The sequence below is a fragment of the Luteolibacter algae genome, assembly GCF_042683045.1.
Taxonomy (GTDB): Bacteria; Verrucomicrobiota; Verrucomicrobiia; order Verrucomicrobiales; family Akkermansiaceae; genus Luteolibacter; species Luteolibacter algae.
Genome location: NZ_JBHUIT010000005.1, coordinates 57,546 through 100,146 on the forward strand (window position 1 = coordinate 57,546; position 42,601 = coordinate 100,146).

At 53.8% G+C, this 42,601-nt stretch carries 34 protein-coding genes and 1 pseudogene (1 of these 35 running past the window's edge); 21 read left to right on the top strand and 14 right to left on the bottom strand.

What is annotated here, in order from left to right:
* On the top strand, nt 1-2,424 hold the 3' portion of the coding sequence (locus tag ACFSSA_RS06260) for an MGH1-like glycoside hydrolase domain-containing protein (RefSeq protein WP_386819362.1). Its footprint begins 267 nt before the window's first position; 2,424 of the gene's 2,691 nt are visible here — the last part of the coding sequence; its start codon lies off the left edge, out of view; the stop codon is at nt 2,422-2,424.
* Nucleotides 2,425-2,485: 61 nt separating this feature from the next.
* Here the strand turns inward: ACFSSA_RS06260 and ACFSSA_RS06265 are convergent, their stop codons facing one another.
* Nucleotides 2,486-4,282 carry a TolB family protein gene (locus ACFSSA_RS06265; RefSeq protein WP_386819363.1) on the bottom strand — a complete coding sequence of 599 codons (1,797 nt, stop codon included), beginning with the start codon at nt 4,280-4,282 and terminating at the stop codon, nt 2,486-2,488.
* A gap of 223 nt (nt 4,283-4,505) precedes the next feature.
* On the opposite strand from ACFSSA_RS06265, the gene ACFSSA_RS06270 reads away from it, so the two are divergent.
* Both ACFSSA_RS06270 and ACFSSA_RS06275 read left to right on the top strand, forming a co-directional pair.
* A complete protein-coding gene (locus ACFSSA_RS06270) occupies nt 4,506-5,711 on the top strand; it encodes a chloride channel protein (RefSeq protein ID WP_386819365.1) in 1,206 nt (401 codons plus the stop codon).
* Nucleotides 5,712-5,761: 50 nt separating this feature from the next.
* Entirely contained in the window at nt 5,762-6,244 is a 483-nt protein-coding gene (locus ACFSSA_RS06275) for a hypothetical protein (RefSeq protein WP_386819367.1), read from the top strand.
* On the opposite strand, the gene ACFSSA_RS06280 is transcribed toward ACFSSA_RS06275, so the two are convergent.
* Nucleotides 6,180-7,526, bottom strand: a complete 1,347-nt coding sequence (locus ACFSSA_RS06280; protein ID WP_386819369.1) for an MATE family efflux transporter — start codon at nt 7,524-7,526, stop codon at nt 6,180-6,182. The two genes, ACFSSA_RS06275 and ACFSSA_RS06280, sit on opposite strands and share 65 nt — an antisense overlap.
* 113 nt (nt 7,527-7,639) lie before the next feature.
* Between ACFSSA_RS06280 and ACFSSA_RS06285 the strand changes: the two genes are divergently transcribed.
* From ACFSSA_RS06285 to ACFSSA_RS06300, 4 genes are all read left to right on the top strand, one after another.
* Nucleotides 7,640-8,173 carry a LysM peptidoglycan-binding domain-containing protein gene (locus ACFSSA_RS06285; protein ID WP_386819371.1) on the top strand — a complete coding sequence of 178 codons (534 nt, stop codon included), beginning with the start codon at nt 7,640-7,642 and terminating at the stop codon, nt 8,171-8,173.
* A gap of 59 nt (nt 8,174-8,232) precedes the next feature.
* Entirely contained in the window at nt 8,233-10,383 is a 2,151-nt protein-coding gene (locus ACFSSA_RS06290; protein WP_386819373.1) for a family 1 glycosylhydrolase, read from the top strand.
* A 68-nt stretch (nt 10,384-10,451) separates the two neighbouring features.
* Nucleotides 10,452-11,900: an SHD1 domain-containing protein gene (locus ACFSSA_RS06295; RefSeq protein ID WP_386819374.1), complete on the top strand. Its 1,449-nt coding sequence runs from the start codon at nt 10,452-10,454 to the stop codon at nt 11,898-11,900.
* Nucleotides 11,901-11,966: 66 nt separating this feature from the next.
* Complete coding sequence (locus ACFSSA_RS06300; protein ID WP_386819376.1) at nt 11,967-13,550, top strand: Na+/H+ antiporter NhaC family protein; 1,584 nt, start codon at nt 11,967-11,969, stop codon at nt 13,548-13,550.
* 11 nt (nt 13,551-13,561) lie between these two features.
* Here the strand turns inward: ACFSSA_RS06300 and ACFSSA_RS06305 are convergent, their stop codons facing one another.
* On the bottom strand, nt 13,562-14,449 hold the full coding sequence (locus ACFSSA_RS06305; RefSeq protein WP_386819378.1) for a hypothetical protein: 888 nt from the start codon (nt 14,447-14,449) through the stop codon (nt 13,562-13,564).
* Between the two features lie 66 nt (nt 14,450-14,515).
* Between ACFSSA_RS06305 and ispG the strand changes: the two genes are divergently transcribed.
* The 4 genes from ispG to ACFSSA_RS06325 are packed head-to-tail and all read left to right on the top strand — an operon-like array spanning nt 14,516 to nt 18,191.
* Complete coding sequence (gene ispG / locus ACFSSA_RS06310) at nt 14,516-16,312, top strand: (E)-4-hydroxy-3-methylbut-2-enyl-diphosphate synthase (RefSeq protein ID WP_386819380.1); 1,797 nt, start codon at nt 14,516-14,518, stop codon at nt 16,310-16,312.
* 2 nt (nt 16,313-16,314) lie between these two features.
* A complete protein-coding gene (gene clpS / locus ACFSSA_RS06315; RefSeq protein WP_386819382.1) occupies nt 16,315-16,593 on the top strand; it encodes an ATP-dependent Clp protease adapter ClpS in 279 nt (92 codons plus the stop codon).
* Nucleotides 16,593-17,069 (top strand): DUF2017 family protein, encoded by a 477-nt coding sequence (locus tag ACFSSA_RS06320; RefSeq protein WP_386819384.1) that lies wholly within the window; start codon nt 16,593-16,595, stop codon nt 17,067-17,069. The genes clpS and ACFSSA_RS06320 overlap by 1 nt, the downstream gene beginning before the upstream one ends.
* Nucleotides 17,070-17,084: 15 nt before the next feature.
* Nucleotides 17,085-18,191, top strand: coding sequence for an NHL repeat-containing protein (locus ACFSSA_RS06325; protein WP_386819386.1), 1,107 nt, complete (start codon nt 17,085-17,087; stop codon nt 18,189-18,191).
* A gap of 127 nt (nt 18,192-18,318) precedes the next feature.
* Here the strand turns inward: ACFSSA_RS06325 and ACFSSA_RS06330 are convergent, their stop codons facing one another.
* The 8 genes from ACFSSA_RS06330 to ACFSSA_RS06365 form a co-directional block, all read right to left on the bottom strand.
* Nucleotides 18,319-19,050 carry a hypothetical protein gene (locus ACFSSA_RS06330; RefSeq protein ID WP_386819388.1) on the bottom strand — a complete coding sequence of 244 codons (732 nt, stop codon included), beginning with the start codon at nt 19,048-19,050 and terminating at the stop codon, nt 18,319-18,321.
* The gene (gene xerA, locus ACFSSA_RS06335; RefSeq protein ID WP_386819390.1) at nt 19,025-19,912 is read right to left on the bottom strand and encodes a site-specific tyrosine recombinase/integron integrase; all 888 of its coding nucleotides are present in this window, start codon (nt 19,910-19,912) and stop codon (nt 19,025-19,027) included. The genes ACFSSA_RS06330 and xerA overlap by 26 nt, the downstream gene beginning before the upstream one ends.
* Nucleotides 19,913-19,944: 32 nt before the next feature.
* Nucleotides 19,945-22,389 (bottom strand): FtsK/SpoIIIE family DNA translocase, encoded by a 2,445-nt coding sequence (locus tag ACFSSA_RS06340; protein ID WP_386819392.1) that lies wholly within the window; start codon nt 22,387-22,389, stop codon nt 19,945-19,947.
* 118 nt (nt 22,390-22,507) lie between these two features.
* Nucleotides 22,508-22,840 (bottom strand): putative signal transducing protein, encoded by a 333-nt coding sequence (locus tag ACFSSA_RS06345; RefSeq protein WP_386819394.1) that lies wholly within the window; start codon nt 22,838-22,840, stop codon nt 22,508-22,510.
* Nucleotides 22,841-22,864: 24 nt separating this feature from the next.
* The gene (locus tag ACFSSA_RS06350) at nt 22,865-24,280 is read right to left on the bottom strand and encodes an FAD-binding oxidoreductase (RefSeq protein WP_386819396.1); all 1,416 of its coding nucleotides are present in this window, start codon (nt 24,278-24,280) and stop codon (nt 22,865-22,867) included.
* Nucleotides 24,281-24,347: 67 nt separating this feature from the next.
* A complete protein-coding gene (locus ACFSSA_RS06355; protein WP_386819398.1) occupies nt 24,348-24,965 on the bottom strand; it encodes a DUF420 domain-containing protein in 618 nt (205 codons plus the stop codon).
* A gap of 16 nt (nt 24,966-24,981) precedes the next feature.
* Nucleotides 24,982-25,716, bottom strand: coding sequence for an SCO family protein (locus ACFSSA_RS06360; RefSeq protein ID WP_386819400.1), 735 nt, complete (start codon nt 25,714-25,716; stop codon nt 24,982-24,984).
* Nucleotides 25,713-26,477, bottom strand: a complete 765-nt coding sequence (locus ACFSSA_RS06365) for a hypothetical protein (protein ID WP_386819401.1) — start codon at nt 26,475-26,477, stop codon at nt 25,713-25,715. The genes ACFSSA_RS06360 and ACFSSA_RS06365 overlap by 4 nt, the downstream gene beginning before the upstream one ends.
* Nucleotides 26,478-26,591: 114 nt before the next feature.
* On the opposite strand from ACFSSA_RS06365, the gene ACFSSA_RS06370 reads away from it, so the two are divergent.
* The 9 genes from ACFSSA_RS06370 to ACFSSA_RS06410 all read left to right on the top strand — a co-directional run bounded on the left by ACFSSA_RS06370 (nt 26,592) and on the right by ACFSSA_RS06410 (nt 38,957).
* Nucleotides 26,592-27,599 (top strand): AAA family ATPase, encoded by a 1,008-nt coding sequence (locus tag ACFSSA_RS06370; protein ID WP_386819403.1) that lies wholly within the window; start codon nt 26,592-26,594, stop codon nt 27,597-27,599.
* 46 nt (nt 27,600-27,645) lie between these two features.
* Complete coding sequence (locus ACFSSA_RS06375; protein WP_386819405.1) at nt 27,646-29,385, top strand: hypothetical protein; 1,740 nt, start codon at nt 27,646-27,648, stop codon at nt 29,383-29,385.
* A 20-nt stretch (nt 29,386-29,405) separates the two neighbouring features.
* Nucleotides 29,406-30,428, top strand: coding sequence for an ABC transporter ATP-binding protein (locus tag ACFSSA_RS06380; RefSeq protein ID WP_386819407.1), 1,023 nt, complete (start codon nt 29,406-29,408; stop codon nt 30,426-30,428).
* A 43-nt stretch (nt 30,429-30,471) separates the two neighbouring features.
* Complete coding sequence (locus tag ACFSSA_RS06385) at nt 30,472-31,884, top strand: ABC transporter permease (protein ID WP_386819409.1); 1,413 nt, start codon at nt 30,472-30,474, stop codon at nt 31,882-31,884.
* A gap of 41 nt (nt 31,885-31,925) precedes the next feature.
* Complete coding sequence (locus tag ACFSSA_RS06390) at nt 31,926-33,203, top strand: endo-1,4-beta-xylanase (protein ID WP_386819411.1); 1,278 nt, start codon at nt 31,926-31,928, stop codon at nt 33,201-33,203.
* An 87-nt stretch (nt 33,204-33,290) separates the two neighbouring features.
* Nucleotides 33,291-35,081, top strand: coding sequence for an NADH-quinone oxidoreductase subunit L (gene nuoL / locus ACFSSA_RS06395; RefSeq protein WP_386819413.1), 1,791 nt, complete (start codon nt 33,291-33,293; stop codon nt 35,079-35,081).
* A 14-nt stretch (nt 35,082-35,095) separates the two neighbouring features.
* Nucleotides 35,096-35,998 (top strand): tRNA glutamyl-Q(34) synthetase GluQRS, encoded by a 903-nt coding sequence (gene gluQRS, locus ACFSSA_RS06400; protein WP_386819415.1) that lies wholly within the window; start codon nt 35,096-35,098, stop codon nt 35,996-35,998.
* 160 nt (nt 35,999-36,158) lie between these two features.
* Nucleotides 36,159-37,133, top strand: coding sequence for a family 16 glycosylhydrolase (locus ACFSSA_RS06405; RefSeq protein WP_386819417.1), 975 nt, complete (start codon nt 36,159-36,161; stop codon nt 37,131-37,133).
* A 57-nt stretch (nt 37,134-37,190) separates the two neighbouring features.
* Nucleotides 37,191-38,957 (top strand): sulfatase-like hydrolase/transferase, encoded by a 1,767-nt coding sequence (locus tag ACFSSA_RS06410; protein ID WP_386819418.1) that lies wholly within the window; start codon nt 37,191-37,193, stop codon nt 38,955-38,957.
* Nucleotides 38,958-38,968: 11 nt separating this feature from the next.
* On the opposite strand, the gene ACFSSA_RS06415 is transcribed toward ACFSSA_RS06410, so the two are convergent.
* Complete coding sequence (locus ACFSSA_RS06415; RefSeq protein WP_386819420.1) at nt 38,969-39,157, bottom strand: DUF3008 family protein; 189 nt, start codon at nt 39,155-39,157, stop codon at nt 38,969-38,971.
* A 293-nt stretch (nt 39,158-39,450) separates the two neighbouring features.
* On the opposite strand from ACFSSA_RS06415, the gene ACFSSA_RS06420 reads away from it, so the two are divergent.
* Entirely contained in the window at nt 39,451-40,416 is a 966-nt protein-coding gene (locus ACFSSA_RS06420) for a family 16 glycosylhydrolase (RefSeq protein ID WP_386819422.1), read from the top strand.
* Here the strand turns inward: ACFSSA_RS06420 and ACFSSA_RS15795 are convergent.
* Both ACFSSA_RS15795 and ACFSSA_RS06440 read right to left on the bottom strand, forming a co-directional pair.
* A pseudogene (locus ACFSSA_RS15795) lies at nt 40,402-41,072 on the bottom strand (type I restriction endonuclease); the annotation flags it as partial. The gene ACFSSA_RS06420 and the pseudogene ACFSSA_RS15795 sit on opposite strands and share 15 nt — an antisense overlap.
* A gap of 49 nt (nt 41,073-41,121) precedes the next feature.
* Nucleotides 41,122-42,519, bottom strand: a complete 1,398-nt coding sequence (locus ACFSSA_RS06440; protein ID WP_386819428.1) for a hypothetical protein — start codon at nt 42,517-42,519, stop codon at nt 41,122-41,124.
* Nucleotides 42,520-42,601 lie beyond the last annotated feature (82 nt).

Here is a 42,601-nt window from a genome sequence, read left to right on the forward strand (position 1 = left end):
GAGCGTCTTTTTGGTTTGGGAGGAAATGAAGGAAACCACGGCGAAGACGTGAAGGAATGCTACTACTACCTGGATTCCACGCCTACCCACTCATACACCAAAGCTCTCTATAAGTATCCGCAGCAAAAATATCCCTACACACAGATCCGCATTGAAAATGAACGGCTTGGCAGATTGGGCCCGGAAATGGAGTTGGCCGATACCGGGATTTTCGATGACAACCTCTACTTTGATGTGGTTCAGGAAGTGGCAAAAAGAAGCCCGCAGGATATTCTGTGGCGAATTACGGTAACCAACCGAGCAGCAACATCCGCTCCCCTGCATATTCTGCCGACCCTCTGGCTACGCAATACCTGGAGCTGGGGCACAGATCTGGATGCGCCTGCCGTCAAGCCCTCGATAATCCAAGAAGGAGACGGGCTCTTCATCGACCACGAATCCCTGGGAAAATTCCGGTTCCACGCCGGCACGGATCAGGCAAGACCCAAAAAAGCGGAATGGCTTTTCACCGAAAACGATACCAACCATGAGGCTCTGGGCGGCATGAAAAACGGCACTCCTTACACCAAGGATGCCTTCCATCGGTATATCATCCAAGGAGAGAAGAAGGCGGTATCCCCAAAAAAGGCAGGAACCAAATCAGCACTTTATTACCTATTTCAAGTTCCGGCCGGCGAGTCAGTCACCATCTATTGCCGCCTTCATCACATCAATGAAAGTAACCGGATCAACGGACTGGACCAATTCAACGAGACCGTGGACCAACGCCTGAAAGAGGCGGATGAATTCTACAATGAAGTCATACCGCCGGGAATTTCCGAGGATGAAAAATTGATCTGCCGCCAGGGATATGCCGGGCTTTTATGGACCAAACAGTTCTTCTTTTATTCTGTCGAGGACTGGCTCAAGGGGGACAAAGAGATGCCCGAGCCTCCGGCAAACCGGCTCCTGGGACGTAACCACGATTGGAAACATTTTTACGCTAAAAATATTCTCTCGATGCCCGACAAGTGGGAGTATCCGTGGTTTGCCGCCTGGGACACCGCCTTCCATATGCTGCCCTTCTGCGCAGTGGATTCTGCCTTCAGCAAACACCAGCTTTTACTATTGCTGCGGGAGTGGTATATGCACCCCAATGGCCAGCTGCCGGCCTACGAATGGAATTTCTCCGATGTGAATCCTCCCGTCCACGCATGGGCGGTATGGCGGGTCTACAAAATCGCGGATCGCAAGGGCGAGAGGGACCTGCTTTTCCTCGAAAAAGCATTCCAGAAGCTCCTGATGAATTTCACCTGGTGGGTCAATCGCAAGGACTTGGATGGGCGTCACGTGTTCGGCGGCGGCTTCCTTGGTCTGGATAACATCGGAGTTTTCGATCGCTCTCATGCGCTCCCCGGAGGTGGTTATCTTCAGCAGGCCGATGGCACCGCTTGGATGGGCTTCTACTGTCTGACAATGCTATCGATGGCCTTGGAACTGGCTCTGACAAAACCTGCCTACGAAGATATTGCCTCCAAGTTTTTCGAGCATTTTGTGAACATTTGCGATGCGATCAATACTCTCGGAGGCAACGGCTTGTGGGACGTTCAGGATCAGTTTTACTACGATCAGCTGATCATTGATGATGAAGCACCCATCCCGCTTCGCATCCGCTCTCTTGTCGGCCTTCTTCCCCTTTCCGCTGTTACTGTGCTCAAGCAGAAAACCATTGATGCGCTACCCGGCTTCAGGAAACGCATGGATTGGTTCCTCACAAACAAGCCGGATCTATTGAAGTATGTGACGGCGAACCGCGTTCCCGGCAAAAAATCTTCAGGCCGGGTTCTGCTGGCTATTCCTTCCCAGGAGCGGCTTCGCCAAAGCCTTACCTATATGCTCGATCCGAAGGAATTCCTCTCAAACTTCGGCATTCGCTCTCTTTCCAAGGCACATGATGATCACCCCTTTATCTTCCAGTATGCGGGAGCCACCCACCAGGTCCAATACACCCCCGGAGAGGCAACCACGGATATGTTCGGCGGGAATTCCAACTGGCGGGGCCCTATATGGTTCCCCACAAATTTCATTCTTATCGAAGCGCTCGAACGCTATTACTACTTCTATGGTGATACTTTCAAAATCGAGTATCCCACAGGTTCCGGCGTTGAGTGCACGCTTCGGGATATCGCCATTGATATCTGCGACAGGCTGATCTCGCTCTTCACAAAGAATGAAGAAGGTTACCGACCTTGCTTTGGCGATAGTGAAACCTCAAAACGCTATTCGGATGATGAGCACTGGAAAGATCTACTCCTTTTCCACGAGTATTTCCATGGCGAGACCGGAGAAGGCCTCGGAGCTTCGCACCAAACCGGATGGACCGCACTAGTCGTCCGCTTGGTCCGCGAACGCCGGGAAAAACTTACCGAAGAAGGGTTTTGCTAATGAATCGAGTCCCCTTGATCGGGGACTCGAACGCTTTCAGACCGAGACTGCGGTCCCGCTCTTACGGATCAATGTTCACCTTCAAGCGCATGAATCCGGTGGAACCCAGCGGTGAAAACGATCTGTATCGGTAGATGTTGAAATCGCCGTCTGATTCCGGCGCTCCCACTTGTAGCGTAGGACCGGGGATACTAATCAATTTTTCAAGAGTGGAGGCACTTTGCACCTGCCAGGTATAACCGGCAGGCATGACTTTCCTGATCCGGACCTTGAAAACCATATATTTGTTCATATCTCCGGAGATTCCCAGTGAATCCCCCGTGACAAACTGTTCTTCCGGGAGGTGACTGAGATCAGACGTCAGAGCATTTGAACCGATGAAATATTTGAGAAGGTTCGGGACCCCATCCCCACTTGGGTTGTCATTGGCCCCACGCTTGTCCGCTGGCAGCACGGAGGCCCATTGCTCGAAAGTCAGGCCGTTTACAACTGGAGTAGAAAATGTTCCTACCCCGATCGCATGAGCGGAAGATGACCCTGGAAATCCCATAGCTGCGAACTGGCTGGTGCTAAAAGCGATGTAGGAGCCATTATCCGGCATCACCGGGCCGCGGGTGAACGTCACGCTGCTCGATTTATCAGGAGCATCGGTGACAATCTCAAGTGTCTGCGTTCCGTTACTGTTTAGGACGGCTTTGAAAATATCGTCGCTATTTGTCCCCTCATCGTCATTTGTCAAAAGCGGAGATTTTGAGCTGAAGGCAACGATGCTCCCGTTGAGGTTTAGCACTGTCGAAATGCCAATGCTGGAAACATTCGGGACGTTGGTGATTGTTTTTGTCAGCACCCAGACTTTTTTGGAAGGAATGTCTTTTACATATAAGTCTTCATTGGGGTTCGACGGATGTGACGACACCATCTTCGGCCACGTCGTCGTAGGAGAATTCAACTGCCCAACGTTCTTCCCCAGAAACGCAACCCGATTGCCATCGGCACTGATTCGGGGATAAGTAAAATGGGCATTGGAAACTTGATCCGATTCATTTTTATTCAACAAAAGAGTATTTCCGTTTGTAATATCCCTCCGCAGAACAGCCGCATAATTTGCAAACATCTTATTTGCCCGATCCGGATGCGAACTGTTATACGTCGTAGCAAAAACGACATATTTCGCGTCAGGTGACATATCGAAATTCCAAAAGTTGCTGATGTTAAAGTCATCAATCTCCCCCAAGCCCGAAATCTGGGCACCATTGTAGGTAAGCGAGATAATTTTGATCGAGTTATTCTGACGATCGTAGAGATACACTCCCGGATTTCCGGCACGGGGAAGCTGGTTTTGATTGGTAATCAAGGTCCGGCTGTCACTGGCAAAAGCCAGGTAGCGGCCATCACCACTGATCACAGGGTGGGCACTCCTCACCGTGTATGCAACGACCCCACCCTGTTGATTGGCAGTAACCCATGTGGTCACGCCAGTCTGGCGATCACGTAAATAGATATGCCTATCCTCGAGAGATGACCAAGCGATGAACCGACCGTCATCGCTCATTACCGCTTCATCGACCCCTGTATGGGTAACTGTAGAGTCACCCACATAATCGACGGATCCGGTCGCAAGATTCCGCAGGTATAAACCGGTAACAGCGAACCCCGGCGAGGTGGTGCTGGTGCTGGATCTTGTATAGAACAACACCAGATTGCCATCCGGCGATATATCCATAATATCACCTCCGCCACTATGAATCTGATTGAATGGACTGCCGGAAAGTAATCTCACTTCCGCCGAAGCTCTCGGGCCAATCGCCACAGCAAAGAGCAATCCCATTAGAAGATAAAAAAGAAAAATTTGTTTCATATAAAATACCTGAAATTTAAATTTTAGCATTATCCTTGATCCCGCTGCAGGCAAGTGTGGACTCATTATTTTTGTAGGCACAAATTAAAGACATCATCTAAGCTCCAGAATTCCAGCGGAATAGGAGAATTCTTCTTATTTCCACGTTCCTGGCGGCGTGGAGAAAAATCATATTCACATAACAAAACCAGCTGCCAGACTGCCGGCGCACGACATGTTTTCTGTGAAATTATTGAAATGGTGCGCTGTCCTGGCAGCCTTGGCCAGCTGCATTGGCACCGCTGCCGCGTTCTTCCTATGGTCTCTGGATACTGTCACCCGCCAACGATTTGCCACTCCTTGGCTGATCTACTTCCTGCCCCTCGCGGGAGTGGCGATGGGCTTTTACTATCGCTCTCTGGGCAAGCATGTAGGCTCTGGAAATTCATCCATTCTATGCACGGTCCACAAGAGCGATCATACGGTTCCCTTCTCCCTCGCACCCAGCATCCTAATAGCCACGGTAGCTACACACCTCTTCGGCGGCTCCGCTGGCCGGGAAGGAACTGCAGTGCAGATGGGCGCGGGTATTGCCGGAGCCTTCGGCAAATATTTCGCAAAATCTCGTGAAGGTATACATTTGTTACTGTTCTGCGGAATCGCCGCCGGTTTTGGAGCTGTCTTTGGCACCCCGTTTGCCGGTGCGGTTTTTGCTTTGGAGTTTGTCCGCCACCGTATCATCAGCCGGAAAATCATACCCTGCTTGATAACCGCGCTTGCCGCTGACCAGATTTGTCATGCGTGGGGTATCCATCATACTCTCTACCCCCATATTGAGTTCACACGGGAAATTTCCACGTATCTGCCGATCGTTTGGAAGCTGGCCTTCGCCGCCGCATTTTTCGCGTTGGGTAGCAGGTTCTTTATCTTCGCTTCATTTCATTCCGCACGAAAATTGCGCGAGTGGTTTCCACATGAGGCCGTGCGAGCCGGTATTGGCGGTCTGATTATCGTAATCCTGTTCCTGGTCTTGGGGACTACTGACTACCTGGGACTTGGAGTTCTCCCGGAAAACGATACATCGCTCACGCTGCCAAGGTTTTTCTCATCCGATGTCCACGCCTCTGGAACAGTTTGGCTTTGGAAACTGGTTTTCACGGTCGTCACACTCAGTGTCGGATTCAAGGGCGGCGAGGTAACCCCGCTCTTCTTCATCGGGGCGGCCATGGGAAATACGCTCGCGTGGTTTCTGAACGCCCCCGTCGATCTTTTTGCAGGATTGGGCATGATCGCATTCTTTGCTGCGGCCACCAAGACGCCATACGCCTCGATCATCATGGGGATTGAGCTCCTTGGCTGGCACATTTACGCACCCTTGGCTGTCTGCACTCTGATCGCATTCAAGCTCAGCGGACCTACTTCAATCTATCCGGCTATTAAGGAGCTGTAGCCCGGATTCCCGCTCTTTCGTTTTCAGAAAAAAACGCCATATTCGCATTAATGTTGGAAACACCACGGCAACTGGCCTTGCGCTTCGAGCAAGGTGAAATCGATAGAACAGAGTTTCAGACCATGATGGCGATCCATGCTCGGGAGCTCATCGCTGAAATTGAAGAAGACCATCAAAATCCCCTGGCAGCCTGGCTGGAGACCCGCAGGGCGACAGCGGCGGTCAAAAAGCTCCTGAAGAAAAACACGGCCTTTCAAGTGCGGGAGGTTTTGATTGCTCTGTCGGAAGCGGATGACTTCCCGATGGCAAAATATTTATGGAACGCCAGTCATCCCGATGTGCCACTTCATTGTTTTTTCCGCATCGGCAAGCAGCCCTACTTCAAGATTCTTTCGATCAATCAAAAGGGAGACCACGTCGAAACCCAGGTGGAGATTCTGGAAAAGGGTCATCGGCTATCCATTTTGCTCACACGGGATTCCCGGTGGCGGCTAGTCGCCCCGTCATTTTCCAAAGGCGGGGAACCAGCATGATGCAGGCAAAGAAAAGCCCGATGGCCAGACCACACCAGACACCGATAGCCCCGTATCCCATGTGAACGGAAAGCCATATCCCCATCGGAATACCAAGAATCCAGTAGGCGACAAAATCTATCATCGCCGGAATCCTGGCATCCTGCAGTCCGCGTAGCATCGATACGGAACAGACCTGCAAGCTATCGACCAACTGGAAAACACCCACCACGATCATGATCCTGGCGGCGAGGTCAATGACCGGGCTCACATCCGTGTATAACGATGCCAACCAGGCACCGAAAAAGAGGAAAAAGACAGCAGCACAGAGCGAGTAGCCCGCACCGATTACCCAGCCCGAGATCGCGATTGGTCTCAACCTCAGCATTTCACCCGCTCCCACCGCAGATCCCACGCGCACACTCAGCGCCATTGAAAGACCAAGCGGAATCATAAATGCGGTGGCGGCACACATCAGGGCCACTTGATGAGCCGCCATGGCGGTTTCGCCGAATTTCCCCATCATCAGGCCGGCTCCGGAAAATGCCGATACTTCGGCAATCATCTGGATGCTGGCCGGGACACCTATCGCCAGAAACCGTTTGATATCAGACATCACAGGGGTTTTGAACCAATGATACGGCACCCACTCCCGCATTCCCTTTGCCTTGTATAACCAAATAAACATCGCAATCAGGATCGCGAATCTGGAGATCAGCGTAGCCCACGCCGCACCTTCCAAGCCAAGCCGGGGACAGCCTAGTTTTCCGTAGATCATCACCCAGTTTAGAAAAACATTCAGCACCACTCCCCAGAGGAAGATCCAAAATGGCGGCCATGGCCGATCCAAGGCATCGGCGTGGTTTTTCAGCACGATGGACATCAACGCCGGCACCATGGAGGCCATGATGATCCGGAAGAAAAGCCCCGTTCTCTCCTGAACCGCCTCCGGCTGGCCGAAGATCCCCAAATTCCATGAAACTACGGACATCACCGCAAAAAGTATCAAGCCGAGGATGGTCCCCACATACATTCCGTGTCGGCAGCTAGCGCGCCCCGCAGCCTGGTTTTTCGAGCCATGCGCGTTCGAAGTAAAAACGGAAATGGATGTCAGGACCCCAATGCCAAAGACGAATGGAACGTAGAACAGGGAATTTGCAAAAGTCAGCACCGCCAGCTCGGTCACTCCCAGTTTCCCGATCATCATCGTATCGGCCACACCAAGAAGCATCTGGCTAACCTGTCCGATAATCAGTGGAAAAGCTAGTTTCAGAGTAATCCGGGATTCGGCGAGGGCAGACATGACTGTGTGGGCTTCTGATAGCCCCACCCCACCATCAATGTCACTTCATTCTTTGCAAATGATTCCCTCCTTCGCTTTCCTTTTCCTCCCAGCCCCGCAAATCGGGAAAAAATTTGCACAATCTCCAACTATGCTTTGCATATCTGAAACATTCCTTCATGCTCTGGGAAATGTTTTGCGCCGTCCGGAAACTGGCACCTTTATTGCTCATCCCGCTTTTCACACAATGCGGGTCGAAGTCCGCACCCTCGGCAAGTGCCGTCACAGGCCCTTTTGATAGCCGTGGAAACTATATCGAAGACTGGGTGGATCAGCCCGAAAAATGGTATAAACCGCCGACGCCTGGCAGCAACCAGAAGAGCAAACCCACGGCGATAGCCAAAAAGGAGACAACTCCGCCACCAGTTGTCCTGGCCACACGTGAAGTTGAAAGACCACCGGCAACGGTGTCCGCTCCGAAACCAACTCCCAAGCCCACTCCGAAGCCGAAACCCAAACCCGTTGTCGTCCGCCATACTGTCAGAAAGGGCGATACGCTATCAGGGCTGGCCAGACGCTACGGAACTTCAATCTCCAAGATCAAAAGTGCCAACAGAATTTCAGGAACCGTCATTCGTTTGGGGCAGACACTTACCATCCCCAAATGATCTGAAAAAGCTCTCGAGCTTTTCTCCCTGAAATTTGAGTCTCAAGCATCGCAAGTTTCATGGGCTTTCCTAAGAATTTCCTCTTCGGCACTGCAAATGCCGATCATCAGACGGAGTCCTATGATCCCCAGCGCGAGGATGTGTGGGATCTATGGGAGCGCAGCCAGGGGCTGACTCCACGTGCCAAAGCCACGGACTTCTGGAATCGCTATGAGGAAGACATCGCTTCCGCTGCCGCTCTGGGTTGTGAATTATTCCGCTTTTCCATCTCATGGGTGCGGGTGGAACCAGAATGCGGGAGCTTCGATCAGTCCGCGCTGGACCATTATCATGAACTGGCAAAATGCGTGAAACGTCATGGAATGAAGCTGATGCTGACCCTCCACCACTTCGTATGGCCGGTCTGGCTGGAACGGGACCACGGTGGAATGATCGGCGAGGATTTTCCGGATTTATTTGCCAGATATGCGGATAAGATCGCGGAAACCTTCGGGTCCGAGGTCGATTGGTGGATCACATTCAATGAGCCCAGCCAGCTCACCTTCGGTTATATCAAACCCTGGTGGCAGAATCGCTACTACATGCCGCCCGGGCTTCCGCGGGGATCCCCTGTCGATGCCGAGGCAGAAGCCGTAGGCAAGCTCGTCCCGAATCTCTTTCGCGCCCATACCCGGGCCCGCTCAGCCATTAAAATCCACAATTCAGCGGCAATGGTCGGCGTAAATCCGCTGGTAACCGGCTTCCCGACATGGCTGCAGATGCTCATGGATTCGGGTGCCTGCCACCGTGGTCTGGGCGAAGCTCTCTTCAAATTTACCACCAAGGGGGCTCTCGTCAGCGAGCGCGGGGATGTGGATTTAGTCATCGGGGGTGTGAGCATCGACGATCAGACAGCGTTTGAAACAAGTGATCCCTATCTGCGGACCGGCAAAGCGGTGTTGGTGAAGTCCGATTATCCCGACGGCGACATGGAATCGCTGGCAGGCAAGAGAGTCGGCGTGATCGCCATTGGAAATCAGCCCCAGGGCTGGAAGCGTGATCTACCGCCCGCCACCCGCAAACAGCTTTTCAAAAACTATGACGAGGCGCGGGCCGCTCTAGACCAGGGGAACATTGAAGCCTTATACGGGGATGCATTTTTCCTGCTCCCTTTTGAGCTGGAAAACCGTGAGCGCTTCCGCTTTTTGAAAACGGGACTGAGTGATGAGCACTATGTAGCCGTCGCACCTCATGGACACACGAGGCTTTTGGATGATGTCGATCGCGCGATCACTCTTTTCCGCAGGGAGCTTGCCGGATTTTGTGACGTCTCCTGGCTGTCTGAGCCAAAACGGATTATCGCCCAATCACCCCGCCCGGTCTCTCTCCACGAAGTTTTCAAAGGAGGCGATAGTTTGCCGGAACATCTATCCACCGGCCGGGGTCTGAGACGGGTGAAAAGACGCGGAAAAATCAGAATAGGTATCCGTTCGGACTCACCGGGCCTATCAAGTGGATGCGTGGGAGAAGGGCTCGAAATCCGATTGGCGAGATTGATCGCCGCAGAAGTGCTCGGCAGCGAGACCAAGCTGGAAATCGTCCCGATCAGCCCGGGAGAGCGGCTGGAAGTTCTGGAATCAAAAACCAGCTGGCTGAACTGGGCATGGCGTTTCTGGGGGACCACCAGTCTGATCGCCAACGCAAACTGGTGGTATCTGGGCACTTCCGGAAAACTGCCTGAAGAGCTTTGTCCCGCAGAGGCGATAGGTGCGCAGGATTTCATCGGGCTCGACTATTACTGGGGATTGCCGACGACCAGGCTACACCAGTTCCGGCTACTCGAGGATGCCGCGCACGGTAGATTTCTACGTGCTCCGGTCTGGCCGCGGGGGCTGTATCATGCACTGCGACGCTTCAAACGCTGGTTCCCGGGTCAGGAACTATTTATCGTGGAAAACGGCTGCACCCCTAGCGCAGGGGGAGTTTCCCGCGCGGAATATATGAAGTCCCACCTCCGCGAGGTGGAGAAAGCGATCGCACACGGTGTCCCCGTCCGGGCCTACAATTGGTGGTCCATCACTTCCAATCGTGAGTGGGGGCATCCTTTTGATCCGAATACCGATTTCGGGCTGCATTTCGTCGAGTTGGATAACGATCCGCTACTCTCCCGCAAACCCACTCCGGAGGCAGCTCTCTTCAAGGAAATCATTGCAAAAGCGAAGCGGGAATAATTTACAATCCAGCGCTCGAATTTTTACTGAATTGACCTGTCCGATGATATAGAAAATATCTATTCAATATGAGCAGGAATCGTTTGGTTATTTTCTTTCTTCTCCTAGCCTGTCTTTTCGCGCAGGGGGCGGAATCTGAGCGCACTTTCAGAAGCAATACCGGCCAGGAGATTCGTGCGACATTCCTTGGTTTGGCGGATGAAACCGTCACTTTGCTAAGGGCGGATGGTAAATCTTTCGACGTCCCGATGGATAAGCTTTCGGAAGAAGATCAGAACTATGTCAGGGAGATGGATCAGCGCTTTATCATCGAAGCAAAAGCACTCAACGAAGCAGCCGGACGGGAGATCGTCACTGGCGAGGAATTCACCAAGATCAAAGCCTTATCTCTTGCCAAGGCACTTGGACTCCCGGCGGAGTCGAACTCGGTCCACGGCAGGAGTTGGAGGCTCTATGCCGCTTATGCGAAGGACTACAAGCTATTTGGCGCAATGCCATATTCCGTTGCATTGTATTCCGATAGCGACCGGAACCTGGACAACATTTCCATCGTCTATGCCAACAAGGGTGATTTCGGCTCGACGGCCGGCTTCGCAGAAGAACATTTCAACAATGGTGACGAACCTGTTCCCGAAGCCTCCCTGCAAGAGGCGATGGATCAGGACGAAAAAACAATCACGGATGCTCTGAGCTCGGTGCTTGGAGAGCCAGTCGTTCAGAAGTATGGCGAAGGCGACGCCCGCCGCAGCGTTAGCCGCTGGGACTGGAACGGTTATGCCTTTTTGCTTTCCAAAGAAGATCTGGAATACGTGTCGTTGTTCATCGTCTCGAAAGAAATGGCGGATAATGGTGGAAAATCCACGAAAATTTCGGACGCCGAGCTGAAGCAGTCTTTGCTCGAAGGCATGGAGCGGGAAGAGAACGGAGATGTCTTGATTTATGAAATCCCAATGGTCGACCAGGGACCGAAAGGCTATTGCGTTCCCGCTACCATTGAGCGGGCCCTCCGCACCATGGGGATGAGCGCTGATATGTATCTTCTTGCAATGATCGGTGAGAGCAAAAGCAATGGCGGAACTTCAACGGAACTCCTGTTGGAAAATCTGAAGTCCGATGTTTCACGCAAAGGCCGCAGAACAAAGATCGAGGAACACGATTCCGTGAAGATCCGGGATATCAAGCACTACATCGATCAGGGAATTCCGATCCTGTGGCAATTGTGCTCCACCGACAAATATAACGATATCGCAAATCTCAATACGGTGAATCGCACCATCGTGGACGACCCGGTGAAAAAAGAAGCAACGCAGGCCAAACTGGATAAGAAAATCTCCGATATTTCCGAGCTACCGAAACCAGATGATGATTACCATCTCTGCATGATTATCGGTTATAACGAACTCACCCGGGAAATCGCCGTATCCGACTCCTGGGGAAGAGAATATGAGCGGCGATGGGTTCCGGTGGAAGTCGCGGACTGGGCATCACTGGGGCAATTTTTCATGATCCTCCCGTAATTCGCTTTTTCTGCGAAGCTATCCTTTCTCAAACTAACCGTATCTACGATAAAAGCGGTAAGACGAATGAAAAAAGCCGCGATTCTTCTCCTGATCCTATCCGCAAGCTATTTCCTGCCAATGCTTCAGCCCAGCGATCTGGCTATTGCCCTGTGGCCGGCCATTTGCGCACTGGCAGTCATCATCATCACACATCATGCGGCTCTGGGTCTGGCGTGTGGCATTGTGGCCGGAGTGATTCTGATCCATCACGAAACGCCGGTTGGTATCCCGCGCGCCATCTTTGCGAATTACATTTTCCCCTCCCTTGCGGGGTCTTGGCATGTAGGGGCAATTCTATTCACCCTCATGCTCGGGGCTTTCGCCGGCATCCTGGAAAAATCGGGTGGCTTCGACACCATACTCCGGCGCCTGACTGCAAATAGCACCCGACCCAAAAGGCGCCTGCTAGGAAGCGTCTATTGTATCGGATTACTGTGTTTTTTTGATGGCCTCGCAAACTCGTTACTCATGGGAAGGATCGCCCGTCCCCTTGCCGATCGAATAGGGATATCGCGGGAACGACTCGCGTGGGTCGTGGATTCCACATCGTCGCCCGTTGCATGTGTTGCCTTTGTTTCGACCTGGATCGCGACCCAGCTTTCTCTCATTCAACAAGGGCTCGATGACGCGCCTTTTCCAGTAGAGCCCTACTCACTCTTTTTTCGCTCCATCCCAGCCAACCCATACTGTCTCCTCACGCTGTTGCTCGTCCCATTGGCCATTTATCTGGATTATCAGCCAAAAGCGATGCAACGCTACCAAGCACTTCCGATCACCGAACCCGGAGGGATCAATGACAAAAGGGAGACCTCCCCCAGCCGGGCAATTGTCCCACTGATTGCCTTATTAGTCGGAATCTTTGCCGCATTTCCGCTTTTTTCGGATCCGCTGATTGATCCGCTCTCGATTGCCGGTTGGCGGGCCGCATTCAGCGGAGATGCCGGACCATATGCTCTGGTAGCCGGGAGTCTGTTCGGCATGGCAGTCGCTTGGCTGATGTATCCCAAAAACAGTGAGGTAAATGCGGCGGAAGCAGCATACCATGGCGCGGCAAACCTACTTCCCGCACTGATCATTCTGATTCTCGCGTGGTCTCTGGGTAATGTTTTCTCCGCTTTGGGCGCTGGCGGGCAGCTAGCAGGCCTGCTTGCCTCAGGTTTTCCTGTTAGCTGGCTTCCACTCGTGGTTTTCCTCGCCGGTGCCATCATGTCATTCGCCACCGGCTCTTCGTGGGGAACCATGGGTCTGTTGATGCCACTGGCTTTACCCGCGATCATTCAAGCCGGGACAGCTGTTGCCCTGCCCATCGAGGAATTGACCGCTCTGGTTCCCGCCGTAATCGGAGCTGTGTTTGGTGGAGCTGTTTTCGGAGACCACTGCAGTCCGTTTTCCGACACAACTATTGTCAGCGCAATTGCTTCCGGCTGCGAGCCGACCTCCCACGTTCACTCACAGTTGCCATTTGTGGGGATTGCGGCGTGCTTTTCCATCATTGCCTACTCCTTTATCGCTATTGGGGTGATGCCGTTGATTTCCACAACGATCGCGGCGGGATTGATGCTATTTTTCACCATCCATCTTTCGAAAAAACAACTGCCCTACGCCTAGAAGACAAAGCTTTATCTCACTTTTGCGACCTTCCAGGCAGTCAGCCATTTTGCGGAAACCTTGACGAACCCGTCGGCCAGCAACTTGCGCTCCATATCGGGAAAATGGGCGGCTCCATAAAATATCCCGATGTTTTTCCGACCTGCCGCAATCTGCTTTTCCATTACGTCCAGGCACCGGTCGTTCCGATCCGATATGATGACATTTTCGCCATTCACAGAGTCGATCTGGGTGTCACCTTCCGCCATCGTGTGCATGACCTCCAGTTTAACAAGGTCAGATCTTCCCGTAAGAATCCCACGCATCAGCCGGATGGTATCCGGATCCCGCTGGGGCTTATCACCGGCTATGCCAGCCTGAATCATAAAGCCCAGCATCGATTCACCCTTCTCTTTCTGCAAGGCTTCGAACTCCGCCATTGTCAGATCCGCGTGAACGAAATTCTGCGCAGTATAATCGATCAGGTTTCCCTGCCCCGTCAGGCCAAGCGCCTTCTCCATTGATTCATAAAGCGTCCTCAGACCCGCAAGATTATCGCCATCTTTTTCCTCTTCGTTTCCCGCGACAGCATCGCCCTCCGGCTTCGGTTTGGCTTGGGGCGGATTTCCAGCACCTCCACCGAGGTTTTCGCCGCCCACCATTTCGAAGAGTAACACAGGATAATTCTCAAAATATTTGTTCAAAAACTCATAATACCGGCGGTCCGCCAAATGGATGGCACCGATCAGATCCACGCGGACCCCTTCCCTTTCGTAGCCGAAAACAGCTGTTTGAAGCTTCGCCGCCTCTTCGGTCTCCTTGATCCTGATAAAATCTCCACCCAAGCTATCGTCACCGGAAGCGACCAATAGTCCCGCAATCATCGCTGCAGTGCGGGCCCACGACATTTTGATCTTCATGAGGCAATTTTGCATCATATCCCGTCATTGCCCATGGAAAATTTCCTGTCTATCTTGCACCCGTCCATGACTCCTCACACCGATCTATCATATTGCCCCGATCTCCTTAGCTACTCCCGCAGGAAAACTCGCGAAGTGATGGTTGGGGACATTGGCGTTGGAGGTAGCAATCCCATCCGCGTCCAGTCGATGATCACTTCGGACACCCGTGATACGCCTGCCTGTGTGGCTGAGGTTTTGGCTTTGGCGGATGCCGGATGTGAAATTGTCCGTATCACCGCGCAGACAAAGGTCTATGCCGCAAATTTGGAGAATATTGCCAGGGAGGTCCGTGCCGCCGGCTGCAATGTCCCGCTTGTTGCGGATATTCATTTCAAGCCGGATGCTGCCATGGAAGCGGTGAAATGGGTGGAGAAAGTCCGCGTCAATCCCGGCAACTATGCCGATAAGAAAAAATTTGAGATTCGGGAATACTCGGATCTGCAATACGAGGAAGAGCTGGAGCGGATTCGTGCGCAATTCACGCCGCTTGTCCATTTGTCCAAAAATCTTGGCCGCGCGATGCGCATCGGCACCAATCACGGATCGCTCTCCGACCGTATTATGAACCGCTACGGCGATACCCCGTTGGGGATGTGTGAGAGTGCCTTGGAATTCGCGCGAATTGCCCGGGAAAACGATTATCACAATTTCGTTTTCTCCATGAAGGCCTCAAACCCGAAGGTGATGATCGAGGCCTACCGCCTACTCGTAGCCAGACTCAATGCGGAAGGTCCGGATTGGAATTACCCGATCCATCTGGGCGTGACGGAAGCTGGTGACGGCGAGGATGGCCGGATAAAATCCGCCATTGGCATCGGTTCTCTGTTGGCAGACGGCATCGGGGATACAATCCGCGTATCTCTGACGGAGGATGCGATCCATGAGATCCCGGTGGCTCAGGCAATGGTCCAGCTACATAGCAAACCATCAGATCCAGACAGCCAGCTACCCACTCCGGCGCTGTCACCTTCCTACAATCCGTTCAATTACGAAAAGCGCAGTAGCCAGTCCCTCACCATCCAGGGCTATGAACTTGGTGCGGAAAAGCCTGTGCGGGTATTCACCACACAGGAACGCTGGAACGCATTGGCTCATAAAATCGCCAATATGGGCGATTTCAAGCCCGAGATCGTTCATGAAAAGTCCGGCGTGATTGAAATCGATCCGCGCGATGAATCCGCGGTATCCGTGCTCAATGGCCAGACGGAGCCGCGCCTCATCTCCGTGGCAGACGGCATTGACCTTTCACCTCTGCACGCATTCCGCATGCTTGCCTTCAAGGTGGATCCCCGCCACCCCATCCTACTGAAAGACACCCTCCAACCTCTTACTGGTGAGACAGATTTTCTCAAAGCCTTGCTTCCCGCGGCACAAAACATCGGCTCGCTTCTCTGTGATGGGATTGGAGACGCCATTCTGGTGCGCGGAGAAACGGCTCCGGGCCAATCGCTCAGACTCGCTTACAATATTCTCCAAGCCGCGGGCACCAGAATCTTTAAGACAGACTACGTCGCCTGCCCTTCCTGCGGCCGCACACTCTTTAATCTCCAGGCCACCACCCAGAAGATCCGTGCTGCCACCGGTCACCTGAAGGGCGTCCGCATCGCGGTAATGGGTTGCATCGTAAACGGCCCCGGCGAAATGGCGGATGCGGACTTCGGCTACGTGGGTGGAGCTCCCGGAAAAATCAATCTCTACGTGGGAAAAACCGCTGTAAAATTCAACATTCCGGAAGCAGAAGCCGTCCAGCGCCTGATCGATTTGATCAAGGAACACGATAAATGGATCGAAGCCCCACAGCCGATCTCCGCACCAGTTTAGACATGTCTGATACCACCACGATCACTGAAACGGAAACCACCGTCTCACCGGAAAACCCATGGAATGTCATTGTCCATGATGATCCCGTGAACCTCATGGGCTACGTGACTTTTGTACTCATGAAAATCTTCGGATACAATGAAAGCCACGCCAACACCCTGATGCTTCAAGTCCACCAGGAGGGCAGATCCGCGGTGTGGAGCGGAGAGCTGGAGAAGGCAGAGTTCTACACCCAACAGCTTCAGCTACATCAACTCAAAACCTCTTTGGAAAAATCCTGATGAAAGTTTCACCTACTATGGAAGGCGGACTTCGTATTGATCCGGAGAGTCCGCAGGATTGGCACGCTTTGCGGGCCATCATTATGGATGCAAATAACTGTGAGAAGGATCTGGCGGAGCGCATGGGAGGTCTGGTTTCCGATGAAAAATTGCGCGAAGACTGGCAGGATCTCGTTGTCCCGGATCTACGCGAATCATTCGGCGACGCTATTCATTATGTCTATGCTTCGATCGAAGCGGCAGCCGCGTTTTCCGGAGGCGGGGATTCGCCACTCTGGATCACACGAGAAGACGCTACCTCGTGGTATAGTGCTCTCAACCAGGCCCGGCTTTCTCTGGAAGAAAAATACCAGTTCGGACCGGAGCCGGAAGACTCTCCGGAAAGCACCTCACTCGTCCGCCGCGAGGCTCTCATGCGCAGCCAGTTCTACTGCGCGCTACAGAGTTTTATTCTAGAGCACGCGATGACACTCTGATCAGCAAACCTATTTATGAAACCAATATTACTGACCCTATTATTTCCCCTCCTCGCCCACGCGCATGGACCGGACAACCACGCTGGCCCAAACTCAGCAGAACACATCGGCAAAAATGTCATTCTCGGCCACGGTGATCTTAAATATTCCGCGGATTTCCATTGGGCGAAAGTCAGCCCTGATACAGCTCCCGTGATCAATTCCCACGCCCTGGCGGAGGACAAGAATGGGCTGATCTATCTAGTCACCGATCATCCGGAAAACGCGTTTCTTGTCTTCAAGAAGGATGGAACTTTTGTGCGCGCCTTCGGCAAGGGCCTGCTAGGCGGCCATAGTCTGGAAATCTTTGAGAAAGACGGTATCGAATATCTGGTCCACGTCGATTGCGGCTGGCATTTCCCTGCCGAAGGAGATGCTGTGCCTACGAACGGAAAAATCACGATTCTCAAGACGGATGGCACGATCGTGCGCTCGCTGCCCACCCCTCAGGATATGGGAATTTGTGAGCCGGGTCTGAAGAAGTTCATGCCGTGCGATGTTGCCTATACTCCGCAGGGAACTCTCTTGATCGCAGATGGTTACGCCTCCGACTACATCTATGAGGTGACTCTTACCGGCGAGCTTGTGCGGCGCTGGGGCGGTCCAAAGAAGGATGATCCGGCGAATTTAAGCAACGCCCACGGTGTCTCTCTTGATCTTTCCAATCCTGAAAAGCCTCTCGTCTGGGTTCCATCGCGTAATGAAACCGCACTGAAAGCGTTCACGCTCGACGGAGAATATATTGAGACCATCGAGCTACCCGGAGCCTATGCCGGACAATTGTTCTTCCGCGACGACAAGGTCTACACCGCCGTGTGCTGGTCCAAGGAAAACGGAACCGGCAAGCGCTTGCAGGGATCCGGCTTCTTGCTGGTAATGGACAGAAAGACGAAGAAAGTGCTTAGCGCACCGGGCGGCACGGAACCTGTCTACAAAGACGGAGTCCTCCAGCCACTCATGCAGGATCCTTCCAAGCCTTTTTTCCATGGGCACGATCTCTACGTCGATGCTGAAGGCTCCATCTACCTTGGAGAATGGGCGGCCCAACGCCGTTACCCTTGCAAATTGACTTTGACTAAATAGGACTTCGAGTCCCGGCACTTCACAACATCCTTAACTGCCTGACCCACGTATCCGCCTGTTCATTGGTGGATGCGTGGGTCTTTTCTTTTCAGAATATTACGGCCGTTATGAGCCGGAACGGGTCGGTTTACTCGGGCTCGTTTCCGTAGATGACTTTGTAAAACTCTCTGGCAGTGATTTCGTTACCGAAAGCGCTAGGATGACTCCCATCCTCCACAAAAAGTTCTTGCCCACGCCCCGCCTTGAACTGCCTTTCCCACGCATCGCCTGCCGGCACGATGATAATACCGCCACCGTTACGCGAAGCCGCCCGGTAACCATCCCGGACCCGTTGGGTCATTTGATAAAAATCGTCTCCGGGCAATTCGGGGTTCCCGTCACGCCGTCCCCAGGTTTGATAAAGCAGCGGAATCGCACCCCGGGATCTTGCTTCGCCAGCAAAAAAACGAACTCCCGGATCCATCAGTTTTCTCCTCTCACGCTCCTTCCGCGATGGGTTCAAACTGTAGTCCTGTATGACTACGATATCCCAGTCACGACTCCGCAGTTTCTTCAAGGTGGGAGCATTTCCCATGTGCCGGGCAAGGCTCCATCCACCATACGTCGAGTGACCGATACGGACCTTTTTACCGTTATCACGAGCTAGTTTTGAAAATGCCGCCGGAATGCCAAAACTATAGCTGTTGCCAATAAAGAGAATCTCCAGATCTTTCCCGGCTGCCTTCTCGCGGAGCCTCCCTGACTCACCGGTCACGGGAGGCAGTGTGGCACAGGACGAAAGCCCCAAAAAACTCAGCAACCTGGCAAACATCATCAATCTACAGAAGAAAATATCACGCTCTCGGGTGGGCTTCGTCATACACCTTTTTCATTCGTTCCTTTGTAACATGCGTATAGATCTGCGTCGTGGATAGTGAGGAGTGCCCGAGCAACTCCTGCACACTACGTAGATCCGCGCCAGCATCCAAAAGATGGGTCGCGAAACTATGCCGCAGCTTGTGTGGACTCACTCCGAAGGAAATCCCACTGAGCTTCAAATACTTTTTCAACATCTGATCAATCGCCTGCTGGGTAATCCGTGTTCCGCGGATACTGCGGAAAAGAGCCGAGTTTGTCACAGCTGCCTCTTCCCGGTATTTCTGTATCGCCCGGATTGCCGCCCCTCCTACGGGGACCATCCGCTCCTTTCCTCCCTTGCCTCTTACTCGAACAATCTCACTGGAAAAATCGATATCCTTCACATCAAGGCTCAACAATTCGGAGATCCGTAGACCGGAGGAGTAAAAGAGTTCCAGAATCGCCGCATCCCTATACCTCAGCCAGCCCGGGCCCTTTGCCGGAGCCTCGCATTTCAATGGAATATCGAGCAGTTCGTCCATTTGTTTGCGGCTTAGGACAACGGGTAATCCGCGCTCCAGTTTCGGCATTTGCACTTCTGCCACAGGGCTTTTCTCCAATCCCCTTCGAAGCACGAGATATTTGTAAAAGGAACGCAAGGCGGCAAAGCGCAGGCGAATCGTCGAGCGCTTCATCTCCCGTTTCATCAGCTCGTAAAGAAAATTGCGGAAATTATCCGGTTTCTCTTTCCTCCAGCATTCGAATTCCTCTCCGCGCCACAATTCATAATCCTTCAGCGCCGCGGCATAGTTGCGGACAGTCAATGGCGAGGCATTCTTCTCAGTCTCCTGAAAAGCCAAAAAGTATGCGACGTCGTTGTTCAAAATATCTATTCTTCAATGCTCGTGACAGCAGACTATTTCAGAAAAACCTCCCGTGCCTTGGCGCCATCCCCCGGGCCGACAATCCCACGCTGTTCCAGGATATCGACCATTCTAGCCGCCCGGGTGTAACCGAGCCGCAGCCTTCTCTGAAGTAGCGATGTGCTTGCTTTCTGCTCCTGCCGCACCACTTCGATGCAGCGGATAATCATTTCCTCATCGGCGTCCGAAACCTCGTCCTGCTCATCATTGCCCGCTGCCTCGATGCTCATGCTGATATCCTTTTCGTAGCGAGGCTTCGCCTGATTCGCGCAATGTTCAACAATCCGCTCAACCTCTTCGTCGGAAACGAACGCCCCTTGCGCGCGCTCAAGTTTGGCGGAACCCGGTGGCAGATACAGCATATCTCCCTTGCCGACCAACTTGTCCGCGCCCTTCGTATCCAGAATGACCCGGGAATCCAGCGCCGAAGAAACCTGGAATGCGATACGGCTGGGGATGTTTGCCTTGATGATACCTGTTACCACGTCCGCACGCGGTGTCTGTGTTGCAATGATCAGGTGGATTCCCGCAGCCCGGGCTTTCTGAGCAATCCGGGCGATACACATTTCCACATCCGCCGGTGCGGTTTGCATCAAGTCGGCAAGCTCGTCGATCAACACCACGATATACGGGAAGCGATCCGGGATCTCATCCTCCTCCACTTCCAATTCGTCGAAATCAGCCTCAGGCCCTAAATCCCCTTCACCGAGGGCCGTGGCGATTGCTTCGATCTCATCCAAATCCACCTCAGGTTCTTCTTCCTCCGGCACTTCCGGCTCGGACTCCTTCTCCTCCCGCGGACGATTGTTGAATCCATCGAAATTGCGCACGCCCATCTTCGCGAAAATCTTGTAGCGCTTCTCCATCTCGTTCACCACCCACTTGAGAGCGGCCACTGTTTTCTTGGGATCCGTCACAACCGGCACAACCATGTGTGGCAGTTTGTTATACATCTGCATCTCCACCACTTTCGGATCGACCATGATAAACCGCAGTTCATCGGGCCCGAACTTGAAAAGAATCGAGGCAATGATCGAGTTAATACAGACCGATTTCCCCGAACCGGTGGCACCTGCGACGAGCAAGTGCGGCATTGCTGCGAGATCCCCGATCACGGTTTTCCCGTATACGTCTTTCCCGAGAGCGAGCGGGATCTTTTTCTTTGCGGAGCGGAAATCCGGGTCGTGCAGTAGCTCGTGAAGTGGCACCGCGACTTTTGTAGAGTTCGCGATCTCGATGCCGACTGTGTCTTTGCCCGGAATAGGAGCGAGAATATTGATCCGTTCCGCACGGGTCGCGCGGGCAAGATCCGCCTCCAGCTGGGAGATTCTGGAAACGCGCAATCCCGTGGATGGATAGATCTCATAGCGCGTGATTGTGGGTCCCCTGGTGATGTCTCCGGGGGTCACATCGATGCCGAAGGCTTTCAGTGTATCGACAATCGTCGTTTGTATTTCAAGAAGCTCTTCGTGGTTCGCGGATTCCGGCTCTTCTTCCACTTCGTCAAGCAGGTCAAAGCCCGGCAGCTCGTAATCGGCATAATCCGCAACCGACAATGATTGATGTGAGGGTTTCCGGCGCTCGAAAGGCTTGGCCCCTGCTTCCATGGGCTCAGCCGTGCGGCGCTGGGATGAATCGATGATTTGGGGCATCGGGGTTTCGCGGATCGGCAGCTCCTTCTGGCCTGGCTCATCGGTCTCCGCCGCTTTCAAGCGGGCAATTTCACGCTCCAGCTTGAGCTGTTCCCGCTGCCGTTCCCTTTCCGCAAGAAGCTCTCTCTCACGCGATTCCGCACGGCCGGCCTCGGTGCGGCTCGCCTTCCATGCCGCGATCTTCGCTTTTACCAAAGCGTGGCAATCGCGCAAAAATTCAAGTGGTGTCTGCCCCGTCAGCCAAATGAGACCGATAAAATAACCAATCGCGCTGATCACCAGAGTGCCGCCTTTGCCTATGATAGGCATGAGGATGGAGCCTCCCAAAGCATGTCCCAACACCCCGCCCGGACGCCCGCTCATCTCACAGCGGGCGACCCATTCTCCAAAAAATATCTCCGCCGCGTGGAGCCAAATCGCCGCAGTGAGAAGAACCACCGCCAAGCCGGTTGCGATCCTCGGCCAAAGTCTTCCCCGGAAGGCCATCTTCAGGATACCGAACCACACAAAGCCTAGCGCAAGCATCCATCCGGCAGCTCCCAGCAACAGGATCTGAACAAATGCGAGCACCCCTCCGACAGGTCCCAGAAGATTCTCGCCATGTTCATCGGGATCACCCGCAAAGGTCTCGAATATCCCGACGTTCGGCAAGTCAGCGGGCGAATAGGAGAGTAAGGATAATAACAGAATCAGGCCACCAGCCATCCAGCAGATTCCAGCTATCTCGCTGCTCCACTTCTTGGGTTCTTCAACATCACCACGTTTTCTGTTTACTCGATTGGCCATTATTTCAACGCCCACAGCATCCCCCGCCGCCCCAGCAAGAGCAAGATTGTTTTACTGACTGGAAAATAAGCTATTCCTAATTAACTTTTCTCTCTTCAAAAGTTTGAAAAAGCCTCTTTCACCCCCGTTGGGAATCTGGCGGCGCAAGTGCTGCCTCACAGTTCCAGCAGCAGGCAAAATTTCCTGGAGATTTCTCCCCGCAGCTCGGGCAGAGGATCTCGGTCTCCGAGGCCTTTTGGTTCTCCATCAGATTCTGCCGGATACATGATTGAGCGGCATCAAAATCCTCATCGTGAACCACACATAGAGCCGGAAAATAATCCGGTATGGAGAACCCCTCTGTCGTGGAAAGATTCTCGTTTTTGATAAACGTCGCGATTCCAGCGTATTCGAGCAAAGACTGGTAGTAGCTGATACGTGCCAGGTCACGTTCGCGGAAAAGCTCTTTCATTGAGAAAACATGGGGCGGGAAGCATCACTCATCCAGAAATTTCCCCGGGTTCAGAATCCCGTTGGGATCAAGCGTGGTTTTGATTTCACGATGCACTCCAAAGGAGACTTCCCCAAGCGCCTGGCGGATCCAGGGCTTCTTTGCCAATCCTACTCCATGTTCTCCAGTGATCGCCCCACCGTGGGATAAGACCCAGGTGAAAAGCTTGTCCAATGCCGCATCCGCACGCTCACGGATCACCGGGTCCAAATAGTCTTCGACCATCAGGTTTGTATGGATATTGCCATCGCCGGCATGGCCGAAGCATGCCACCGCTATTCCCGTTTCCTTTTCCAGATCACGGGCGAAATTGACCAATTCCACCAATTTGCCGCGGGGGACGACGATATCCTCGTTCAGCTTGGTCAATCCCGTATCCCGGAGAGAATAGGAAAACTCCCTCCGGAGCTGCCAGATTTTCTCGCACTCGGCATCCTCTCGGGCAATGCGTATTTCCCCGGCTCCACATGATTTCAGTAGGTCCTGAAGCTCCTCAAGCTCGGAGGCCACTGCCGCCGGGCGGCCATCGATCTCCATGATCAAATGCCCGTCGCCCGGTGGAAAAACCTCCGCGCCAAGCTTTTTGCGGGCCGCGGCAAGTGTGAACGCATCCGTCACTTCCAATGCGGAAGGAAGATGGCCTGCCTGCAGGATTGCTTGCACTGTTTTTGCAGCAGTGGGAAAATCGGGAAAAACGGCAGCGAGCATACCGCGACTTTTCGGTTTTGGGATGAGACGGGCGGTGATTTCCGTCACAATTCCCAGCATCCCTTCAGATCCCACAAAGAGCCCGATAAGATCGAAACCGGTTTTATTTTTGTGCAAACTCCCGCCGCAGCGCATCACCCGCCCATCGGCAAGCACCACTTCGAGCCCCAACACATAGCTCCGCGTGACTCCATATTTCAGGCACCGTGGTCCGCCGGCATTTGTTGCGATGTTTCCGCCGATGGAGCATTCCTTGAGCGATGCCGGATCGGGCGGATAGTCCCAGCCAAGCTGACGAACGGCGGCTTGCAGATCCCCAGTGATAACACCGGGCTGAACAATGGCCACGCCGTCTTCGGTGCGGATTTCTAGAATACGATTCATCCGTGCCGTCGAAAGCACAATCCCGCCCCGCATCGGCACGCAGCCACCCACGTAGCCCACCCCAGCTCCACGGGTCGTGACGGGAATTTTCCGCTCATTGGCAAAGCCTAACACCTTCGAGACATCTGCCGTGGACTCGGCAAAGACCACGATATCCGGCCGATGGCTGGCAAACCACTTGTCGATGGAATGGGTATCGAGAACATCCCCTGCCAGCGAGACTTTCCCTTCACCTAGCAAGGCGGTGAGGGATTCATACAGTTCCTTGCCCGGGACTTGCCCGCTGGTGCTTTGGGATGAGTGGCTCATATGGAGGGAATTTCCCACCCAGGCCGCAGGGGGTCAATCCTTCCCTCAAGGCATTTCCGGCGAATCCTCAATAGTAGGGCCGGAGCATGAAGTAGCAGATCGGCCCGGTAATTGCGACGTAAAGCCAAATAGGGAATACCCAGTGGGCCATGCTCCGATGATCCCGGAAGCGATTTGTCAGCGCGGAAATAAAGGTTAGCAAAATGAGCGGCAGACTGACGGCAGCGGCAAGAATATGTGTCACCAGCAGCAGCATATAGATCGGGCGGCTCAAGCCAACCGATTGCAGCTCGCCGATTTCGAGGTTTCCATTCCCGTCAGCATCGCCAAAAAGCGTCTCCACCGTGGTAAAATGGTAGGCCACGTAACCCAGCAGAAAAACCACGGACAAAGCGATCGCGGAGAGCATAAATGCCCGGTGCCTCCGCACATTTCCGCCGCGAATCGCGGAGAGCGCTACGATCAAGCAAACAGCGACAGCGGAATTGAGCAGGGCGTGGATCGGCGGTAGAAAACCAAGATCGACCCCTTCCGGCAATGGAATCTTCAGATCCGGACGCCGCATCAGCCCCACCAGAACAAAGACCAGGGCGGTGACAATCCACGCGCCGATTTTCAGTTTTCCGGAAAGCCGATAATTCGGTTTCTTCCGCAACCACTCCTGACGTTCACCCCCCGCTGTCATATCGTTTGTTTGTTTTTCAGTTATCCGCTGCTACGGGCTTCTCCAGCTCCGCTTTGATGCGCGCAAACATGTCTGCTTTTAGCTTTTCGTAAAGATCAGGATTCTGCGCACGTCCCTCTTCGGAGCGCGCGTCCGCCAGTGGCCACTTGCCGATCACGTTGAAATTTCTGTCCACGACGAGGAGCCCCATGTCGTGTTGGAAACGACCATTTGCCTCGATATCAGCCGGATCCGAGCGCTCGCGGATCCCGAAAAACTTCAAGGTATTTTCGAGGTAATCGTGGGTCGCTTTTTCGTCTCCGGAGGTTAGAAACCACCAGTCATCGACCTCCGCGCCGAGGGCATTGGCATATTCCGCCAGCCTTTCTGTGTTATCGGTCTCCGGGTCCACGCTGATGCATACCATCTGGAAATCCGGGTTATCCTTGAATTCATCATAGATCACACGGAGTTCGGCTCCGTTCCGGACCGCACAATGCGGACAGATGGCGAAAAATTCCGCCACAACCCAGACTTTGCCCCGCAAATCGGAAAGCTTGACTGCTTCTCCCGCCTGGTTTGTCGCGTTGAGATCCTTTTCGATGGGAAACCATTCCTGATGCTGCTCCTGCCCGACATGGATAAATGCCTCCGTCTCCGCTCCCTTTGCCTTCATTCGCGGCACGATGAAGAGGTTCACAATTGCGAGAATGCCCACGCAGATCGCCGCGACGGCGGTATAAAAAACGATGAGAGTTGTCTTTTTGTTCATGATGTTGATTTCTCGTTGAGAAGAATTTCGATGGTTTCGCCCAGCAGAACCTCAAGCTGCTCGACGTTGTTGAGATCGGTTCCGGTCTTGATCCCCTCCTCGTCCCACTGCTTGGATTTCTCGAAATCGAAGGCAGCGACAAACGGGGCGCCTCCCCGTTTTTGGGGAACCACGGCACGGCGGATATGCCTTTCCCTGTCCACCAGAACGATAGACTGGTCATAAATCCATTTTCCATCCTTCTCGTGGGGAAGCATGGAGGCTTTGAATTCATTTTTGATAAAGCGATGGAGAGTCGGCCGCTCATTGGAAGCCACAGTCCATTGGGGAAGCTCCGCACCCAGAGTATCAGCCACCTCGCTAAGCTGCGGGACAAGTTGTTCCGGCTCACCGGGATCCAGCACCAAGGTCACGAGCGCGACATCATCGCGGCTCTTGTATTTCTCCGCCAGACGCTTCATCACGCCGATGGTCGTTTCATCGGGTTGCGATTGCGGCAGGCATTGGATGACCAAAACCTTACCTTTCAGCGCGAGGAGCTCGCTGATTTTCCCATCCTGCCGAACAAAATTCAGGTCTTTGGTCTCCGAGATCTGGAACAGGAAGCTCGGGACATTTTCCCTGGACGTTTCTTTCGTGCGTTTCTGATAGGCTTTGAGAATGAAAATTCCGCCGAGCACCATGATGAGCACGAGAATCAATGCGGTGCGGAGCAGTTTTTTTGGATCCGGAGTTACGGGTTGGAGGTCAGGCGCTTGCATCTTTCGCGGGGAAGGTAACGTGATGGCGCGGCTTGTCCATTCCAGGAGCGAAGATTCTTTTCACGAGTCAGCTCTGACCTTGCGCTTTCCGAGAGTTTCCTAAAATCTCTTTCCATGGATCACGCCACAGAGACCGAAGTCGCGGAAGCGGCCAAGCATTTGCGCTCACTCAACCAGGGGCTGAACGAAGTCCTCTTCGGCCAGGAAGAGATTATCGAACTGGTGCTGACCGGCGTTCTGGCACGCGGCCATATTCTTCTGGAAGGCCTGCCGGGGCTGGGCAAGACCGAGCTTGTGAAAGGTCTCTCCAAGTTGCTCCACCTCGAGAACAAGCGGGTCCAGTTCACTCCCGACCTACTGCCCGGAGACATCACGGGAAATCCTGTGTTGCAGGAAGTTGCGGGCCGCCGTGAGTTCGTCTTTCAGCCGGGGCCGCTTTTCGCGAATATCGTGCTGGCGGATGAAATCAACCGCGCCTCACCTAAAACGCAATCCGCTCTTCTGGAAGCCATGCAGGAGCGCCGCGTCACCGTGCTGGGCGAGAGCCACGAGCTCCCCCTCCCCTTCTTCGTGCTGGCCACCCAGAACCCCATTGAGCTGGAGGGCACGTATCCCCTCCCGGAAGCGCAGCTGGATCGCTTTCTTTTCAAGCTGGAGATCATGAAAAACGACGTGGCAACGCTGCAGCGCATCGTTTCCCATCGAGAGCTGGGCACCGAGCCACAGGTGGAACAGATCATGACCGCGGAGACATTTTCAGAACTTCTGGCACTGGTCCGCCGCATTCATCTGCCTGAGGTCGTCGCAAATTACATCGCACGTCTGGTCGATTCCACCCACCCGCAGCCATCGGAGGAGAGTGCCCAGATTCGTTTCGGCGCTAGCCCGCGGGCAGCACTGGCCATGGCCTCGGCGGCGAAGGCCCGCGCTCTCATCCATGGCAGGACAAATGCTTCCTTCGAAGATGTGAAAGCGATCGCTCCCGCCGTTCTACGCCATCGGATCGTTCTTGATTACAATGCCAGGGTCGATGGCCATACGCCGAACTCTGTGATTGCTAAATTGCTGGCTACGGTGCCCTTCCAGGATAGCCCGACACCTAAAAATCTAGTTCCCGCGTAACCTCAGCACCGTCCCCCGGGACATCTGGCAAACCACCCTCTCCGGAATGTTTAAAAAACTCTCTCTTTTGCTCGCCGCCGGCTTGTTGACCGGCCTCCATTCAATTCACGCGCAGGAAACCCTTTTCCGGCAGGTTGCCGATACGAAAACCGATACCCACGTCGAAGCCATCGGGCTTTTTTCCAGCCCCAGCCTGGGCGGATATCACCCGGTCCGGGTCGTGATCTCTAACAATCAGGCCCGCCCACACAGTGTGGCGCTCGATTTCACGGACGCAACCAGCTACGACGACAGCCTGTCCTCCTCTTCGAGCTTCCGGTTCACTGCGGAACCGGGCACAACCGTCACCCACGATATCCTAGTTCCATTGTGCGCCCAGAATGGCGTGATGAATTACAATAGCTTCGTGGTGAAGCTGAAGGGCTCGATGGGAGAAACCCAGAACAACTCTTCCTCTGTCTTCACTGCGGAACAGCCACAGGTTCTTCTCAGTAACACACTCTACACGCCGAACGCGTCCGCTCTCGATACTGCGGTAAGCGCCCATACCGGCAGCACCTCATACGGCTCGAGCGATGAATTCTCATCGCGTTTCGATCCCAAGCAACTGCCCGACGATTGGAGGGCTTTCTCCGGTTTCGACACACTCATTCTCACAGACACCGACTGGGCGCTCATCCCGCCGGGGCCACGCAATGCGATCATTTCCTGGCTGAGATTGGGCGGCCATCTTGTGCTTTATACCACCACCTCTGTGACCCGCCCCGCCATCGGCATCCCGGAGGACCTAAGCTTCGGCCAAGTGGATATCCAGCCGATCTCCCAGGACCTCCGGCTCAAAGCAAAAAAAACCGTTGCCCTAGTCTTCGACAAACGTGAGTCCAACTCACGAATCGATAGTGTCTCAAAGGATTTCAAGCGCTCGTGGCCCATCCAGGACGCCTTCGGCGAAAAGTCCTTCAACTATGTTTTGTTCATCCTGATCCTGATTGCCTTCGGGATCATTGTCGGACCGGTGAATCTCTTTGTTTTCGCAAAATCCGGCCGGCGCCATCGGTTGTTTTTCACGACTCCTCTGATCTCCATCATCACCTCCATCCTTCTCATCGTCTTGATCATTTTCCAGGATGGCTTCGGCGGCGAGGGCACCCGGATCGTTCTTATGGAAGTCAGACCGGATGAAAACCAGAACGCGGCTTTCATTCATCAGGAACAATTTTCCCGGACGGGCGTGATGGCCTCCTCCGGCTTCACCATTGATACTCCGGTGCTGATTGTGCCCGTTCCAATCGATAGTTCGCGCTGGGCACGCTTCACGGATAATTATTCCACCCGCGGGAACTTCGACCTCCAGCCGGACGGTGGAAAACTTTTTGCCTCCGGCAGCTGGTTCCAAAGCCGCTCGGAGCAAGGGCAACTCATCACCGCCGTCGTTCCCACCCGGGGCAGAATCGAAGCCACCGCCCGCCCCGGCGTGCTGGTCTCGACCTTCGATTTTCCGCTTGAGACATTGCTTTACCGGGATTCCTCCGGGCAATGGCATCGTGCGGAAAATGTGACCAAAGGCCACGAAATCAAGCTTAGCCCTGTAGATCCAACGATGATTCTACCCACGCTGAACGAATACTCGGCCAGATTCACGAAGCGGAACCGCAGCTATTTCACGAAAATTCAGGATCGCAGCGATCATTTCATCGCCCTTTCATCATCCGCGCCCGCGATCGAAACCCATCCGGGGATCGATTGGAAAACAAGCACCATCATCACAGGCCCGATCGCCCGCTGAGTTTAAAAAAATTTCATCACATGAGCGATTCCGCCATCACAGTCCACAATCTCTACCGCTTTTTCGGCCCGCTCCAGGCGGTGAACGGCATATCATTTGAAGTCCCGCACGGCTCGGTCTGCGGTTTTGTCGGTGCCAATGGAGCCGGAAAAACCACGACGATGCGGATCCTGGCAAGTCTCGATTACCCGACCATGGGGCATGCGGAGATATGCGGGATCAATGTCACCCACCATCCGGCCGAGGTGCGCCGGTTGATCGGCTGGATGCCGGATCATTTCGGCAACTATGATAACATGACCGTGCTTGAATATATGGATTTCTACGCACGAGCCCTGGGATACAAAGGGGCGGAGCGCCGCCAGCGGATTGAGGAGGTGATGGAGTTCACGGATCTGGTGCCGCTTGCGGACCGGTTTTCGAACAAACTTTCCAAAGGAATGACACAGCGGCTGTGCCTCGGGCGCTCACTTCTCCATGATCCGCAGGTCCTCATCATGGACGAGCCCGCCGCCGGGTTGGATCCCAAAGCACGGGTGGAACTCAAGCACCTCATCCGCGTCCTGGCCAAGGAAGGAAAAACCATCTTCATCTCCTCCCACATTCTTTCCGAACTCGGCGAGATGTGTGATTCCCTGCTTTTCATTAACAACGGCAGAATCGTCCATCACGGGGACTCCGAGACTCTCAAACAATCTTCAGACTCGCTCGGCGGTGTCCTCTATGACGTCCAGTTGGATGGCGATCCCCAGGCGCTGGCGGATTGGGCCATCCTGCAACCAAACCTTGAGCTGCTGGAATCCCGCAAAAACGGAGGCCGCATCCGTATCGACACGGAGGACCCGAATAAAGCGGCGGATACCCTCTCCCGCATGATCCGGGACAATCTCCGTGTGATCGATTTCCACCGCGAGCAACGCAACCTAGAAGACGCCTTCATCGACATGCTCTCGAATCTCGATAAGCAGCAAGCCCAGGATTCTCCGGTCCCGGCCACACAAGCTTCCCCACCGCCTCTGCCACCCGCCGCAACCGAAGGATAGCCCCCGCCTGACTGCTGACAGCCCTTTTCCCGAACTTATTCCTGTGTATTTAAACGATTTTTCAGACCGCCTCTCACCCATGCTCGTCAAAGAGCTACGCCAGGGGCTCCGCACCAAATCATTCATCGCCGTCTTCCTGACTCTGCAGATTCTGCTCGGGGTCATCCTGCTAACGGCTGGGGTGGCGGCCAGCTCGGATCACGCCGGGAGCACTATCTCCAACATCATTTTCATCATCTTCTCCATCGCGGTGATGGTCATCCAGCCGATGCGTGGAGTCGCTTCGCTATCGGCGGAGATCAAGGATAACACGATAGACATGATCGTGCTGACCCGTCTCTCCGCATGGCGGATTGTCATCGGCAAATGGTCCGCGATCGTGAGCCAGTCAGGCCTGATTCTCATTACCATCATTCCCTATCTCATTCTCCGCTACTTCTTCGGCGGGATGAATCTATTAGGGGAAATCATCATGATCGCACTGATTTTCCTGAGCTCCGCTGCCTTGACGGCCATCACGGTGGGGCTATCCGCCACGGGCTCAGTGCTTTTGCGCTCCATCATTCCCGTGGTGTTTCTTCCGGTTGCGGCCTTCTCCCTTTTTGGCGTGTTGTTAGGCGGCAGTCCCGGCGGAAACCTCGCGGAATTTTGCTCTCTGGAGAGCCCGGAATCCCGCATCGCGATTTCGCTCTATGTCCTCACCTGCGCCTACATGGGCTTTTTCTTCCTTTCCATCGGCACTTCCCTGATCGCGCCGTATGCGGAAAATCATTCCACCCTGCGCAGGTTACTCACGCTCCTGATCACCATTCTGGCTGCAATCACCAGCTCCACCAGCTTCACCCATTCCGATGCTCTGCCGTTTATATTCGCCCTGATCTTTGCTCCGATTTTCACGATTTCTCTCACCGAGTTTGCTCCGCTTGTGCCGCCGACCTACCAGAAATTCAGAAAATTCGGTCTTCTGGGAAAACTTTCCGGGCCTTTTCTTTTCCCTGGCTGGCCATCGGGCGTTTTCTTCTGCCTGCTGATCACCCTGATCGCCATCATCCCCTTCTTGGCAAATGGAACTCCCTACCGGAGCGAGGAACAGCTGACGGTAACCTTCGCCACATTGGGAACCCTGCTTTTCCCGGCCGTGATCATCAATCTGTTCAAGATGAAAGGCCCTCAGCGAATCTCCAACTACATCCTTTTCGCCGCTGGCTCCTGCATCGTTGCAATGGTTCTGCTCGGCGTATCCGAATCGATGTCCAACCGCGATTTCCTCTGGGTCTTTGTATGGATCCCTCCGGTTATTTTCGCCATGCTCGCCAGCAGCATCAACGATACCGCGGTCCTGTTCGCCTCGATCATCGTGGATGCCACGCTTTTTCTGATACTCATCATCATCGCCTTACGCCATTACCGGAAATCGATCGATGACATCACCACCAACTATCCTGCCGGAGAATAGATCCGGCTTATTCCGAGCGAAAAAAACGAACGAACCTCACCATGCTTCGCCTTTCAACCATTTTCCTGCTCTCCTCCGCTCTGATTCACGCCACGCCCTACGGCGTTTCCATGGATGAGCCAGTTTCTCCGCTACCGGAGAATATTCCGGTAGTGCGCGGTTTCCCCACCTGGGAAGTTCTCCAGCCGACGGAAAAGACATGGAACCACGCTCCAGCTGACCGGTTGGTCGCGGATGCCAATCAACGGGGCACGCGGATCGTCGGCAGACTCCACCAGTTGGCACCTTGGTCGACCCCGAAGAATCATCCGCAAGGTTTCCCGCTACCGGACCTGACTGCGTGGGAAAACTACACATCCTCCGTGGTTGGGCGCTACAATAAGGACATCCTCGACTGGGACGTGCTGGATTCATTCAACCTCGGCTCGTTGCAAACGAATACCCCCTTCCATTACGCGCAGTTATTGCAATCGGCTCGCAAAGCAGCACGGAAAGCCAACCCGGAAGCCCGCATCGGCCTGGTGCTGGCAAATTACGATCTGGCATTTCTGGATTCCACCCTGAGGGATGGAGCTGCGGGAAACTTCGATTACCTCTCCCTTAGCCCATATCATTTCACAATCGCGTCCGGAGAGGATTTTCCCACGGTCCTCACAACCGTCCGCAACTTGCTCGAGAGTCATGATCACGACTCCGCCATCCCCATCCATATCACCCTTTCCGGCAGCAAGGACGAGCTCGCGATCGCCGCCCCGCTGGCTGCTGAGGCGGGATTCGACGAGATTTTTCTCGATATCGATCCCTCACAGCTTTCTGAAATCCCTGAAAAAACCGCCTCGCAGCTCCCGGCACAACCCTCCCATGGGGATTCAAACACGGTGAGCCTTGTCTTCGGAAAGAAAAACACGGCCCACGGCCTTTTTCAAATCCAGCCATCGGTGACGCCGTGGGATGAAAAACAGCAGGCTCTGCGGCTTCCGGTCAGCGCCACGCCACCGGTTCTACACGCGGATTTTTTCTGTGATTCATCGTTTCTCTCTCCGGATACCCGCGAATTGGAGATCACCGTGCTAGCCAAAAGAATCCCTTCGGATTCCGGGCAGTCCAATCCCACAGGCATCGGCCTGAAATATGAGTCCATCTACGAAATCCGCACCGCCGGCGAGTGGTGGTCCGTCCCGGGAGACAACAAATGGCACTCTCATACCTGGAAAATCAAGGATGCCAAATTCGTCGGAAAACTCGGTTGGCACTTCCGTCTTGATGCCGCCGGAGCCGGTAACGATGTCCTCCTCAAGGAAGTCCGCGTCTCGAAATAACACAATTACCTGCCATATCTTCAGTTCTTGAGGAATTTCATGCTTGGAATATCCAGCTATTTTCCCCCATCTTCCCCGCACACGACCATGCCCTGGCTCCTCCTCATTCTCCCGCTTCTTGCCGCTGCTTCAAACCAGCTGTTTCTTCGCAAACTCGGAATTGCCCACTGGGTCTCCACAGCTTCCGCACTGGCCACGTTTGTCATCGCGATTCTTTGCCTGGGGAAGGACGAGTCCCATTCATTCCCGTGGGCTACCGTTGGTGATTTTAATATCAATATCGGCCTGACGCTGGATCAGCTTTCCACAGGAATGATGATCGTCGTTACCGGCGTCGGCCTGCTGGTGCATGTCTTTTCCCTCGCCTACATGAAAGAGGATTCCGCGAAGGCACGCTACTTCACGGGCCTGGCTCTCTTCATGTTCTCGATGACAGGCATCGTTCTTTCATCGAACTTTATCATGACCTTCATCTTCTGGGAGCTTGTCGGTCTTAGCTCCTACCTTCTCATCGGTCACTGGTATCAGAAGGATTCCGCTGCGGATGCGGCCAAAAAGGCTTTCATCACCAACCGCATCGGAGATTTCGGCTTCATGATCGGTATTCTTATGCTGTGGCAGATCACCGGCACTTTGTCCTTCGCGGACATGGACATCCCCGCAGGCATCACCACAGGGGTTCTCGGCGCGGCTCTGCTCTGCATTTTTGCGGGAGCCATGGGCAAATCCGCACAGCTTCCTCTCCACGTCTGGCTGCCGGACGCGATGGAAGGCCCGACTCCTGTCTCCGCCCTCATCCACGCGGCTACCATGGTCGCGGCCGGTGTCTACATGCTTTTCCGCGTGCAAATCTCCATCGGACCGGAGGCTTTCGATAATTTTTCCGGAACGACAATCGCATGGATCGGCGGCATCACCTCGTTGGTCGCCGCTCTGATGGCGACCCAGCAGGACGACATCAAAAAAGTCCTCGCTTACTCCACCCTTTCCCAGCTCGGCTACATGATCATGGCTGTCGGTCTCATGGCTGGTGAGGCGGCGATGTTCCACCTCTTCACCCATGCCTGGTTCAAGGCTCTGCTCTTCCTCGGCTCCGGCGCGATTATCTACGCCTGCCACCACGAGCAAAACATCTGGAAAATGGGCGGACTTCTCAAGAAAATGCCGATCACTGCGATCACTTTCGCCATCGGCACGGCAGCCCTTATGGCAGTCCCCTTCACCTCCGGTTTCTTCTCCAAAGAGCAGATTCTCGAAGCCGCCCACGAGCATAACATGGCCTTGTTCTGGATTGCGGCGGCCGTTGCGGTGCTCACTCCATTCTACATGACCCGTGCGTTTGTCATCACGTTCCTCGGTAAGAACCGCACGAAAGATGCCGAGCACGCCCACGAAGTCGGCCCGCTGATGTCTGTCCCACTGGTCGCTCTTGCCATTATGGGGCTGATCGCAGGCTTCCCGTTCATCGCTGCCAAGCTTGCTCCCGCCTATCATCAGCCGGAGCATTTGATCCACATCGGCTTCATTACCTTCCTTTCACTCGGTGCGCTGCTCGTTGGTGTCATCGGCGGCTTCATCCTCTACAATGGGAAAGAAAAGGATCCGCTCTCAATCCCACTTTTCCGCAACCGCTTCTACATTGATGCGTTCTATGAAAAAGGTGTCGTCAAATACCTCCAGGATGGCTTTGCGGCGATCATCCATTTCATTGATGAATTTGTGATCAATGGACTCATCGTCGGTGGTCTCACCCGCCTCGCGGAAACCTTCGGCAGCCTTTTCCGCAAAACCCAATCGGGGAACCTCCAGGCTTATGCCTTCACACTCGGCCTCGGTGTATTGCTTCTGATCTACTTCACGGTCTTCTACGGCCAGTAAAAATCATTATCAAAATGAAAGCCGCGCACTATCGCGCGGCTTTTTTTGTGCCCCCGACTCCGCTACAGTTCCGCACGATGAGCAGAATCACACGCTTCGCCCCCAGCCCGACCGGTGAGCTTCATCTCGGCCACGTGTATGCGGCAAAGGTCGCCAGGGATATGGCGCAACGCGAAAATGGCGGGCAGTTTCTCCTGCGTCAGGAAGATATCGATTCCTCACGCGTCAGGCCGGAATACTATCAGAAAATCGAGGCGGATCTCTTGTGGCTCGGGCTGGACTGGGATGGGGAAATCCTGCTTCAGAGCCAACGCTCAACGGCCTACGAAGCGGCTCTGGAAACCCTCAGAAAACTCGGACTCGTCTACCCGTGCTTTTGCACCCGGCGCGAGATCCAGGAAGAACTCACCCGCATTCATGGCGCTCCCCACAGCGGAGAGAATACCCCCTACCCCGGGATCTGTCGCCATTTGGATCCGCAACAGACAGCGGAACTCATCGCAAATGGCTCGCCGCATTGCTGGCGTTTGGATTCCGCAGCGGCGCGTGAGATCCACGGAGAGCTACATTTTCACGATCTCCGTTTCGGGCAAATAAAAGTCGATCCCTCGCTCAATGGAGACGTGGTGCTTGCTAGGAAAGACATCGGAATCGCCTATCATCTGGCCGTCGTCGTCGATGATGAATTCCAGGCGATCACCCACGTCACCAGAGGCGAGGATTTATTATCCGCGACCCATGTTCACCGCCAGCTCCAGGCAATCCTCGGCTACCGGGAACCGGAGTATTTCCACCATCGCCTCGTGCTCGATGAAAACGGGAAACGCCTTGCGAAACGCGATGCCGCCCGCTCCATCCGCAGCTTGCGGGAAAGCGGCATGTCCGCCCGCGAGGTGATCGGCCTGCTCGGGATTTAGCCAGCCTCCCGCTCGCCTTTATCCCGTTTCCTCGCAGAAATTCGGCAAATAATCCGTCGTGGCGACATATTTCTCTGACAAGAGTCCACCCCACCGAGCGTATTTGCCTTTCAAATATCTGCTTACCGAATTCCGGGAGAGGGACTCTATCCAGCCATCTATGAAAATTCCATTATCCAATACCGTCGCCCTCGCCGGCACCTTCAGCATCCTCGGCACGGTGATCCTTTCCGCAGCAGAAAAGCCCGCCCCCCGGAAGCACGATTACTCGGCCGCCATTGAGCATATTGCAAAACTCCCGGCACCTCCGGAAGGCTTCCGCTGGGCGGTAAATCCGGATTTCACCGATGAATTCGAGTCCGGGAAACTGGATACCGGCAAATGGTTTCAGAAAAGTCCATATTGGGTGGATGGCCGTCCGCCTGCTACCTTCAAGGCGGAAAACGTCAGCGTGGAAGATGGTAATCTCCGCATTATCAATACCCGCCTGAATCCTACCGAAGGCAGAGGAGGCAAACCCGGTGACACCTATTCCTACGCGGGTGGTGCGGTCGCCTCCCGCAGCGATCAAGCACTCTACGGCTACTACGAAACCCGTATGAAAGCCTCACTCAGCACGATGTCTTCCACATTCTGGCTGAAAAATCTACCGAAGGAGGTCACCTACGTCGGTGAAGACGGCAAAATCATTACCGAGCGCCACAGACAGGAGCTCGATATCATCGAGACCGTGGGAGCCCCCACCCGTTTCCCCACCTGGAACAGACAGTTCAACGCGAACACCCATTACCAGATCCATTCCAATGACATCGAGGCTACTCCAAGCCTCCAGACCCCGGGCCCCAAAGGGGATGAAAAAAGCATTCCGCCAACAGCCGATGATTTCCACACCTACGGTCTCTGGTGGGTAGATGCGAGGACGCTCCACTTCTACTATGATGGCAAGTTCCTCTTCACGATCAATCCATCCACCGAATACAATACCCAGCCTTTCTCGCGCTCGATGTATATGCACCTCGTTACCGAGACCTACGATTGGGAGCCTGGACTGCCAGATGATGAAACGCTCAAGGATCCGGCGAAAAACAGCACCTACTACGATTGGGTGAGATCCTACATTCTTGTCAGAAAATAGTTTCATCGTCTCTCGGCTCAAGTCGCTCCGTTTTGCCCGTCACATCATAAACTGCCCATGAAAACCACCATCCTGCTCCGCGGGCTTTGCGCCTGCCTGCTCACCCTCCTGACCTTGCCGGTCGCTTCCGCGGCTCAGTCGGATGAAAAGCCGAATGTGGTGTTGATCCTGATCGATGATCTCGGGCACTACGGGGTTACCGCCTACGGTGCCAACCAAATCGGCCAATACAAAGGCGCCTTCGAGGACCGCACCTTCGCCACGCCGAACATCGATCGCATCGCGGCCAACGGGCTGCGCTGTGACAATGCTTTTGCCTACCCGCTCTGCGAGCCGACCCGGATCGCGCTCATGAGCGGACAATACAATAGCCGCGATTTCCTCCGGCCGAAGTCCCAGCACGAATCCGAGATCACCTTCGGCGACACGTTCAAAAAGGCGGGTTACGCGACAGGAATTTTCGGAAAATGGAAACAGAGCCGCGGCACTGCGGAAGTCCCCGGAAAAAATTATATCACCCGGTTCGGCTGGGATGAGCATTGTTGCTTTGATGTCGTCACCGCAGGCCAGCGCTACATCAATCCAGATCTTGTGATCAATGGGGAGATCGAAAATTACAAAGGGCGGAAAGATCTCGATCCGGCCACCGGCCGCCGCTGGTATGGCCCGGACATTTGCAATCGCATGGCTCTCGATTTCATCTCCGCTCACAAGGATGAGCCCTTCTTTCTCTACTACCCGATGATCCTGGTGCACGATGAGCACAAACCCACTCCGGATACCGTCCCGCACTCCCTGTTCGATTCCGTGGATGAGAGCATGAAAGTCGATCAACAGGAATTTTTCCCGGACATGATCGCCTACATGGACAAGCTCATCGGCAAGGTCGTCGCCAGATTGGAAGCCGAGGGCCTTCTGGAGAACACGCTGCTCATCGTCATAGGCGACAATGGCACCAAGGAAAACTTCGTCCACATTCTTCCAGATGGCACAAGGTATCCCGGTGGCAAAGGAGCTACACAGGAAAACGGCTTGCACGTGCCGCTGGTGATGTCCTGGCCCGGGAAAATCCCGACAGATTCCTCGGGGCAATACCGCGCCTACGATGGCTTGGTCGATGTCACGGATATCTACCCCACCATCAGCGAGGCGGTCGGCGTTCCTCTTCCTCCCCAGCCAAAGCTGGATGGCATCAGCTTCTGGAAACAAGCCGCAGGTGCTCCGGGCGAAGCCCGCGATGTCATCTACACCTGGTATAACGGCAACCACAAAGCGGACGATCTAGCGGACCTCCGTCGCTATGCCTTCAACAAAAACTTCAAACGCTATGCCCCTCATCCCAAGTTCCCCAAAGGCCGTTTCTTCGATCTCCGCAAGGATCGCCTTGAGCAAAGCGGCGAAAAATCCGTAAAAATCTCTTACTTCCATACCGAGCACAGCGGGCTGGATCTCGATCAGCTTGATGAGACCCAGCGAGCCGCTTACGAAATGCTCGGAGAAGTCATTGATGCCCACGCAATCGTGCCCGTTTCCTCCATCGAAATCACCCAACAGGAACTCCGGCTGAAGAAAGGCGCAACGGCCCAGCTCGAGCATACGATTTCTCCCGGCAACGCAACCCGCCGGAATGTGATCTGGGAATCGAGCGATTCCTCGGTGGCCACGGTCGACAAATTCGGTGTTGTCACCGGAAAATCCCCCGGCTCTGCCCGCGTGACGATGTTTTCATGGGATGACGCATCGCCACGCTCCGATGGGAAGGGCCTGAGCTATCGGCGGGAGGGCTTGAGCGATTCCGTCCTCGTGGAGGTTCTCGAAAAATAGCTCCCGCACGCTCAATCCCCGGACTTCTTCTTCGGCAGGCTTTTGCGCTTGGTCGATGCCATCTCGTCAAGCTCCTTCTCGCTCATCGTTTTTTCCATCTGCTTGGACGCACCTTTGAGATCGGACTTCTTCGTTTCTCCTCGCTTCGCGGAAAGGGCAGCTCCCGCGGCCATCTGTTGTTTCTTTGATTTCGCTTTCATCGTTTCGGTTTTTCCTTGGGTTCAAAAAGTATGATCCAGCCACATTCATACCATTCGCCCATCGCAACCCCCGCCATCCCAAGCTCCTGAGAATCAGCAATCCCCACAGCTACAGCCCACAGCAAAAATCTCTCTGGAAATGCAATCTGCATTCCACCCACGCTCCGATTGCAAGCTCCTCTCCCGCGCTCGCGATCAATCACACAATCCGATCCGCCATGATTTTTACAAGAATGACCTGGAGCAACATGATTGGCATCCCTTCCCGTTGCCACTAATCTCGCGCCGAAACCATGCGCGTGCCGAACTTTTCCTACACTCTCCCACTCCTCACTTTATCCGCCTCTGGCCAGCTCTTCGGCGGCGATCTTCTACCGCTTTCCGATCCCGCGAACCAAGGCGGCTGGGTTCTCAATACCGAGCTCAGCGATGAGTTCGATGCGGAAGCCATCGATGAGGAAAGATGGTTCATCGTCGGAAAATTCAAGGATGGAAAGCCAGTCTACAAGCATCCCGACAAGCCCGGTAAAAAAGTCTGGATCGGCCGCGCACCATCCCAGTTTTCCGGCAGAAACTACCGGTTGGAAGACGGCATGCTCATGCTCGAGACCCGCTGGGAACCAGATTTCCCTTTCAGCGAAACACCCGACAAGCCCTGGGGAAAAGATGGCACCCGGAGCAAGTATGAAAACCTCACCACCGCCTGCTTCATCGGCCGCAAATTCTTCCGATACGGCTATATGGAAATCCGCAGCAAAGCAGCCGATGCCGAGGTCACCAGCTCTTTCTGGGCCATGGGCGATGGAGTCGAGTTCGATCTCTTCGAGCACTTCGGCGATCACCGCCAGCCGAACAAGCTCAAGCTAGATCGCGAGCTCTGGTGGTCCATCCACGATTGGGCGAACCTCGGCGGAAAGACCACCTACACGGAGCACCACGATCTCGGCTTCCGCGTCGCGGATGACTTCCACACCTACGGCATCGATTGGAGCGAGGAAGGCGTGAAATACTATGTAGATGGTAAGCTCTTTACCGAAGCCTCCAGGGAGAAAATTAATGCCTGGGCGAAAGCCAAAGGTTTCGAAAACGGCTACGTCATCACCTCGCCGATCAGTATCTGGCTCGATCAGGAAACCTTCCCCTGGCATGGCGTCCCCGAAAGCAAAGCCGATCTAGAGCTAAACAGCCCCGCCGGCAAAAAGGACGATGGAGTCGTGGACTTCGCCATCGACTACGTCCGCATCTGGCAGAAAAAGTGAACCGCGCAATCCAGCGCCTTCACACAGACTGATACTTCTTGAAATTCTCCGCCTGCTCGAAGATTTCTTTGTAAACCTCGTCCTTGTCAGTTGCACGGAGGCATCATGGGTGGAAGCATCCCCGCGTATCGCGCTCTCAAACTCAAACACCACCAAGGGCAGCCCGTTGATGTAGAGAATCCCATCCGGGATGCGCTTCTCGTAGCCGATGATCTCCAGCTGATTGACGATCTTGAAGAGGTTGTTGCCAGAGCCGTAGGTCGCTGTGTTTTCCGCAACGATAGAGGGCACCTCGCCGGGATTTGGTCCCCGAAACGCGACCAGCTCCGAGTAATCGATCAACTGGATATACAGATCCTTCTAGGATCAATCCTCCCGCTTCAGCAGAAAACCATCCGAGACCAGTTTCATGATCTTCTTGTTGCTCTCGTAAAGATTCGCAGCGGAGTAGGCTTCGAGCTGCTTGATCACCGCCTCGATCTCCTGCGGCGTGATGAAATCCGCCACATACTGCTTCGCTAGGAATGCCGGAGATCTTCCTTGATCAAAACCTCCTGCAGCCGCCGCGCTATCGCCTCCCCCAACACATGCGGGTAGCCCTCGGCTGCTAACAGTTCGATGATCGCTGTTTCGAGTTGGGCTTCGGTGAATTTCATTCGTGCATTCCGTCAAATTACAATAAATAGGGGATCAATCTATCTCTCCTTAATCACCATGGGATATCCCATCAAAAAAGTAATCCACAACTTCTTTCTCGAACCTATTCAAGCTCTCAATGCTTAGGATTTTATCTCTCCCTGTCCGATTTAGGGCGTTAAACACCTCGTAAACTTCGCCCCAATCCCGTTCAAAATCGAATACGCCAGAAAGTTGAATCTTCCGCGAAATCATTCTAGGAAGACCATACTCCTCTAACTGGTAAACCGATGATGGCAGGAACGCATGCGAAAGGCTGTGAACGAATGGCCCGACATCGACTCCATTTTTGAAGACAACTTTCTGTATTTCGTTCACGTCGTGAAGTAACGTCGCGAGCTTGTAGGTAACATTACGCTCCAGCTGAAAGAATTTATTAACATCAACCCCTTCAGGGGTACGTTGAAGCAGGCTAGGCAAGCTCAAATTCCAGCTATTGGAAAGAACCTTGACAAATTTGACGAAGTCGCGATATCCAATATCCCAACCACCTGGCCGTAGCTTTATCAGAAGAAATAAAATACGATCCCATTTCCCAGGATTAGAAGAATTTAAGTACGATAAACCATTCCACTCGGCTGGATTAGATACCATTTTTTCGGTTATCTCTAAAACCAAATCGGAATCAGTGACCTGAAGAGTGCCAGATTTACCAAATAGGTAAGAATAACCTTCCAACCCGAGCAATTCCGTCATTCTTTTCCGATAATAAATAATTTTGGAAACTTGCTCCGGGCTCAAACTCTCTTTGTGCTCAACTTCATCAATTCCTCCTAAAATACTGTCGGGCAGATCAATGTTCAGTTGTTGCTCTTGGGCCGTTGGAGGAGCTTCCAGAAGGTAAATCTTACCGACGAAATACTTGAACATCCGGCCGCTGCGGCCAATAATATTCTTGAACATAAAGGAATCCAAAGGCGGGCCTCCTTCTCTACGACCGCCCCCTGGCCCACCTTTTCCATTCTTCCATAATATCACAGATTCGGCAGCAGTATTAACTCCTTCGATCAACGACGAAGTTGAAACAATTACATCTAATCCATCATCAGTCAGATCAAATAAACGCAGCTGTATTTGAGTAATAGATCGGTGAATTCGGCCATTATGAATGCCTACACCATGCAGAACCGATTGATTTAGAACCCAATCGGAACCATAAGATTCAATCAGCCAGTCAGAGAATTCTTTAGTCCGATCTCGTTTTAAGTAGGGGAGTTCGGAATTCAGTAAATCCACTACTTTATCAACTTCGCGATACGATGCGGCATAAACGAGCGTCTTCTGCTGAATTTCAGAGATTAGTTCAACGAGCACTTCGCCCTTTTCCTCTTCGTTCTTTATCTTCCTATAGAGTGGGTGTTGCTCAAGAAACACCGTATTGAAATCGAGTTTATCTATGAACTCCATTCCTTTGGTGATTGGATTTGGCCTGACCCCAGAAAATCGGACAGCTCCTTTTTAGAGTTCTTGTGGTAAAACCACTGAAACA

What these genes read in the sequence shown, in the direction of transcription:
- ACFSSA_RS06345 (WP_386819394.1), bottom strand. Translation starts at nt 22,840, where the DNA reads ATGAAAGAGCTTTTCCGCGAACGTGACCTGGCACGTATCAGCTACTAC.
- ACFSSA_RS06295 (WP_386819374.1), top strand. Translation starts at nt 10,452, where the DNA reads ATGAGCAGGAATCGTTTGGTTATTTTCTTTCTTCTCCTAGCCTGTCTT.
- ACFSSA_RS06370 (WP_386819403.1), top strand. Translation starts at nt 26,592, where the DNA reads ATGGATCACGCCACAGAGACCGAAGTCGCGGAAGCGGCCAAGCATTTG.
- gluQRS (WP_386819415.1), top strand. Translation starts at nt 35,096, where the DNA reads ATGAAAGCCGCGCACTATCGCGCGGCTTTTTTTGTGCCCCCGACTCCG.
- ACFSSA_RS06350 (WP_386819396.1), bottom strand. Translation starts at nt 24,280, where the DNA reads ATGAGCCACTCATCCCAAAGCACCAGCGGGCAAGTCCCGGGCAAGGAA.
- ACFSSA_RS06420 (WP_386819422.1), top strand. Translation starts at nt 39,451, where the DNA reads ATGCGCGTGCCGAACTTTTCCTACACTCTCCCACTCCTCACTTTATCC.
- ACFSSA_RS06390 (WP_386819411.1), top strand. Translation starts at nt 31,926, where the DNA reads ATGCTTCGCCTTTCAACCATTTTCCTGCTCTCCTCCGCTCTGATTCAC.
- clpS (WP_386819382.1), top strand. Translation starts at nt 16,315, where the DNA reads ATGTCTGATACCACCACGATCACTGAAACGGAAACCACCGTCTCACCG.
- ACFSSA_RS06410 (WP_386819418.1), top strand. Translation starts at nt 37,191, where the DNA reads ATGAAAACCACCATCCTGCTCCGCGGGCTTTGCGCCTGCCTGCTCACC.
- ACFSSA_RS06380 (WP_386819407.1), top strand. Translation starts at nt 29,406, where the DNA reads ATGAGCGATTCCGCCATCACAGTCCACAATCTCTACCGCTTTTTCGGC.
- ACFSSA_RS06365 (WP_386819401.1), bottom strand. Translation starts at nt 26,477, where the DNA reads ATGCAAGCGCCTGACCTCCAACCCGTAACTCCGGATCCAAAAAAACTG.
- nuoL (WP_386819413.1), top strand. Translation starts at nt 33,291, where the DNA reads ATGCCCTGGCTCCTCCTCATTCTCCCGCTTCTTGCCGCTGCTTCAAAC.
- ACFSSA_RS06415 (WP_386819420.1), bottom strand. Translation starts at nt 39,157, where the DNA reads ATGAAAGCGAAATCAAAGAAACAACAGATGGCCGCGGGAGCTGCCCTT.
- ACFSSA_RS06340 (WP_386819392.1), bottom strand. Translation starts at nt 22,389, where the DNA reads ATGGCCAATCGAGTAAACAGAAAACGTGGTGATGTTGAAGAACCCAAG.
- ACFSSA_RS06440 (WP_386819428.1), bottom strand. Translation starts at nt 42,519, where the DNA reads ATGGAGTTCATAGATAAACTCGATTTCAATACGGTGTTTCTTGAGCAA.
- ACFSSA_RS06325 (WP_386819386.1), top strand. Translation starts at nt 17,085, where the DNA reads ATGAAACCAATATTACTGACCCTATTATTTCCCCTCCTCGCCCACGCG.
- ACFSSA_RS06320 (WP_386819384.1), top strand. Translation starts at nt 16,593, where the DNA reads ATGAAAGTTTCACCTACTATGGAAGGCGGACTTCGTATTGATCCGGAG.
- ACFSSA_RS06300 (WP_386819376.1), top strand. Translation starts at nt 11,967, where the DNA reads ATGAAAAAAGCCGCGATTCTTCTCCTGATCCTATCCGCAAGCTATTTC.
- ACFSSA_RS06290 (WP_386819373.1), top strand. Translation starts at nt 8,233, where the DNA reads ATGGGCTTTCCTAAGAATTTCCTCTTCGGCACTGCAAATGCCGATCAT.
- ACFSSA_RS06305 (WP_386819378.1), bottom strand. Translation starts at nt 14,449, where the DNA reads ATGAAGATCAAAATGTCGTGGGCCCGCACTGCAGCGATGATTGCGGGA.
- ispG (WP_386819380.1), top strand. Translation starts at nt 14,516, where the DNA reads ATGACTCCTCACACCGATCTATCATATTGCCCCGATCTCCTTAGCTAC.
- ACFSSA_RS06355 (WP_386819398.1), bottom strand. Translation starts at nt 24,965, where the DNA reads ATGACAGCGGGGGGTGAACGTCAGGAGTGGTTGCGGAAGAAACCGAAT.
- ACFSSA_RS06360 (WP_386819400.1), bottom strand. Translation starts at nt 25,716, where the DNA reads ATGAACAAAAAGACAACTCTCATCGTTTTTTATACCGCCGTCGCGGCG.
- ACFSSA_RS06375 (WP_386819405.1), top strand. Translation starts at nt 27,646, where the DNA reads ATGTTTAAAAAACTCTCTCTTTTGCTCGCCGCCGGCTTGTTGACCGGC.
- ACFSSA_RS06265 (WP_386819363.1), bottom strand. Translation starts at nt 4,282, where the DNA reads ATGAAACAAATTTTTCTTTTTTATCTTCTAATGGGATTGCTCTTTGCT.
- ACFSSA_RS06275 (WP_386819367.1), top strand. Translation starts at nt 5,762, where the DNA reads ATGTTGGAAACACCACGGCAACTGGCCTTGCGCTTCGAGCAAGGTGAA.
- ACFSSA_RS06280 (WP_386819369.1), bottom strand. Translation starts at nt 7,526, where the DNA reads ATGTCTGCCCTCGCCGAATCCCGGATTACTCTGAAACTAGCTTTTCCA.
- ACFSSA_RS06405 (WP_386819417.1), top strand. Translation starts at nt 36,159, where the DNA reads ATGAAAATTCCATTATCCAATACCGTCGCCCTCGCCGGCACCTTCAGC.
- ACFSSA_RS06330 (WP_386819388.1), bottom strand. Translation starts at nt 19,050, where the DNA reads ATGACGAAGCCCACCCGAGAGCGTGATATTTTCTTCTGTAGATTGATG.